At 60.6% G+C, this 57,407-nt stretch carries 51 protein-coding genes (1 of these 51 running past the window's edge); 8 read left to right on the forward strand and 43 right to left on the reverse strand.

Annotated features, from left to right (window positions below):
• Positions 1 to 720 precede the first annotated feature (720 nt).
• The 5 genes from U4Y91_RS36790 to U4Y91_RS25235 all read right to left on the reverse strand — a co-directional run bounded on the left by U4Y91_RS36790 (position 721) and on the right by U4Y91_RS25235 (position 2,686).
• Entirely contained in the window at positions 721 to 987 is a 267-nt protein-coding gene (locus U4Y91_RS36790) for a DUF6283 family protein (RefSeq protein WP_415750491.1), read from the reverse strand.
• A gap of 568 nt (positions 988 to 1,555) precedes the next feature.
• On the reverse strand, positions 1,556 to 1,819 hold the full coding sequence (locus tag U4Y91_RS25220; protein ID WP_321807363.1) for a hypothetical protein: 264 nt from the start codon (positions 1,817 to 1,819) through the stop codon (positions 1,556 to 1,558).
• Between the two features lie 10 nt (positions 1,820 to 1,829).
• Entirely contained in the window at positions 1,830 to 1,964 is a 135-nt protein-coding gene (locus tag U4Y91_RS25225) for a hypothetical protein (RefSeq protein WP_321807364.1), read from the reverse strand.
• Between the two features lie 81 nt (positions 1,965 to 2,045).
• Positions 2,046 to 2,444, reverse strand: a complete 399-nt coding sequence (locus U4Y91_RS25230) for a type II toxin-antitoxin system VapC family toxin (protein ID WP_321807365.1) — start codon at positions 2,442 to 2,444, stop codon at positions 2,046 to 2,048.
• Positions 2,441 to 2,686: an AbrB/MazE/SpoVT family DNA-binding domain-containing protein gene (locus U4Y91_RS25235; RefSeq protein WP_124489703.1), complete on the reverse strand. Its 246-nt coding sequence runs from the start codon at positions 2,684 to 2,686 to the stop codon at positions 2,441 to 2,443. Before U4Y91_RS25235 ends, U4Y91_RS25230 begins: the two co-directional genes overlap by 4 nt.
• Positions 2,687 to 2,822: 136 nt before the next feature.
• Between U4Y91_RS25235 and tnpA the strand changes: the two genes are divergently transcribed.
• Positions 2,823 to 3,224: an IS66-like element accessory protein TnpA gene (gene tnpA / locus U4Y91_RS25240; protein WP_321807412.1), complete on the forward strand. Its 402-nt coding sequence runs from the start codon at positions 2,823 to 2,825 to the stop codon at positions 3,222 to 3,224.
• A 111-nt stretch (positions 3,225 to 3,335) separates the two neighbouring features.
• Here tnpA and U4Y91_RS25245 read toward each other — a convergent pair whose 3' ends face one another.
• The 7 genes from U4Y91_RS25245 to U4Y91_RS25275 all read right to left on the reverse strand — a co-directional run bounded on the left by U4Y91_RS25245 (position 3,336) and on the right by U4Y91_RS25275 (position 19,399).
• Complete coding sequence (locus U4Y91_RS25245; RefSeq protein ID WP_321807366.1) at positions 3,336 to 5,342, reverse strand: DUF3732 domain-containing protein; 2,007 nt, start codon at positions 5,340 to 5,342, stop codon at positions 3,336 to 3,338.
• A gap of 1 nt (position 5,343) precedes the next feature.
• Positions 5,344 to 5,817 carry a three component ABC system middle component gene (locus U4Y91_RS25250; RefSeq protein WP_321807367.1) on the reverse strand — a complete coding sequence of 158 codons (474 nt, stop codon included), beginning with the start codon at positions 5,815 to 5,817 and terminating at the stop codon, positions 5,344 to 5,346.
• Between the two features lie 8 nt (positions 5,818 to 5,825).
• Entirely contained in the window at positions 5,826 to 7,136 is a 1,311-nt protein-coding gene (locus U4Y91_RS25255; protein WP_321807368.1) for an ABC-three component system protein, read from the reverse strand.
• A 351-nt stretch (positions 7,137 to 7,487) separates the two neighbouring features.
• Complete coding sequence (locus tag U4Y91_RS25260) at positions 7,488 to 13,370, reverse strand: DEAD/DEAH box helicase (protein ID WP_321807369.1); 5,883 nt, start codon at positions 13,368 to 13,370, stop codon at positions 7,488 to 7,490.
• A 32-nt stretch (positions 13,371 to 13,402) separates the two neighbouring features.
• The gene (locus U4Y91_RS25265) at positions 13,403 to 15,472 is read right to left on the reverse strand and encodes a hypothetical protein (RefSeq protein WP_321807370.1); all 2,070 of its coding nucleotides are present in this window, start codon (positions 15,470 to 15,472) and stop codon (positions 13,403 to 13,405) included.
• A gap of 10 nt (positions 15,473 to 15,482) precedes the next feature.
• On the reverse strand, positions 15,483 to 18,026 hold the full coding sequence (locus U4Y91_RS25270; protein WP_321807371.1) for a hypothetical protein: 2,544 nt from the start codon (positions 18,024 to 18,026) through the stop codon (positions 15,483 to 15,485).
• Between the two features lie 20 nt (positions 18,027 to 18,046).
• Positions 18,047 to 19,399, reverse strand: coding sequence for a DNA cytosine methyltransferase (locus U4Y91_RS25275; protein ID WP_321807372.1), 1,353 nt, complete (start codon positions 19,397 to 19,399; stop codon positions 18,047 to 18,049).
• On the opposite strand from U4Y91_RS25275, the gene U4Y91_RS25280 reads away from it, so the two are divergent.
• The 3 genes from U4Y91_RS25280 (at position 19,347) to U4Y91_RS25290 (ending at position 23,324) form a co-directional block, all read left to right on the forward strand.
• On the forward strand, positions 19,347 to 19,730 hold the full coding sequence (locus U4Y91_RS25280; protein WP_321807373.1) for a very short patch repair endonuclease: 384 nt from the start codon (positions 19,347 to 19,349) through the stop codon (positions 19,728 to 19,730). The two genes, U4Y91_RS25275 and U4Y91_RS25280, sit on opposite strands and share 53 nt — an antisense overlap.
• A gap of 405 nt (positions 19,731 to 20,135) precedes the next feature.
• The gene (locus U4Y91_RS25285) at positions 20,136 to 20,969 is read left to right on the forward strand and encodes a DUF932 domain-containing protein (RefSeq protein ID WP_321807374.1); all 834 of its coding nucleotides are present in this window, start codon (positions 20,136 to 20,138) and stop codon (positions 20,967 to 20,969) included.
• 129 nt (positions 20,970 to 21,098) lie between these two features.
• The gene (locus U4Y91_RS25290) at positions 21,099 to 23,324 is read left to right on the forward strand and encodes a ParB/Srx family N-terminal domain-containing protein (protein ID WP_321807375.1); all 2,226 of its coding nucleotides are present in this window, start codon (positions 21,099 to 21,101) and stop codon (positions 23,322 to 23,324) included.
• A gap of 48 nt (positions 23,325 to 23,372) precedes the next feature.
• Here U4Y91_RS25290 and U4Y91_RS25295 read toward each other — a convergent pair whose 3' ends face one another.
• The 4 genes from U4Y91_RS25295 to U4Y91_RS25310 all read right to left on the reverse strand — a co-directional run bounded on the left by U4Y91_RS25295 (position 23,373) and on the right by U4Y91_RS25310 (position 26,095).
• A complete protein-coding gene (locus U4Y91_RS25295; protein WP_415750492.1) occupies positions 23,373 to 24,107 on the reverse strand; it encodes a hypothetical protein in 735 nt (244 codons plus the stop codon).
• The gene (locus tag U4Y91_RS25300; protein WP_321807376.1) at positions 24,094 to 24,801 is read right to left on the reverse strand and encodes a protein mobD; all 708 of its coding nucleotides are present in this window, start codon (positions 24,799 to 24,801) and stop codon (positions 24,094 to 24,096) included. Before U4Y91_RS25300 ends, U4Y91_RS25295 begins: the two co-directional genes overlap by 14 nt.
• Before the next feature lie 9 nt (positions 24,802 to 24,810).
• The gene (locus U4Y91_RS25305; protein ID WP_321807377.1) at positions 24,811 to 25,275 is read right to left on the reverse strand and encodes a hypothetical protein; all 465 of its coding nucleotides are present in this window, start codon (positions 25,273 to 25,275) and stop codon (positions 24,811 to 24,813) included.
• A gap of 526 nt (positions 25,276 to 25,801) precedes the next feature.
• Entirely contained in the window at positions 25,802 to 26,095 is a 294-nt protein-coding gene (locus tag U4Y91_RS25310; protein ID WP_321807378.1) for a hypothetical protein, read from the reverse strand.
• A 154-nt stretch (positions 26,096 to 26,249) separates the two neighbouring features.
• Here U4Y91_RS25310 and U4Y91_RS25315 point away from each other — a divergent pair, with 154 nt between their 5' ends.
• Entirely contained in the window at positions 26,250 to 26,681 is a 432-nt protein-coding gene (locus tag U4Y91_RS25315) for a hypothetical protein (RefSeq protein WP_081062840.1), read from the forward strand.
• Between the two features lie 161 nt (positions 26,682 to 26,842).
• Here the strand turns inward: U4Y91_RS25315 and U4Y91_RS25320 are convergent, their stop codons facing one another.
• The 17 genes from U4Y91_RS25320 to U4Y91_RS25400 all read right to left on the reverse strand — a co-directional run bounded on the left by U4Y91_RS25320 (position 26,843) and on the right by U4Y91_RS25400 (position 45,129).
• Positions 26,843 to 27,853 (reverse strand): relaxase/mobilization nuclease domain-containing protein, encoded by a 1,011-nt coding sequence (locus U4Y91_RS25320; RefSeq protein WP_081058029.1) that lies wholly within the window; start codon positions 27,851 to 27,853, stop codon positions 26,843 to 26,845.
• 1 nt (position 27,854) lies between these two features.
• Complete coding sequence (locus U4Y91_RS25325) at positions 27,855 to 28,295, reverse strand: plasmid stabilization protein (protein ID WP_321807379.1); 441 nt, start codon at positions 28,293 to 28,295, stop codon at positions 27,855 to 27,857.
• A 104-nt stretch (positions 28,296 to 28,399) separates the two neighbouring features.
• On the reverse strand, positions 28,400 to 29,923 hold the full coding sequence (locus U4Y91_RS25330; protein ID WP_321807380.1) for an LPD7 domain-containing protein: 1,524 nt from the start codon (positions 29,921 to 29,923) through the stop codon (positions 28,400 to 28,402).
• A gap of 57 nt (positions 29,924 to 29,980) precedes the next feature.
• Complete coding sequence (locus U4Y91_RS25335; RefSeq protein ID WP_321807381.1) at positions 29,981 to 31,837, reverse strand: PriCT-2 domain-containing protein; 1,857 nt, start codon at positions 31,835 to 31,837, stop codon at positions 29,981 to 29,983.
• The gene (locus U4Y91_RS25340; protein WP_321807382.1) at positions 31,834 to 33,549 is read right to left on the reverse strand and encodes a type IV secretory system conjugative DNA transfer family protein; all 1,716 of its coding nucleotides are present in this window, start codon (positions 33,547 to 33,549) and stop codon (positions 31,834 to 31,836) included. The genes U4Y91_RS25335 and U4Y91_RS25340 overlap by 4 nt, the downstream gene beginning before the upstream one ends.
• Before the next feature lie 379 nt (positions 33,550 to 33,928).
• Positions 33,929 to 35,047 (reverse strand): P-type DNA transfer ATPase VirB11, encoded by a 1,119-nt coding sequence (gene virB11, locus U4Y91_RS25345; RefSeq protein ID WP_321807383.1) that lies wholly within the window; start codon positions 35,045 to 35,047, stop codon positions 33,929 to 33,931.
• On the reverse strand, positions 35,044 to 36,276 hold the full coding sequence (gene virB10 / locus U4Y91_RS25350) for a type IV secretion system protein VirB10 (protein ID WP_321807384.1): 1,233 nt from the start codon (positions 36,274 to 36,276) through the stop codon (positions 35,044 to 35,046). The genes virB11 and virB10 overlap by 4 nt, the downstream gene beginning before the upstream one ends.
• Positions 36,269 to 37,093: a TrbG/VirB9 family P-type conjugative transfer protein gene (locus tag U4Y91_RS25355; RefSeq protein ID WP_321807385.1), complete on the reverse strand. Its 825-nt coding sequence runs from the start codon at positions 37,091 to 37,093 to the stop codon at positions 36,269 to 36,271. The genes virB10 and U4Y91_RS25355 overlap by 8 nt, the downstream gene beginning before the upstream one ends.
• Complete coding sequence (locus U4Y91_RS25360; protein WP_107313257.1) at positions 37,090 to 37,788, reverse strand: virB8 family protein; 699 nt, start codon at positions 37,786 to 37,788, stop codon at positions 37,090 to 37,092. Before U4Y91_RS25360 ends, U4Y91_RS25355 begins: the two co-directional genes overlap by 4 nt.
• A gap of 209 nt (positions 37,789 to 37,997) precedes the next feature.
• Positions 37,998 to 38,693, reverse strand: a complete 696-nt coding sequence (virB5, locus tag U4Y91_RS25365; protein ID WP_321807386.1) for a P-type DNA transfer protein VirB5 — start codon at positions 38,691 to 38,693, stop codon at positions 37,998 to 38,000.
• Between the two features lie 16 nt (positions 38,694 to 38,709).
• Positions 38,710 to 39,879 carry a type IV secretion system protein gene (locus U4Y91_RS25370; protein ID WP_321807387.1) on the reverse strand — a complete coding sequence of 390 codons (1,170 nt, stop codon included), beginning with the start codon at positions 39,877 to 39,879 and terminating at the stop codon, positions 38,710 to 38,712.
• Positions 39,879 to 42,344, reverse strand: coding sequence for a VirB4 family type IV secretion/conjugal transfer ATPase (locus tag U4Y91_RS25375; protein ID WP_321807388.1), 2,466 nt, complete (start codon positions 42,342 to 42,344; stop codon positions 39,879 to 39,881). The genes U4Y91_RS25370 and U4Y91_RS25375 overlap by 1 nt, the downstream gene beginning before the upstream one ends.
• Before the next feature lies 1 nt (position 42,345).
• Positions 42,346 to 42,666: a VirB3 family type IV secretion system protein gene (locus tag U4Y91_RS25380; RefSeq protein WP_321807389.1), complete on the reverse strand. Its 321-nt coding sequence runs from the start codon at positions 42,664 to 42,666 to the stop codon at positions 42,346 to 42,348.
• Positions 42,667 to 42,684: 18 nt separating this feature from the next.
• On the reverse strand, positions 42,685 to 42,981 hold the full coding sequence (locus tag U4Y91_RS25385) for a TrbC/VirB2 family protein (RefSeq protein WP_260428059.1): 297 nt from the start codon (positions 42,979 to 42,981) through the stop codon (positions 42,685 to 42,687).
• A gap of 93 nt (positions 42,982 to 43,074) precedes the next feature.
• Complete coding sequence (locus tag U4Y91_RS25390; protein ID WP_321807390.1) at positions 43,075 to 43,746, reverse strand: lytic transglycosylase domain-containing protein; 672 nt, start codon at positions 43,744 to 43,746, stop codon at positions 43,075 to 43,077.
• Complete coding sequence (locus tag U4Y91_RS25395; protein WP_415750493.1) at positions 43,743 to 44,291, reverse strand: hypothetical protein; 549 nt, start codon at positions 44,289 to 44,291, stop codon at positions 43,743 to 43,745. The genes U4Y91_RS25390 and U4Y91_RS25395 overlap by 4 nt, the downstream gene beginning before the upstream one ends.
• On the reverse strand, positions 44,284 to 45,129 hold the full coding sequence (locus tag U4Y91_RS25400; RefSeq protein WP_321807391.1) for a ParA family protein: 846 nt from the start codon (positions 45,127 to 45,129) through the stop codon (positions 44,284 to 44,286). Before U4Y91_RS25400 ends, U4Y91_RS25395 begins: the two co-directional genes overlap by 8 nt.
• A gap of 530 nt (positions 45,130 to 45,659) precedes the next feature.
• On the opposite strand from U4Y91_RS25400, the gene U4Y91_RS25405 reads away from it, so the two are divergent.
• The gene (locus tag U4Y91_RS25405) at positions 45,660 to 45,875 is read left to right on the forward strand and encodes a hypothetical protein (protein ID WP_321807392.1); all 216 of its coding nucleotides are present in this window, start codon (positions 45,660 to 45,662) and stop codon (positions 45,873 to 45,875) included.
• A 10-nt stretch (positions 45,876 to 45,885) separates the two neighbouring features.
• On the opposite strand, the gene U4Y91_RS25410 is transcribed toward U4Y91_RS25405, so the two are convergent.
• The 10 genes from U4Y91_RS25410 to urtB all read right to left on the reverse strand — a co-directional run bounded on the left by U4Y91_RS25410 (position 45,886) and on the right by urtB (position 54,776).
• On the reverse strand, positions 45,886 to 46,185 hold the full coding sequence (locus U4Y91_RS25410) for a helix-turn-helix transcriptional regulator (RefSeq protein WP_415750494.1): 300 nt from the start codon (positions 46,183 to 46,185) through the stop codon (positions 45,886 to 45,888).
• Between the two features lie 232 nt (positions 46,186 to 46,417).
• Positions 46,418 to 46,876 carry a hypothetical protein gene (locus U4Y91_RS25415; RefSeq protein ID WP_321807415.1) on the reverse strand — a complete coding sequence of 153 codons (459 nt, stop codon included), beginning with the start codon at positions 46,874 to 46,876 and terminating at the stop codon, positions 46,418 to 46,420.
• A gap of 154 nt (positions 46,877 to 47,030) precedes the next feature.
• Complete coding sequence (locus U4Y91_RS25420) at positions 47,031 to 48,068, reverse strand: porin (RefSeq protein WP_321807394.1); 1,038 nt, start codon at positions 48,066 to 48,068, stop codon at positions 47,031 to 47,033.
• Between the two features lie 61 nt (positions 48,069 to 48,129).
• Positions 48,130 to 48,684 (reverse strand): amino acid synthesis family protein, encoded by a 555-nt coding sequence (locus tag U4Y91_RS25425; protein WP_321807395.1) that lies wholly within the window; start codon positions 48,682 to 48,684, stop codon positions 48,130 to 48,132.
• On the reverse strand, positions 48,681 to 50,093 hold the full coding sequence (locus U4Y91_RS25430; RefSeq protein ID WP_321807396.1) for an amidase family protein: 1,413 nt from the start codon (positions 50,091 to 50,093) through the stop codon (positions 48,681 to 48,683). The genes U4Y91_RS25425 and U4Y91_RS25430 overlap by 4 nt, the downstream gene beginning before the upstream one ends.
• Positions 50,094 to 50,145: 52 nt before the next feature.
• Positions 50,146 to 51,324, reverse strand: coding sequence for an ABC transporter substrate-binding protein (locus U4Y91_RS25435; protein ID WP_321807416.1), 1,179 nt, complete (start codon positions 51,322 to 51,324; stop codon positions 50,146 to 50,148).
• An 8-nt stretch (positions 51,325 to 51,332) separates the two neighbouring features.
• A complete protein-coding gene (locus U4Y91_RS25440; RefSeq protein WP_321807397.1) occupies positions 51,333 to 52,103 on the reverse strand; it encodes an ABC transporter ATP-binding protein in 771 nt (256 codons plus the stop codon).
• Positions 52,090 to 52,824 carry an ABC transporter ATP-binding protein gene (locus U4Y91_RS25445; RefSeq protein WP_321807398.1) on the reverse strand — a complete coding sequence of 245 codons (735 nt, stop codon included), beginning with the start codon at positions 52,822 to 52,824 and terminating at the stop codon, positions 52,090 to 52,092. Before U4Y91_RS25445 ends, U4Y91_RS25440 begins: the two co-directional genes overlap by 14 nt.
• Positions 52,824 to 53,897 (reverse strand): branched-chain amino acid ABC transporter permease, encoded by a 1,074-nt coding sequence (locus U4Y91_RS25450; protein WP_321807399.1) that lies wholly within the window; start codon positions 53,895 to 53,897, stop codon positions 52,824 to 52,826. The genes U4Y91_RS25445 and U4Y91_RS25450 overlap by 1 nt, the downstream gene beginning before the upstream one ends.
• Positions 53,898 to 53,900: 3 nt before the next feature.
• Positions 53,901 to 54,776 (reverse strand): urea ABC transporter permease subunit UrtB, encoded by an 876-nt coding sequence (gene urtB / locus U4Y91_RS25455; protein WP_107313273.1) that lies wholly within the window; start codon positions 54,774 to 54,776, stop codon positions 53,901 to 53,903.
• 360 nt (positions 54,777 to 55,136) lie between these two features.
• On the opposite strand from urtB, the gene U4Y91_RS25460 reads away from it, so the two are divergent.
• Complete coding sequence (locus U4Y91_RS25460; protein ID WP_059815406.1) at positions 55,137 to 55,523, forward strand: helix-turn-helix domain-containing protein; 387 nt, start codon at positions 55,137 to 55,139, stop codon at positions 55,521 to 55,523.
• A gap of 511 nt (positions 55,524 to 56,034) precedes the next feature.
• On the forward strand, positions 56,035 to 57,407 hold the 5' portion of the coding sequence (locus U4Y91_RS25465; RefSeq protein ID WP_321807400.1) for an amidase family protein. The gene runs 70 nt beyond the window's last position; the window shows 1,373 of its 1,443 coding nt (coding positions 1–1,373); it begins with the start codon at positions 56,035 to 56,037; its stop codon lies off the right edge, out of view.

A 57,407-nucleotide genomic window follows, 5' to 3' on the forward strand; every position in this document is an offset into this window, starting at 1 on the left:
GCGACGGGAATTGAATACAGCGGGACGCATCGTCCCGCCCGGCGTTCACAGAATGAGCGCGACGCCCGATCAGGCGTCCACGCGTCGAACGCGATTACTCGTTCTCTTCGAAGTAGTGAAGAAGCCTTTCCTGACAATCCTCCGTCGCCAAACCTACGCTGAAACCTACGCCAGATCACATAGGAACTCTTCGGAAAATTGACGTTGCTTTTCGGCAACAGAAGGAGCGAAGGTGCAGGCAGGTTACCCCTGCCTGAACGGTCATGATTCATTTAACTTCAAATCGCGCCCGCGCTACGAGCCAATGCCCGAAAGACTTTCCGTTCCGCCCCCCTTAAAACGAAACTCGCGTCAGCTCGCCCGGACACTAAATAGACACTAAAAAGCGGGAGCAACGAAGCCGCACCTAGATGTCGACAGGTTCCCATGCAGAATCCGGCACGCTCGCCACCTCAATGCCATCCCCAACCACACTGCCTGCCGCCGGCCCCACTAACCGGCAACGGCACCCTCAACATGGACCCGCTGACGAGGAGTGAGGCGATCCCGCGAGGCAGCCATGCTGAGTATCGGCTGACCTCGGATCACCCGGCTTTGTCTGCCGCCCCATCTCCTTTGGCCTCGTCTTCGAAATTCGACGTCTCCCGCAGCTTGTCCAGCACTTCCCGATAGCTATCATGCAGTTCCGGCCAGTCCACACCAGGCTCCAGTGCCGCTGGGTCAAGCCGACCAGAAGTCAACTGCAAGACGCACGGCGGGATGGCGGTGTCCGACTTTAGCCAACCATCCGGTACATGCGAACTCCTCCCCTTGCCGGGATTGATGACACGCAAACATACTGGCTCCAAAATCCGGACCCATGCCCCGGTGATCAGGGCATGTATCAGCCAGCTTTTCGGCTAGGTCGAGATCGAAGTTTGGAATATCTGCCGCCCCCGCGGCACGACGCCACGGACACGATGCACAAGGTTTGCCTGGTGTTTTCATAATTCAAATCTTGCTCTTTCCCCCAGCGGGCACTGACTCCGGAAATCCAACCTCTTGCACCCAGAAATGCCGGCGGGGCCATACCGCGACACCGTTACGCTCTCGGACCACACGGAAGACAGCGTGAGCGAGTCTATGTACACGACCATAAGCGCACATCTGCATCGGCAGTAGGCTTGCCTCACTCGACACACGGCCCCTTCGAAGCCGCGTCTTGCCACGCGGCTTCCACGGCCCAATCCCCAGCGCAGGCATGGCCAAGTATTGTTCCAGTGGCTTCGTCATAAACGATCGCACCATCGACGACGTACGCCGACGCCGCGCGTGGGCACTTCACCCGAACCAATTCGCGAGCCTGCGCTTCCGCCTCGTGGCCCGGTCGGCTACGGTCGTTCGACATGTCTTTTCCTAGTTTCGCGCACGCGAAAATCACCGTCCGCCCTCCTATCGCACCGTGCCGTTCTTGCAGTGTCCACACCACATGCCTTTGCTCGCATTGCACAATGCAGGGCAGCCGCAATACGGGCAACGGATGGAGATTGCTCCTAGATACATCGCATTTCCTCGCTCAAAACCGGATCGTGTCAACCGGTACGTCAATCCCGTGGTGCATCAGGACTGCTTCACGGAAGGCACGCCATTCCTCCGCGCCAGCCGCCTCGTGTGTGCAATGCAGGCACTGGTCCGCGCCGGCCAACTTCTCGGTTACGGTCCGATGTACGTCTACGCCAAAACGCTTGCTGAATCGCCCGACACATGATCCATCGTGCCCCGTCACCCAGACGGTATCGCCGGCCGTCGAGACGTCGATGCTGTAAAGCTGTTCCATCATTTCCGTTTCCTTAGGCCAGTTCGTACTTGTCGGGCAGTTCGAGTTTTCGCATCTCTTTGCGACGTCGCTCTTGTCGCGACTCCTCGGTCGGAATGATGTCGCGCTTTGCTGCCAGCGTCGCGTCGTAGCGTTCGATTTCCGCCACGAGCGTCAGGAGTTCTTGAAGTTCCGATTGGCTCTTGTGAACATATCATTTCCTTTTTCAGTGGATCGGCCGGCGCCACGATTACTTGATCAACTGCATCCCTGCGACCTTGGCGGCCGTCACGTCGAAAGTAGCTGTGTACTCGCACTCCGCTACATGCCCAGAACGCTCGATCAGGCAGTCAGCGAAATCCGCTTTTGCGGATGTCGCGAAAACGCGAAGTGCCTTTCGTACCATGTCAGCATTTTCGATAATCAGTTCTTTAGTGCCGATCATCGAGTCGATGATGTCCTTCATCTGCTCTCGTTCGACGCTGTAGCAGCGCCCGAGTACCCACACGACCTCGACCAATGCGACCTGCGAAACGTACCCCGGCCTCTCGGCCGACAGGGACTCCATCAGTAGCGTCGCCTTCTTCGACTGAACCTCGTCGTCTTGGGCGAAGTAGCGGACAAGCACGTTTGTATCCAGTCCGATCATCGCGCTGACGCCCCCTGCTCGGCGATGGCCCGATTCATGTCGTCAATCGACACCGGTTTCGCAGGCTTCTTCACAACGCCCTTGAGCGCCACGAGCGAGCGCGTTGCCGGATAGACCTCATACCGGCCTGTCGCCTCGTTGAAGCTGAATTCGATCCGGTCACCGGCCTCCAAGCCAAGTTGATTTCTCACGTCTACCGGGATTGTGACCTGACCCTTTGAAGTGATAGTTGCCGTAGTCATAACGATACCCCCTTATTCCTTACTTTATGGTAAGGTGAATCGAAAAGCAAGGGGAACCACGGACGCATCGCACCGCCACGAGAACATCGAGTTCCAACGACGCAATCCCGAGCAAATTGTCCGGACTATCCGCCGAATACATCCCACTCGATCGTCAATCCGTCTGTCGGTCTCCTATGGAGACGGGGTTCACCCGATCGAATTTCGACGGCATCTCGCCAGGCTGGCCAGTGAGCCGGGGGTATCGGTGGCGCGCCTGGCGATGGAGCATGGGGTGAATCCGAACCTGGTGTTCAAATGGCGTCGAGCGTTGCATGCCAACGAATACGATCCGGTGGATTTGCTGCCCGTAACGGTGGAAGCACCGGCGCAAGAGATGGAGCCGCCGACCCCGGCCTCAGTTGTCAGTGCCGGTCCAGCGGGCGCCATCGAGACCAGCGTAGGCAACACCCGCGTGCGCATCGAAGGCTCGCCCCATGAAGCTACGCTGTTGCTGGTGCTCCGCATGTTGTGCGGCGCGTCGGGACCGACAGCATGATCGGGCTTTATCTGCTGCTGGAGCCCGCCATCAAGGAGAGCGCCGATTTCGAGAAAGTCGTCAATCGCCTTCTCGGTCTCACATGGCGTTGCCTCCGCGGCGACGAGCGTGTCAATCTCGGCGTGCCCCGACATTGGGGTCCTCGGCATCAAGCCAGGTCAGCGGTACAAGCTTTTCGCCGTAGCGCCACTCGCGCACAAAGTGGACACCATCTCGCCCCTCCCAGAATTGGTGCCCCGCGTGGTCGAGCACAATGATCTGCAGGTGCTCCCTGAACCTAGACGCAGCCAACCCAAAAATAGCGAAAAATCGCTTTACAGCGTCCGAATCCTCGTCCGGCACCTGATAGTCCTCTTCGATACTGTTATCCGAGAGACGTCGGGGGAAGTACACCTGGCTCGGTTGGTCGAAGACGAGCAAGCCTGGAACAGGTGAATGCTCTTCTCGAGCGAACAGCCAGTGGAGTGCCAAGAGCGCCGACACGTGGTAAGTTAGCCAATTTGCACCACTTCCGAGCTGCCAAAGATAGTCAAAACCACCATTCTCGTTGCTGACTTTGACCGTCAACTCCTTGATGTCGAGGAACAGTTCCGCGGACTCGTCTTCTGCGTCGAGTCGACGCGCAAGCCCTCCCATCGACCGCTTGAGACGCAACTGAATTTTCGCGAGTCGTTCCTCGTAGGAATGGCCCGCCAATTCTCCTTCCAAGACTCCGATGCGGGCCAAAATCCGGTCGAGCTCTTCGCGCGAAGCGTTGTTTTCCTTACCCTTGTAGACCACGAGTGCTTGTTCGAGCGCTCCGATGAATCGGGCCGCCTGCGTAGCCAACAGCTTCTGCTGTCTCGCATGCCGATTCCGGGCCTCAATGCCTTTCCTCTTCGCCGCGACAGCGCCGAGCTCGTCGACTAGCTTCCGCAAATCCTCATCCAACTTGACCCAATCTCGGTCGTACACTGAGGGAGCTCGAGAAACCCGTCGCGCATCTGACTCAACGACCACCAGTGCATCGACGAGCGTGTCGACTTTTTCAGCATGGCTATCGAGTGATTGACTGCACACCGGACAGGTCGCATCGACAGTGTTCGTGATATGCGAGTGAAGCCACCTCGAAAGACCAAGACGCTCCTGTCGTTTCTCAAGAGACAGTTCGAATTGATTGACCGTCGCACGAAGGTCAGAAAGTCGGCTCATACGGTGCCGAATCTCAGCCACCTGAGCAGCCAGCGTCGCCTCCCGTTCCGTAAGCTGGCCATACTCGTCTGCAGCGTCCGATATGACGTCAGCTCGAAGAACCGGGGTCGGCAAATTTGCGGAGGTCACCTTCGAAAGCGCAGTCAAAATCCTCGACTCGCTCGCCCCCTTCAACGAGTCTCTGGGCAGCAACCCAAGTTCGTAGGCCTCCGAGACCCAGTTCAACAGGTTGGCACGCCACGTTTCTGATGCCTTGGCATATGCCTGCAGCTCTCGTTCCTGCACGCGAGCGGCGCGCTTCAGGTTCTCGAGCTCAAATTGCTTCTCAAGAATTTCCGGCGTTGTGACGCCGAGGACATACGGGAATATCGCGCGCAACTTCTCACGGTACTCGGTGAGGTCTGCACGGTAGAACAGAACATCGGGATTGGCCACCAGATTCTGCGGCTGAAAGCAGAATGCCATCAGGTCGCGGAAGCTCGGCCGCGCGTTGTAGCTATTCGACGTCTTCTGCGCGTCGGTACCCAAGCGAGTCAGCTGAGCCAGCCGGTCCATCATCAACTTGACCTGGTCAACGTTCGTGTTGGCAGTCGGAACCTTCAGTGGAGTCTCGCCCTCCACAACTTCCCGCACGTACATCTCCGTCGAGCTCGGCTTCGCCCCCGGTTCAGGTCGGGCAAGAAGCTTCAAACCCTCTTCCGTATCCACGACGATGCCGAACCACGCGACGGACTTTCGAATGACGCCTACAGGGATTGCGCACCGCTCGGAGGCCAGGCAGTAGTCGATGATAGGGATAATGGACGACTTCCCGGTCTTCGAAGCGCCGGTGATGATGTTCGCTTTGTTCCGCTCGAAGGGCACAACTTGAGGAGCGAGGCCAGCCTTCCGCGGCCACAAAATGAGCTCAATGATTTGCAGCTTCAATTCACAGCTCCAGATGAAAGATGAAACAGAATTCCCGCAGTGACACTTCAGCAGCCCAACGCCCCAGCTTCTCTGCTGACTTCACAAACGCCTTCGGCATGCTCTCGCCAAGTTCTGGCGGCGTAGTTTCCTGAGTACGATAGGTAGCCTCGTCCAGTTGGATAGAGACTAAGCCAGCGCGCAACGCTATCGCGAGACTCTCACTCGACAAACTACGCATGGAAAGCGCGTTCATTTGCGTCATCGCCGCGATCGATTCATCTTTCGATAGCTTCTCTTCAATCTTCCTGAGCCCCTTCTTAGTCTTCGAAACGACATCGAGTACTGCCTTGTTGTAAAGCAAAGGAATTGTGACGAATGCGTACGGCAGAGGAACTGCGACACCCGCCTTCGATTCATATGCACGTCCGAACATCCAAATCAGTGCGGCACCCAGTCCCGGATTTTGGACCTGCCACATCTCCTTGGTAAGCATACGAGGTCCTATTTGGTTCGGTTGGGCAGGAGAGTTCGCCAATCGGGATGCCAGCCGATTTTGGTCTCGTCCGCTATCGCATGAAAGCTTCCCCGCGAGAAATAACCCGGCACGGGGACAGCGCGGATAGCAGTATCTTTTTTCAAGCAATGGAAAAGAAGGCTCACCCCTCGCTCGATCGGCGTTTTCTCTGCCTCGCGCATCTCGACCTCCATGGAACTATCATTCCAGTGTTCCACGAGAACGTCGATGTAGGTGCTGAGATTTTCCGCATTCAGATGCCCACGGTCAGCCCATTCAGTCCGTGCCGCGGATGCGCGCAGATAGTCGCTGACGCAACGCTCGATATGCTCTTGCTTCATCTGCAGGAGGTCGAGCTGCCGGACGTACATCCGGCTGGCGAGATGGTCGTCAACCTCTGTTCTCGATGGTATTGACGTGTGTTCGGGAAACGCCTTCAGAGTCCCTAGGGTCCGCTCTTGCACCGCAAGGCGATACTCTCTGAACTCGTTGTAGGAAATGCCGACGACCCCACGGTCTTCAATTTGCTTCATCACCCGTGCCTTCACCCAGCCAAGAAGAGACTCGGTGACCGTGTCCAGATGCTCATCGGGAACACTCCGTGAAATCTCGACTTTCACTTCTTCAATCGGCGACGCGATGCCAATGTCGAGAGAAAAATCCACGACGATTGAGGCTATGAATTCGTCAGTACGAGCGAACAACCTGTTGAGTTGCTTGACAACTGCTGCCGCACTCTCCTGATCACCCCCTTCGCTCGCTTCTGATGAAGATGCTCCAGCCGACTTCGTTACTTTCGCTGCGGCCACCTTTTCGCTTTTCTTGCCGCCGCCCTTGGCGGCCTTCTTCGCGTCGCCTTTGACAAGGTCCGCAGCAAAGTGCTTACGGAGATCGGCGACAAGCTGGACAGCGTCGGCCGCATTTGCACAGCGGTGCAACCTATCGGCTATCGCACCGCGATGCTGCTGAACCACATACAACACATAGATTGACCCGGCGGGAAGGATTCCATCCGCCCGCGCATCGGCCCAGTTCGCCAGCGTTTTCCAAAGCCCAACCGCTCTATCCGCGATTGGATTGTGTGAGAGCCCGCTCTTCGCTTCCTCCGATAAAACGCCATCGGTAGTCTGCACCGACACGTCACCTAGGTGCTCAAGTGCGACAACGTCGCCGGCCTGAGCTCGCAATAGATGCCAGAGGACTCGGACCTCCTGGACAAAGAAACCATACGCCTGACCAGGGACCGACGTCCTGACGCTAACCTGTTTTTTTTCTGCAACCTTTTCTTCGATAGACATGGCGGCATTTTCACGATGACATCATTTTCTACTATGAAACCGGAGCTCCCCTTCTTTATCAGCGCGCAGATCCCTCGTGCACCGATCCAGGAACGCTAACGACGATCTTGGTCTGCAACCGGGGCAAGTGATTAACGACGGCGCGAGGTTTCCTCAAGCTCTAACGAATTCTCGCAACAGCGCGCGCGAAGGCAGGACGCGCTTCGCTCAGCCGAGCGAAGAAACTCACCCGACACATCGGGGCAGCGCGTACTGCCGATAAAGTCTACTTGAACGCCCGGAACACGCTTTGCGCGGGCATTTTTTGGTCACCGCCGACCAACATCCAGCCCAGTTGCCAGTCGACACTGGTCAATCGCTCCTACTTGAAGCCGATTGCATATCTGCTAGCGCACGAAGAGGCCGACGCTCCAGATTGAAGGTGTCGACATACTGAGCATCAGGTCGCCAGTCAGAGCCCAGCAACCTCCTGGTAACGTCGTCCGTTACCCGCCAGAGCGGGTGAACTACCACAACGTGGCCACTAATCGCCCCATCCACTGTCGTGATCGTAAGCGATGGCAATCCTGATGCGCTGAGACGTTCGTATGAGAGCGTGGCGCGCCGCATTTCCGCAACCTCTCTGGTCAACTCATGAGCTCTTTCCATCCAGCCACTTACCTCCGGCAGAACCAGGTCTCTGTCGTCAAGCCCACAGCTGTATATGGGCGACGCCATGGCACGCAGATAGGACAAGCCGAGCCGCCAGTCCAGCAGCCCATGGTACCGGCGGTTGCTATACCGCTGAATGCAACGATAGCAGGATGTCTGGCACTGGCGCGCATGATCGCCATCCAGATCAGTGCCGAGAAAGTCCTGGAGTGGCCACGTCTGCGTATCGCGAAGGATGGAATGAATAATCTCGATGATGCGAGGGGATCCAGATGCCTTCTCTACCTCGCCGAGCCTTCTGCAGAGGCCGGATCCATTAATCAGCGCGTCGGCAATCTGAAGCATTGGCTTGCCCGCCCTCAGTCTCGGCTCCAGAGCCTCGAACTCGTCCGGTGAAACGTCCAGTTCAAGGGCAGCCTTATGGACGAGAATCTGAGTGGCGCTTATCGCAGCCGCGCGCGTAGGCAGATGTAAATACTGACCGCGACGTGCAACGCTACGCAGGGAAAGACGGGAGTCAAATTCATCAAGCTGAAGATAAAGCGCCTCGGTCTTCTTGCGAGCAATCAATCCAAAGTGATGACGGCCGCCCTGTGGGGTCCAGCGCGAACCGCGCTGGTTCTCGCGCATTGACGCATCGATCGCCTGTGGTCCGTCAATCCTGGCAGGCCGCGCCGTCAGGGGAACAGGCACCGCGCGCTCTTCCACCAGGTCGACCGTGAATCGTTCGCCTTCTCCGTCGTCGCCCGATACCCCGTCGTTGAGTTGCATGATGGTAACATCAGCCCCGCGTCGGACGACAATGTGCCCGCAGGTCAGACCTTCGCCTTCCCGCAACACCGTAGCGACCGTTCTTGTTGCCATTCGGCCGCTCTCGTCGGAATCGCTTTTCGGATGAAAATCCGTGCGGAACGCGGTCGGCGTGACGTATCGCTTGAACGCTTCCGCGTCGATGGTCCCGTGACAATCGTCACAGGTCAGTGAATCGACGGGTTCCTGTTCTTCGTGTCTTGCCGACCCGCAGTGGCGACAAAGCGCAACGTAAGTCGTCGACTCGATCCACTCGGACACGGTGCGCAACTCGACCTCCTGCCCTTGCCGACGAGGCTCGGCAAGGTCTCCGGTAAATCCGATGACTTTATGTTTCTGCTTGTCCTTAACAAGGACCGCTCCCGGAGCGAACTCAAACACTGCAAGGTCAAGGTCGCGATCCATCGTTGACCATTGATAGTCTGTGGACGGCTTGTCCTCTTCTGCCCTCAACCCCAGATACAGTTCTCGAACTCGCGTGGGCATCCCGTACATGGGAAGGACCCCTGCTTCAGCCAGGAAGCGCGCCAACCCGATACTGACCTGTGGTGCCTGGGTGCGCAGCTGGTTGATCTCGCCAACCAGATTTTCGACAGTCGCTTCACTGAGCAAGCGCTGTCGCTGGTCAAGGCTGAACGTCGCGGCGTTGACAAAGTTGTCGCGAACCTCACTCGATCGTTGTAGCGCCGCCCGTAGACGTTCTGGCCAGTTCGCTTCAACGTCATCATAGTAGTCCCTCGTCGTCACATATTCGCCATGCACATCGGGGGGAACGAGACGGTCGCCAGGGTACTCCCAGCCGCGGGCCGCGCATTCCCGCCTGAGCAGAGCGAACGCTTCTCTCAGCCATGCTTTCTTGAGCAGTCTGAGAGGAACCGGATCGTGGCTGATGGCCAGAAACGGCGGTGGAGGGGGGTCTCCCGTAATCGCTTTGGGGTGCGCAAAATAATATGCGTCGTGGCTACGGCCACGACAAAACGTCACAACGAACGAAAAGGCCTGCCCTCGCCGACCGGCGCGCCCGACACGCTGCTGGTAGTTGAATCGTTGGGGAGGCATGTTTGCCTGATACACACTTTGCAAGGCGCCAATGTCAATCCCAACTTCCATCGTTGTCGTAACTGACAGCATGTCAATCTCTGAAGCGAGCTTCTGAATATCGCCTTCCCCATCGACAAAGATCCCCTTGAAGCGCCGCAACCTTTCAGGGAAATCGTCCGTTTGTCCTGTGAGCTCTTCAACACGGAGCCTGAACCGGTTGACTCCCTGCTGTTCGCCGCGCAAGATCCGCAAACCGAGAAAATTCTCCTGCCACAAACTGCTGACCACACCGGTTGGCACCGCGTCGAAGGGCAACCCACATCTCGTGCAAAGATTGAATCCCGGATGAAGATGTACCCGCTTGCAGTTGGTGCAGCGCCAATAGGAATCCGTTTCCTTCGCCAACCTGAGATACAGATTGCCAATCTCGAACATGCCGCTCTTGTGTCCCCGGCCGGCAAACCTGTCAAGAACGCCAGTCAAACCGTCAATGTAGTTGGCTTCGCCAAAAATGCGCTGCGCGAAACGCACAGTTCGCCGATTTTTGACGTCATGACCTGTGACCCATTCAGTCATCCGGCCCTCGTCTGCGTAGCGATTGTTCCGCACTCTGGTTGCGCTCGCAAAAATACGAAGCCACGCGTCCAGCCTGTCGTCCTCGGGCCCCGTTCTATCAGACGTCGACGGGTATGCAAGTCCCGTTTCCTCTAGAGCAAAAAAGGTGTTTGCGAAAATGACGTCGTCGATGAGCTCATACTGCTTGTCGAGAATGCGCGCATTGAGTTCGTCCTTCGCCGCCTGGGGGAGTGACGGGCGATAGCGCACCTTGCCGGATTCGACTTCGAAGAGTCGATGCCAGGGCTCCCCCTTGAAAGCCATGCGGCCAGCCTCATCGAAAGGATGTATACCCATTCGCACCAGCTCGCTGACAATGGCGCCCGTGGAACCGTCCGCGCCAACGTACTGAAGCAGCTGGTCCAGTTTCACGTATCTGCCGCCATCGACCGGTTTGGCTTTGCCTTGCATGGCGGCGAACTGCGTCAGCAGCCGGTTGCGCCTGGCGGCGTTTTCTTCGTTGTCGGGAATCTGACTCAAACGGGTAAAGAATTCGTCCTGCGTCATCCATTCGTCAGACGCAGTCCGGGCCGCTTGTCGGGCCGCTGTCACGAGTACTTCCCGACGCAGGTCGCGCAGATGCAGCCGCTCAATCTCAAGCGCCTGATTGGCCGCGTCCTGCCGACTGTCTGAAAATACGATGCCTTTAGGCTCCGCACCGATGGCATGCAGTAACTCGAAGAGTTCCGTCGCAACGAGCTGGGACGCCTTGGTAACGCCGGTGCGGAACGCGCGGATGGGAGACCGGGAGCGATTTGTCGGTGGGCGGTTCGAATAATCGGTTCCGCATTTTGGACAGCAGAACGGTTGCGCCGACGGGCGCCCGGTGATCTTTCCCTTGGGCCCCGTGACGGCGGCTTCCCGTTGGAAATACAGATACCCTCCAACCTTTCCGTCGGGAACATCATCACAAACGCGGACCACGCCGGTATCGACATCAAGATACGCGGCATCCCATTGATCATAGTCACGTTCGGGAAGCGAGCATTCCTCACGTCGAGGCCAGAAGACAGCGAATTCTTCGAGCGCCATCGAATCGTAGTACTCCGCGCTGGCGCGTTCAGGGAGATTGTCCAGATCGGCGGACGAAGGAAGGAGTTCCGTTGCGGTGCTTGCGCCAATCTTCTGCCCGCGCTGCCCCCCGACGAAAAGGTCCCCGCACGCTTCACAATACAGGAGTTCGAACAACCGCGCGCCACGCCGCTCCCCTGCGGCTGGCCTAGCGTGCGAGATCCCTCGTTCGACTGTCAGCCCCGTAAACGTGAGTGACCCGTCGATCAGTCTGGGCGCCCCGAAAAGTCCCTCAATGTTGCGCACAAAGGTATGCACGCGAAACGACGGCGTCTCTGCGCCAACTTTGACGTCCCATTGCCGGCTTTCGGGAAGTGCGCGGGCGAGCATCAGCCCGCGCAACGCAAGGTCACTGTCACCCGCTGTCGACGTAAAGATCCGAGCCGAGATCTCGGAGGCCACCGTTGCCCTAACCCCTTCAGGGCCAGTGCAGCCGTGCGCCAGCAGCGCAGCCGCAGCCTGTGCGACATGCTGTATGAGGTCTTCGTCTGTCGCCTGACGTGCAACCGATAACTCGGTCGCCACCTCCGACAGCCCTGCGAGAATCCGCTCTGGTTTCGCGATGCGAGCAACGAACCCCTCGCCATCTTCGAGCGCGCATCGCATGAGTTTTTTGAACGGTTCCGGAGAAACCGGCCCCGCTCTCCAGACGGGCATGAAGGGCTCGCCTCTGACAACGCAGTCGCGCCAGAATCCGGTGTCCGTCGTGCCGGCATCATGTTTGCCCGCACTCGTACCGAAGGGCGCAAAGAGGTCCCGCAGATAAGCCATCGAGTGCTCGCCTTGCACGCCGTCCATGGGCAGCGACGCAGACGATGCGAGGATCCGCAGTTTATGGCGCAGGCCAGGCTGATCGAGCCCGAGCCGCTGTATCAAGGTCTTGATGAGAAAAGCGACTTCGGTTCCGGACGAGCCCCGGACCAGATGCAATTCGTCAAAAATCAGGTAGAAGTAGGCGTCCTCACACGTGCGTAGCCAGTCCTTCGTCTTTTCGAAGATGGGATCTTCTACTTCACGTGACAACATCGCGCCGAGCATTGACGCATTCGTTACCAGAATATCGGGAGGCGTTCGCTGCATGTCCCAGCGGGACGACATTTCGCCGCCATCGACTGAGGGGAATATATAGCGGGTTTCGTCTGACTCATCATCCCCTGAGGTCCCGGCGTGCTCCCTCGCGATGCGATCGTGTTCCCGCGCAGCCTGCTGGTTTTTTTCGATCCGTCTCATTGCAGAGCGCAATTCGCGCAGCCGCTTCGCCCGACGCTCCTTTTCCTGCTGGTCCCCTGCCAGCCGCGGATGTGACTCGTACCCCGTGACGGGCGTGGCGCTCGTGTACTGCCCGAAGAAGATCCGGTTTCCCGCGAAGCGCTCGTCCATCACGTCGTGAGCTTCGGGAGAGTCAAGTGTTCTGCGCAGACGAACCATCTGATCCTCTACCAGAGCATTCATCGGGTAGAGAACCAATGCGCGCATCGCGGGTGGACGGTTTTCGCCCGTGCGGCGCGCCTGCCATTTTCCAGCTCTCTCGATCCACCAGTGCGTCTGCAGATAACTGCTTGCGGGCGCTTTCCACTTCACTGCTTCGTCCGCCAGAGCGGCGAGCAGAGGGAGCATGAAACTCTCGGTTTTGCCTGAACCGGTTCCTGATGTGACAATGCCGGGTTTGCCCGGGCGGATCCCCCTGCCCAACATCGCTACCTGATGTGTATACGGAGCGTAGGATGACTTTCTTCGTACGTCCCCTTCCACCGACTCTCCCTTGAACAGACCGCTCAAGGCAAGCTCAGCGAAAGCGATTTTTCCCTGTGCCGACAACGCACCCAATTCATCACCATCTTCGACCGCCAGTTGCTCAAGCCTCTTCGGGTTGGACTTATAGCGGAAGACGGGCTCGATCAGCGGCTCGGTTGCAAAAACATTCACCGTCTGCAACAGTCGTCGTCGTGCTTCAGCGACCTCCGGATCGGTAATTCGGAAGCTGGTCTCCACGTACGACACAAAAAAGTCCTTGATGCGATTGAAGCCGCCGATAGGATCAAGCATTGTCAGCCCCCAGAATTCACGATATTTATTGTTTAAGAGTTTGAGAAGCGTTCAGCCAAACCCGCTACGCAGGGATGTTCGCTGTCGCCGCAAATGGCGATAGCTTCTGCCGCCGCGCGGGTAGCGCTTATGGCGCGCATCACATCGAGTTTTCCGACGAAGCTGCTCGCAACACGCGCGCCCTGCGTGAGATCGGCCGCACGCTCATCCGGAGCGAATTGCATCGTCGCGCTGCCCGGTATGGCGAGAACTGCGATCGCCGATGCGCCTTGAACCAGCGCAGAGCTGATGTCCAACATGACTGCGCTGTTCCTGATGGAATCCGCCTCCTCAACGTCCGTCTCTCCGACCGTTGCACAGACAAACATCCGTCGCGGGAATACCCCTCGACGCATCCGGTCTTTCAGTGCGGGGTACCAGAAACGGGCACCGGATCGCTCTGCGCCTTCGATCACCGTCAACATCGACAAATTGCCTACCCGCGTAAGATCAAATGCCTGCGCCAAGGGCGTTGGCGCAGCGGTTCCGGACCGGGACCAGAGGTCCTCATAGGTAATGAGCGTGGGGTCGGCGAAGACACGCGCCGATTCCCCTCCCGAGAGAAACGCTTCGGCGACCATCAGGAACGCATCGCACCCCTGCCCGGTCAGCACGGGTACTTCGCCAGCAAGACACAGGGCCACGAACTGCAGCATGAGCGTCTTGCCGCTTTCGGTGAGTAACGAACAGTTTGCGACCGAGCTGCACAGGTCGGAGGGCCGCCCCTCGCGCGCGTCGGGCGCGCGCAGGAGCGGCGGATTCTGGCTCCGGTCTGTCGAGGGCGATTTTCCCAGCGCGGCGCCCGCGAGCAACAGTCGGTCGACATTGGCCTTTGCCTCGTCCCCGTCAACCCTCAGCTGAGCGAATCGGGTGCGAAGATCCGCTGTCGAGGCATTCAGGTCGCGCACTTCGTTATTCAGTCTGGCTCGGGCGTATTCCAGGTCTTGTACTTCCTCTTCGAGTCGAGCCCGGCGTGCGGAGAATTCATCACGCAACTCCTGCTCTCTGGCAGCGCGTTTGCCTGCCATTTCGACTGTGAGCGCTTCCGCTGCCCGGTGCGCCTCTGCTTCGATGGACGCGCGTCTACCGGCTTCCCACTCTTTTAATGTCTCGTCAAGTGCGTTCAGCCGCTCTTCGCGCTGCTGGTCGACGGAGCTGACAAGTTCCGACTCGATCTGCGCCCTGATCTCCCGCCGCTCGCTTTCTGCAATTGAGGCAGCCTCCGTCTCCAGCAGGGTCACGAAACGCGGAAGGGATAGAAAAACCTTTGTGAAGGTGCGAAACAGTTCACGATCGTCCGACAGACGATCCGCCAGTTCGCCACTGCGCAACCCGTCGAACGCGGCTGCGGTGTCCGCAGTTTCGAACGTCAGTGAACCGCCCGTTGCGTCTGCATGGTCCCGAAGCCAGTCGATGACGACATCGGTGCGGTTGTCTGCCTGTCGCATCAGCGCGCGCGCCCAACGGTTAAGGAACGCCTCGTCCGTGGACCAGTCGGCTGTCTGGTTGGGGGGCGTGTCGGGCGGAAGGTCATAAAGCGTCGCGCCCAGTGGATCCAGAACGGGCATGACAGCGTCCGGATCGAAAGCGTAGACCGCGACCCTCTGATTACGACTCGCAAAGAGCCTGCCACCGTTCCAGCGCGTCAGTTCAATCCTCGCGACTTCAGTCTGTGATATCTGCACATACCAGGTGCCGGGCGATCCGCTTGAGGCAAGGCCCTCCACAGTCAGCTTCCGGCGCAGATCATCCAGACTTTTCGAGGGCACTTCCGTGAAATGATGCAACGGACGATGCTTCGACGCCTGCCACTGGTTTCGTCCTTTGGGTGCCGGTAACGTGATCCTGAATGCAACCCAGTCACCGACGCGCAGTGCTCGCTTGCCGCGCTGACGAACCTCTACTTCTCCCGATTTCGGAAAAAGCTTCGCTGCGTTATCAACCGATGACCAACCGAGTTCTCCCTCCTTCCTGGAGGTGACGGCGACGTGAGCGACAATATCGTTGCGCCTGACGCATTGGCCCGCGTACCACAGACTACCCTCATAGAAAACGGTACTCATCAAGATCCCCTCACCCGCAGAGCGTGCCGTTCCGCCATTGCATCCGGACGCGCCCACCGGACCGACGCGCCATTGAAAGCTGATGGATCGTATCGGTCGCACTCTTTGTCAATTCACGTACGCAGCCAGGCAAAAGCCTGCGCAACCAGGCAACATCGTCGGGCCCCGCCGGATAGCGGTATGCGCCGTCCGTCAGCCCGGGCGTGCGCAGGTGTCGACGCCTGAGCAGTTCGGCAAGCGCGTCTGGAAGTCCACCATCACCGGCCAGCCGCACCAGTTGATCGCCGCGCGCGTCGAATAATGGAGTCTTCATCATCGAATGGGCGGCGACAATCGCAGATGTTCGCGAAAAGAAGTTTATTGATCGCCCACGCGATTCGACCTTATAGAGATCGTGGTCGCGTCCACCGCCGTGAGCGAGCCGGATAAGCTTCACTGCGCCAGTCGGCGTCCGGTCACGTGTGAAACGGCCTGAATTCCAGTCCCAGCGCGATGCCGGCGAATGCAGGTCCCCGAGATGCTGCGTCTGCTCCAGATCGAGAACGCCTGACGGCGCGAAAGCGTTGCCGATCGCCTGCCAGTGCAATCGGGCAGCGACAGTGGCGCCTGATGCGACCACGGCGCCGTAGATCGGCGGCGACCATGAAGCTACTCCGTTTCGACGGAAAGGCGCGCCACCGAGCGACTCGACAGCAGTCATGAAGTCGTCGACCAGACGCTTGCAGATAGCGCCCTCGACGACGGCCAGTTCCCGATCGCCATGACGCACGCAGAGGATCTGAGGCTTCCTCAGGGTCCATACCCTGCCTTTCCAGCCGCTTCGCAAGCGAGGCTCAATTAGGCCACTGTCATGAAGAACGCGCATCAGTGTCCAAGGCGACGCGTCGATGCCGGCACGCGAGACCAGATGTATCAGTTCGCTCTCGTCCCAACCCGAAGACCCTCCCGCATAAAGCGCTTCAATGAGGTTATCCATACGCGAGTCCACGGGTTCCCACGAGAGGCGTTCGTCGCAAACGAATTCCACCCGTGACGAGGACCGCGCACCTGCTCTCCAGCCGACCAGCTGACGCAGGCTGTCGCTCGCCGACTCCTCGCTGCCGCGTGGAACTGCGTCCTGAACGAACGAGACGCGAATGCGCCAGTGCGGCCGGTCTTCATCCGGAGAGGATTCTGGCTCAACGACAAACGAGCCTTCGACGGGCGTCTGGCAAACGAGCTGCCCGGGCGAGTGCTTATCAGCCTCGATCAGACCGGCGTGATCGGACAGAGCGCGAATCGTGAAGTCCGCTGTGTCAGCATCAACTACTGGCAAAAAGCCTGGTCGCCCCAACCACGAGCCATTGACGCGGATTCCTTGGCGGACGGCGGCGCGAAAGATGTGATCCTCAGTACCCGATACCAGACGCGCGTGCTTAACGAGCGTCTCAATCTTTTCGGGCGCGTGCGGCGCTTCAGTGAAGAACCATGCGCCGGACCGCAGAAGCGGTCCGAGTCGCTGACCGATGCTTGTGACCAGTCCTTTTTCGAAGGCGACATGAATTCTGGTAGCGCTGCGCCTCAGTCTGCTTTCGGCTCTCCAGCAACCGGCGCCGCACTGATAGAAGAACACCATGCCCTGACCGGGCACTCCCGCCAGGTTGACGCTCTCCTTTACCGCGTCGTCCCGTAACGCCGAATCAAGCGTGGCATGTAAGCGCGCAGCTTGCGACGTCGACTCGCCGACGATGAACGTTCGATCGCCATCCTCATCGAAAATCATGTCGACACGCGCGAGCGTTCTGATCGTCGTTCCCGCATTTGCGGCAACGCGCGTGAGCAGACTCCAGAACGGGTGATCGGCGATTGCCCGCTTTCGCGAAAGGTACGCTTTCGAGAAGTCACTGAAGGCCGCTCTCATGCCCCATGACGTCTGCGGTTCCGCTTCAATCGGTCTGAAGTGCGTTATAAGGGAAAATGGATCATTCAATGCAGTCGGATATCGCGACACGAAGCGCCCGAGCAGCCGCACGTCGGGCTTTCCAGGAAAGGACAGACGTCGTGTGTATCCGATATGAGTCCATGTTGGCGGTATTGCGGGAAGCACCAGCCTACGGAACGCCTCTCCCGCAGAAATGCGGGCATCAAGCCACACCACAAGGTCGCGCCACATGCTTGCGACACCCTGCAGTTGCTGGAAAGTGCTGTCAACGGCTAGCCATTTTGCGAGCTTGGCGCGAAACGCGCCGTCGGAATCTCCATGGTCAAGCAGACCGTCGATATACAACGTTGCGGCGAGATACGTAAAGAGATTGGGGCGCGTCCGCGTCGCTAGCCACGGTGAGCCGTACTTCAAGGCTTCGAGGAAGAAATTGCCCTGCAACAGCGCCTTTCTGAGGTGCTCCACGGCAGCCTGCTCATTGCCTGGAGGCGCACCACACGCCTGCGCGAGCGTCCACGGCGTTACTTCGAAACTTCGGATTGCACTGGCGTCGCCCTCGGGCCCAATACGCAGGTAGTGGGAGACCAGCCGGTCTTCCCAATCCTCGAACTTCTTAGGCGGCACCCAGTTCATGGCGATTCGCAACGCTTGATCTATGCGGCAAGATGCTGATCGTCTCGCTCATATTTTCCGGCGGCGACCGGTTCGAGCAAACGATCAGCCAGGAAGCGTACGACGGGCACGACCACGCCGTCGCCGATGACCTTGAACGCGCGGTAATAGCCGTCGGGTAGCAGGTAATTCGGCGTCAGTCCCATCAGCTTCGCAGCCTCACTTACCGTGAGCAGCCGCGTTTTGACCGTCTTACCGTCGACATAGATGATGCGAGGACGGGATGCGCCCCCTCGAGGCGTTCTTAGACATCCGAGCGTTGGCCCGAATGCGATCTCGGCGCGCTGCCGGTTTTTTTCGCCTTCGCGCCGCATCCGCAAATAGAGGCTGCCTACATGCGGACCATCTTCGGCCTGTGCATTACGCAGCCTCGCAAGGTGCGCTGGCGACATCATGCCCAGCAGCCGCTTCGTCTCAGCCGCAGTATCCCAGGTGGCCGAGTCAAGGTCGATCGATCTCAGGAGGGAATTCTTCCTGAGTTTGGGCGCAGTTCCAAGATCCCACCAGATCCAGTCCTTTTGCGATTTGCTGGACAGCACATCAAAAGCGCGGACGAGAGGTTGTGTATGCCACGCCAGAGTCGGACCGTCGGAGCACAAGTCCGCCTGTATCTCCCGTTCACGACGGACCGCAATCAGGAACACACGTGGGCGCGACTGTGGCACGAAGTGCTTCGCATCCGCGACGACTGCTCCGTAGCGATACCCGATCGCTCCCAGGGCATCACAGATCGCGGCGAAGTCGAGACCGCCATCGAGGGTAAGCAAACCTACAACGTTCTCCAGCACCAGCAGTGTCGGATGGCGTCGGGTGCGACGCAGATTTTCTACGAGCCGCAGGAACGGCCAGAGCGCGCCCGATCGGGTCTCGGACCCGTCATTCGCTCGCCCGACTCCAAGCCCGTTGCCTGCCAGCGAAAGATCCTGGCAAGGAAACGATGCCCAGGCGAGATCGACGCCACCTTCCAGGTCGTCAACGGAGACTTTCCTGACATCGCGATCGTCGAAATGATCGCGCCCCCAATTCGAGATATAGGTGGCTGCCTTCAGTTCGTCGACATCATTGGCGAAAAGACATTCCCAGTCTTTCCCCAATCCAGCGCGCGCCATCCCTCCACCAGCGAAGAACTCGTAGAAGGTGTATTTATCGGATATCACGAAAGGAACCCCGGTTCTCTTTATTCTCGACAGATTTTTAGTCTGCCAGCGATTGTATTCGAAACTGCATGGCGCATGCTTCTTTTTATGGCTATTGGGACGGGTTATGGATCGATCGCAAATAATGCGATCAGTCAGATCGACTGATACGCAGCCCGAGCTCACCGTTCGTCGCATGGTTCACAGGCTTGGCTACAGATATCGGTTACACCGAAAAGATGTACCCGGTTGCCCCGACCTCGTTTTCATAAGTCGACGAAAGGTTATTTTCGTGCACGGCTGCTTCTGGCACGGACACGCCTGCAAACGAGGAGCTCGTGTTCCAAAGACTAACACTGACTACTGGAAAGGGAAGATTGCGCAGAACGTAAATAGGGACATAACAAACGAAGCGAGGCTGGCGGCGTCCGGATGGGAAATCCTGACGGTCTGGGAATGCGAGCTAGTAAGACCGGACGAGCTTCGCGCAAAACTACAGGCGTTCCTCGCTGCGAACATCTCGCGATGAGCCAAGGACGCGACCTCTCCGTGTGATTTGTCCGATCGGTCCTACGGGATCAACACACGGTCAGTTTTGACCCTACCCATCCGCCGCCAACGCTTGATCGGCACCGTTGCCCGGTCAACTCGTGACAAGGCATGCACCCAACTCCCAGCTTCCCGCCCTTGACCCGCGACCGTAGCCGATCGCGGGCAGGCATCAAGGGGCTCGGGACCGTGTTGCCCGCCCCCCTCCCTCGCCTCTTTCCTTGACGCCTGCCCGCTATCGGCTCCTTCAGTCGCACGGGCGGGAACCCGGGAGCCAGGCAGCAGCAACGCCAACCCCGAGTTCCACCGGGAGGTATCCAGCCGCAACGGCAAGGCACCTCCCCTCGCCCGGTTCAGGTCCTCAACCTTGACTGTGGAGACTGTCATGCGACTCGCTTCTTCTTTCCATTACAGCGCCCCGATGCTGCGTGCGGATTCACCTCTCTCGGACGATCAGATTCGCCGCGTCGCCCCGTCCATCTTCGCGGATGGCAAGCACGAAAGCCGTTCCGAGCGCTACACCTACATTCCCACCATCGACGTGCTGCGCGGCCTGCGCAACGAAGGTTTTCAGCCCTTCATGGTCTGCCAGACGCGCGTGCGTGATTCTGGCAAGCGCGAATTCACCAAACACATGCTCCGGCTGCGCCATGCCGACCAGATCACCGGCGAGGAAGCCGATGAAATCGTGCTGCTGAACTCGCATGACGGCACCAGCAGCTACCAGATGCTGGCCGGCACATTCCGCTTTGTGTGCCAGAACGGCATGGTCGCGGGCGAGAACATCGCCGATATCCGCATGCCGCACAAAGGCAACGTCGTGCAGAACGTGATCAACGGTGCGTTCGATGTGCTCGATGGATTCGACCTGATCCGCGAACAGAAGGACGGCATGCGCGCCGTGTCGCTCGACCGCGACGAACAACACGCGTTCGCCCGCTCCGCGCTCGCGCTGCGGTACGACCCGACCGACGCCGACGCTGCCGCCCCCATCAGCGAAAGCCAGCTACTCGTACCGCGCCGCTTCGAGGATCGCCGCGACGACCTTTGGACCGTCTTCAACCGAGTGCAGGAAAACCTGACGAAGGGCGGCCTGCATGGCCGCTCCCGCTCGGGCCGCTCGATGTCCACGCGCCCCATTACCGGCATCGACCAGAACGTGAAGCTCAACCGCGCGCTGTGGATGCTCGCGGACGCCATGCGCCAGTTGAAGGCGTAACGAATGACGAGCGGCGCATTCACGTCGCCCCTCTTCTCAGCTTTGTGTCATGACGCCCGTCGGGTCACGTCCTGACGCATTCGCCCCTTACTGGCCCGGCATCTTCTTTTCTACTATCAGGAGTCGATCATGCAAGCCCAATCTGTTGAAACCGTCACTGCCGCTGTTGACGTCGTCGAATCCGCCACCGTGCTCGAAACGAACTTCGGCAACGAGCAGCCCGTCGTGACCGTGCCGTATTCCAGACTACAGCCCTCGCCGCTGAACGTGCGCACGAAGTCACCATCCGGCATTGCCGGACTGGCCGCGAACGTCCGTGCAAAAGGGTTACTGCAAAACCTCATCGTCCATGAGATCAAGGGCGCGCGCGGGAAGCAGCGCAAATACGGCGTGTGCGCGGGCCAGCGCCGCGAAGCCGCGCTCGATCTGCTGTTCGAACAGAAGCACATCGCCGCCGACTATCCGGTGCCGGTGCGGATCGTCAGCGAGGGCGAAGCACTCGCCATTTCGCTGATCGAGAACAGCGAGCGCGAAGAACTCGATCCGTTCGACGTGTTGCGCGCCTATCGGATGCTGGCCGACGAAGGTCGCAGCGTCGACTATATCGCCGCGCTTTTTTCCGCGTCGGCCCTCACCGTCAAACGGCGCATGAAACTCGCCAACGTATCGCCCAAGCTACTGGCGCTGCTGCGCGAGGACGCGATCACGCTCGACCAGCTTGCCGCGCTCGCCCTCGCGGACGATCACGACACGCAGGAGCACGTGTGGTTCGAAGCGAACGAGTGGCAGCGTCAGCCGCACTATCTGCGGCAGGCGATCACCCACGCCGAGATCGACGCGAGCCGCAGCCGCCTCGTGCGCTTCGTCGGCCTCACCGCCTACGAGGCAGCAGGTGGTTACGTCCGCCGGGACCTCTTCAGCGACGACGAGCACGCGGGCTATATTGCCGATGCCGATCTGCTGCAGCGTCTCGCCGCGCAGAAACTCGACACGGCCGCCGCGACGGTACGCGCCGAGGGCTGGGGCTGGATTGAAACGCGCGTCGAACGTGATGTGCTGGAACTGAATCGCTACGGCAGACTGCGCCCGGTTCAACGAACGTACACCGACGGTGAGAAGCACGAACTCGACGCACTCACCGTGCAGCACGACGCCCTGACCGACAAGCTCGACGCACTGCCGGAGGACGACGAAGACGCCGACGAGGAAGCCAAACGCCTCGACGCTGAAATCGAGCAGGTCGACGCCGCGATCCGCGCGCTTGAAAGCCGCGCTGTGGCATGGGAGGCATCGCAGATGGTCGAGGCTGGCGCGTTCGTGATCGTCGGCCCGCAGGGCGAACTCGTCATCGAGCGCGGCCTCGTGCGACGCGAGAACAGCGCGGCACTGGACGCTGTAGGCGCGACCGTGACCGGCACACCCGCAGCCGACGCGCCGGACACGTCCGCGCCAAAGGTCAAGCCCGTCCACAGCACGACGCTCTGCCAGCGGCTGACCGCGCACCGCACCGCCGCCGTCCACGCGGAACTAGTCGCCCAGCCCGCAGTCGCGCTCGCTGCCCTGCTACGACACCTGATTCCGCAGGCACTGCCCGAGCACTACGGCCACGCTTCCGCGCCGAACTATCTGGCATTGTCGGGCATCAATAACCGCGACAGTCTGCTGCGCGCAGCGGACGAGCTATCCGTCAGCCCGGCGTGGAACGCCATCGAGACGCAGCGCATGCGCTGGATCGCGGAACTGCCGGCGAAGCGGGCCGATCTGTTGCCGTGGTTGATTCGGCAGGATGCGCACACCACCCTGCTGGACCTGCTCGCGTTCTGTACCGGCACCCTGCTCGACGGCATCACGACATCGGAAGCGCCACATGCAATCAACACGCTCGCCAACGCGCTGAACCTCAACATGACGCGCTACTGGACGCCGACCCGCACCACGTATTTTGATCATGTCAGCAAGGCACGCATCACGGAAGTCGTGTCCGACACGGTGTCGCCAAAGGTAGCAGCCGACCTCGCCAAAATGAAGAAGGCGGATGCGGCAGCCGCGGCGGAACTGCGACTCGCCAAAATTGCATGGCTCCCGGAAATACTCACCGATCGCGAGATTCCAGCGATGCCCTCATGGACTATCCGCGAGGACGACAAGGATGCGGACACCGAGGAATACGGCAGCGGCAGGCCGGACGAAGAAGAATCCGACGCCGATCAGGAGGTGGGAAACGACGGCGACCGCCTCAATCACACGCCTCGCGATGCGCCCCCCTCCACCGACAGCATCGGCGAGCCGCCGCCGTGGCCCTTCCCGACCACCGCCTCGGTAAGCGCGGCGCAAACTGATCCAGACGTTGCGTAACCTTCACCTCGCATGCCTACGACGCGACACAGCTGACGGCAGCGCTCTTCAGGGCCTGCCGCCTGCTGACTGGACCGGTGCCGAGCGGCAATCCGAGGCCGTCGCATGACAGCCCCCTCGCCCTTCCATCCAACCGCCAGCGACCAACAGCATCAGGCAGAGCGAGATCCCGCCCGCCAGCCATAGACGGCGCATCGCGAGTGCAAAACGCCGCTCCACTCCTGCCGACATTGCGTCCACCCGCGCCACCGCTGCGTCGACAGCCTGTTCGAACGCACCGATCGCCTCGTCCAGTCGCGCGCGCTGCTCACGCCCCGAAACCACCGCTGCGCCAATCAGCCGATTCCCGGCCGAGCGCACCACCTGGCTGGCCAACCGTACGCTGAGCGCCGTCATGGCCGTCTCATTGAGATTCGCCAAGGTTTCCCGGTACCGCGCCTCATGTTCCTGGATCAGGTCTTCCGCCAACTTGATCGTCGCCTTGCACCGCTCGAGCGCGTCACGGTGTTGCTGCAGTAGCGCATCGGTCGCGCCTCCGACTTCCCGGCGCGCCGCTTCGAGACTGCCTTCGCTCGCCCACCGAATCCGTTCGGGCATCGCCTCGTACAGGCGCGCGTAGTATTCGAGTGCGGCGATGATCGACCAGAGCGCGTCGTTGTCCTGCAGGTTCAAGACACTCGACACCCGCCGCATCCGGGCCAGACTCGTCTCGTCCGGGACCTCGCCGGCCACTTCTTGAAACAGGCTGACGAGCGGATCGACCGCGCGTTTACGGCCCATCATCAGCCCCGGTAGTGCCAGTCATCGTCGAGAACATCGTGTCGCACAGCGATCGCCAGCGCAGCAATTCCGCCCGTTCGCCGATGTGCATCGTTTCCGACGCCACGCGAATCGACATCCGATGGCTACGCAGTTCGTCCGCGACGCGATCCGCCAGATCCGGAAAGTCGAGTGTGTGTCCGCGTGCTTCGATCGTCTTGCGAAGCAGTGAGGCCTGGTACAGCGCGAACTTGTCGGGTGCACCGAAATGGCCATTGCGCACCACATGGATCGTCGCATCGGGAAAGGTCGGACTGAACGCGCGCAGCAGTTCGAGACTGTCGCGTTGCCGGTTGATCACCCACAGTACGACAAGCTTGCGCCGCAGCTCGCCAAGCGTACCGGCCAGTGTCGCGCCAAAGCGGGCGACACCCGTTTGGCTGCGCGCCGCCGTGTTCACGACGACGGCCGCATCCCGATGTTCGTCGCAGAAGTTGACCAGACCGATCCAGCCCTCGGCTTCGTCCAGACTATAGGCAATGCACGGTAGCTCGTCCAGCATGGCCTTCATCACGTCGGGATTGGACGTATCGGTTTCCACCAGCACGACGGGGAGGTCGTGCCCCTGCAGGTGGTCGGCCAGCGCGAGCGAGACAAAGCTTTTGCCGACACCGCCCTTGCTGCCGCCAACCAGATAGATGGGGTAAGTCGTCGCCATGCGCGTCCTCTACAGGTTCTCGGTGTCGGGCGCGATCTCGAACGAGAACGCGTCCTGAATCACCATGGTCCCCGGCTTGGTCGTCGCCCTTTCCCTGTTCTGTCTATCGCGACTCCCTACGTGGTCGACGTTCGACAGCCTCGTTTGCTTGGGCTGCTTGGTGCGACGTGACGCGATCGCCTGAGCCGTCGGTCGAGCCATTCTTGCAGGTTCATCCTTGCGATCTTTCGCAGTGCGTTTCATTGCGTACCGCAACGTGCTGGCGCTGATATCGATGCCATCTTTCGCCAGTTGCTGAACGATCTCGTCGAGCGTGTAGCCTTTTTGTTGCGCGCCGCTGATTTGCGATTGCATCGACCGCACCGCATCGCGCACGGTGACACGGTGCTCATGGGCAGGCTTGTCCGGCAACGCGTCGAGACGGCGAGCCGCCGCATCCCATTGAGCTTGGGTGAAGTGCTTCACGATCGGCATGATTCGCCTCAACGCACTGCTTTGATACCATCTTGCTGACGGGAATAACGGACGTCAATGCCCGGAAACACGCCCGATTCGCGGGATTGGAACGCATGAGAACGGGCCGGAATGGCCCGGAACCGAAGATATTTTTTCGTCGCACGCAGGCAACGCACCTCGGATTGCACGAAGGCGTAGAGCAACGCCGGACATTCCGATCGAACGACGATCACGGTCCGTGGATAACGGTCCGCCGTTGGAATTCGTCGCTCGCGAGCATGCGTTCGATCTCGCGGGACTTTCCGTAACGTGCGCAGCAGACACGAATTTTTCCAGCGCGCCACGCGGACACCAGCTCATTCGATTTGCGCGAGCGCAGACGTCCTCATGCATCTGGACCATCACTTCTTATCGCGAAGCATGATCCGTCCACTTTTTCATTCTGTGCTCGACGATCAGCTTTCCTGCGTTGTGTCGTAACCTGATTTGCGCAAATGTCCCATGGCATTCATCGCTACCGGAATTTCTTTTCACTGCGCATGATTCATCTTACTGCTCGAGATGTGCAGTTTTCCTGCGCGCACGGGAACGGCTTTTTGCGGCGGTCGCTCATTTTCCCGCGCGACCATGATTCACCGTACTCGCGGGAATAGCGAACGATGAAAATAAAGACAAGAAGATAAGTTACGGCAGGATAGGCTTGCGCCGGTTTTGGGCACCATTGAACTTCACCGCGACAAGACATTCTCTTTCCACCAACCACATCACTTTCGAATTCAGCACCTGCAGCGTGAGCACGCAGCACCAGGCACTCGGAAATTTTGAATGTCATCACCATGAACGCAAATTTTCAATATTCTGGATAACGATATTGTTGCGTTCACAGAACGGACGTCTATATTTGAAGTAGCGGCAGTGAGCACGTCGCATTTCGCTGCACCCTCATGTCGACCAACGAGGCACCACCGGGCCCAGCTCTGGAGGAACATTCCGTGGCATTTCTTAAACTTGCGATCGCATTTGGCACAATCATTGCGATTGCGAAGAGCATTCAGCTCTTCGGCCATCACGCTCGACGCCAGTACGGCTACAGTTTTTTCACGGCACGTGGCTTTTGGCTCGCTGCGATCGGCATCAATCTCGTGTGGTGGGGATATTTCGGATGGGGAGCCGCACTGCTTCGGCATGAACCGACGTGGAGCGGCCTCGTACTCATGGCAATGGGGCTTGCGGCAGTGATCCGGTTGATCTACGAAAACGTTCGGGGTACGGGCGCGGTACACGGCTTCTGCGGATCAGTGCTGCAGTTCATGTTGTTTTTCCCGGTGGCACTCTACGGCGTACCGCTTCTCGCGATCGCGTTGCTGTTTCTGCTCTTTGCGACATTCAAGGCCGGACCGGTATGGTTCGCTGATCGTGAATAAATAGAGCGCCTCAGGACAGCAGTGTCCGATGCACCTGACCATGAGCAATATCCTCACAACCGGTCGAATCACCGTCAGAACAGGTTCAACGGATCATCCCTTGGTTCCACGACTCCAGAAGACCGCGGCCAGGTTGAACAAAAGACGCCACGCATCGGACATCAACGCTCCACATCCCGAGTCGCGTCGTCTAAACGATCTAAGTCCGGTCCCCGCCAGGTCGGCTGCTCACGTCCATTATCCGGATTGCGCGCTACCACTGGCCGCTCTTGTTGCACCGGCATGGCCCCCACGAAGTACGCCATTTCAACGGCCATCAAGCGATCCTCGCGAACGCGCGATCTTGCCATCGCGTAAGCCATCTCGCGCCACGCGGTGAATACGCCGCCCTGCGCAGCCCATCGTGCATCGCGCTGAGCATCAGTCGGCAACGGTTTCCAGTACCTCGGCGTTTCGCCGCGTGCGACCATATGAATGACAGCCTGCTTCGGATAGCGTTGCGTTATGCCGCGCGCACGCCGAGGCGTCGCATTCGCCTCGACTCCATACTCCCGCAGTTCCTCCGCAAAGCGCTCGCGCCATCGCTGCAGATCCTTGTGCCGTGGATTCAGGCGGCGCCCGTTAGGGCCACGTACCTGGACGCTCAGATGAACATGCGGATGCGCTTCGTCTTCGTGCGCGGCGAAAACGTACGCACGCCCGTCGCCGAACTCAAGTGCCGCGAAATCACGCGCCGCATCGCGCACGGCTTTTCGATCCGTTCCGGGCGGCATCGACAGCAGGATATTGAATGTTTCACGCCGCGAACTGGTCTCCGGGATGCCCCATCCGCCCAATTTCCAGGTCGTCACGAGATCGCTCAGCGCATCCTTGCCTTCAATACGGTTGCCGTTCTGATCTTCCATTTCGATCCGGCCATTACGGGAGATATAGCGCAAATGTCGACGTACGGCTCCCAACCCTTGCGCACTCGCCGCCTTGTTGGTGATCTTGACCATGACCTCCGGTGTACGTCCGAGCGTGCGGGCGACTCGAGCGCGCACGAGAGCGGCGGCGTTGCGAATATCCACATGTGAGAGCCGCGCTGCACGCGCATGTCGTAGTGGCTCCTGAAACAGGCGGTCACCCCAGTTGACGAGCATCGCATCGATATAGATTTTCGGGTAAGGCATATCAGCGGCTCCATCGATCAAGGTTCGCGCGAATGATGGCAGCTGCCGTACGCAAGTGTTCGTCAACGCGGCTGCGCAACTCCACCCATTCGCTCCGCAAATCCCGATTCACCGGCTCTGCCGAGTCGGCGCGTGCGAGTTGGCCCAACAACCGGCCGATCTCGGCAAGACGCTGATTTGATACCGCGAGGGCGTGCGACTCGGGTTCGCCCAACTGCGGCTCTCCGGTCATTTGCGCACGAATCAGTGACACGATCCATCGATTACTGTGCAGGCCCATCGCCGTCGCTCGCCGTTCGACCGCTCTCCGTTCTGCAATAGTCAGCCGGATTTCGATACGCGTGCGCGGCTCCCCGGCGACCGGTCGAGGTAAGTCAAACAAGATCGAGCCAGGTTCCCCAGCCGCATCGTCACGGATAGCGGTTACAACCAACTGGCGCACGCCCTCACCTGCGGTCAAACCGTGGCGAGCACACCAGTCGTCCCAACGCGACCTGATTGGCCCAAGTTCGACGCAAAGACGCTCACGACCGACCACGATCCACCTCAGCGGGATGGTGATGGCGGGGACGGTTCACCTAGCGTTCTCTCGATCTCGGGGGTTGGCGTGTGTTCGGAGATCTGATGCTTGCGACGATTCCGGTCCGATGGTGCTTTCGGATCAAACACCTTCGGCATCGGTACCGGGATGCCCTCGCGCTGGAACGCGACCAACATGCGCTCCGCGCGCTTGTTCACACGAGCAACGGAACGCTGGCTGAAACCCTGCTCGAGCATGGCTGCCGTTAGCACGGCCAGATGCAACGCCCGTTCATTTTCCGAATGGCGTGCGTCGTGACGGCCGTGCAACTCAGGCGCCCCGACTGGTTCAACATGTAAATCGGTAGGTCGTTTCTCGTCGCCCGGCGGGTCGTCTGATTGCCGTGCGACAGAAGCGTCACGCCCCCGCTGCACGACTTCCACCTGCCACGTATTGCGATAAACGTCTTTCTCGTCTTCGCCAATCACCCGTCCTTCGTCATTCAAAATCGGCACTCGAACCGTGACGAGGTGTTTGCCGAGATTCTCGAGCATCACCTGCTGCCCGATTTGAGCATTCGCTTCACGCAGCGCGCGCTCGAGATCGACGCCCCACACCACCTGATCGATTCCAGTCTCGTCGCGAAACACGACGTAATACGAGGCGCTGCGCGCCGGATTGTGCTGGTAAGGCGCACCACCATGCTCGCGCAGCTCCCCGACGTAGCGCCGTGGACCATCAACCTCGTCGTTTGCAGCGTTCTGGTTTCCCTCGGGAATGGCCGATTCAGAAGCGGACGGACGGCGTGGTGCAAATGAAGGAGATCGGTTGATGGCCATTCTTGCGTCGACGCGGGGCGCAGATGAAACCATCGGTCGATCATCTAGACGACCCGGTGCGTTCGCGACTGGCGTTGACCCAGAGTGCGCCGCCATCTCGATGCGATTGTCCAACCGCACTTGCCGTGCATCCGCCAGACGCGCCAGATCAGCCGCTTTGGGCTCGTAGCCGCTCACGTCGATGCCGAGCAGCGTGCCTTGCAGCCACGCCTCGCCACGAAACACCTCGTGCCCGGACACTCGAATGCGCCACCACGACTTCGCATGCGCCATGTCGATCATGGACTCGACTACGTCGGGCCGGTTATGCTCGGTAACGAGATACGGCCCCAGATCTTCAAATGCGAGCTGATACGGCGCGTCCTTCAGGAAATATTGGTTGCCCGCGCGCAAGTAGCGCTTGCGTACGCGTTCAGGCGGTTGGTCGAGCGGCGCACTGCCTCGATTCGTCTCGTCCGGTATCCCGTTCGGTGATGGAATCTCGGCATGCTGTGGGACAGTGACATCATCGCGGACCGCCTTCTCTCGCAATCTAGCCAGTGCAGCGTCAAAGTCACGTCGGCGTCGAGCCGATACTGCCTCTCTAGCGGCCTGGCTCAGCCTCTCCTGACGTTCGTCCAACGCAGCCGGACCGACACTATCGCCCGTCAAATCCTGCTCAATCATGTTGATAAACGGATCGGCTTCATCTGCGGAAGTTCTCTGTGCCATGTCACTACCTCGCATTTTCAAGACTGGCATTGCACGTGCGCGCTATGCTGATGAGCCTTATCGGTCGGGTCTCGAACCAGTTTCCCGAGACGCCTCCTGATCTCGTGACTTTTCGAGCGCGGCGGCCCGCGCCTCCCGGATGCGTGCCAAGGATCTCGCCTGCAACTGATCGAGCATCCCCTCCAGATTGGGGCTGTAATTCAACTCGCGGGCGGATTTCTTCAGCGAACCGACCATGCGTTCGAGCAGGTCGCGGGCCCGGTCCCATGGATAGACCTTCGCCTGGCCGCCGTCGTAACCTACCTGTAACTCGGCCCCGTTCAGCCGCGCGTGTTCGTCCATCCATTTCAGACGCTCGGACACAAACGTCATCTGATCCTTGCGGTGGAACACGACACTACGCGTCGCGACCTCCTGCACCAGATAGTGTTCCGTGTTAAATACCTCGCCGCGATAGAGCCCGCCGTTCTCGCGCGGCGTGGCCATCCTGAGCGGCGAACCGAACCGGTGTTCAGCCAACGCCCTGACCTCGTTCGGAACGTCGCCCACCTCGAACAGCGGTTCACCGACCGGCGGTCGCGACGATGCAAACCTCGGCGGATCGGCAACCGGAGGGTCAACAGCCGGCGATACAGCAGCGGAAGGATCCGCCGATGGTAGTGCCGAACCGGGCGCGCCATCCGCTGCCGGCACATCTGGTGCAGCCTGTTTTGGCGTACTGCGCTTCGAGGACCGGCGACGCGGCGTCCCTTCGTCGTCGGTTAATAGCTTTTCCTTGACGTTGCCCATCTTTTCGCCCTCCTCATGCTGGTCCACCTCAAACACTGTCGTACCGGATACGGTGGAGATATCTGGTTGACCATGTACCTTCTCAACGAAACGGACCATGGCGTGCAGGTATTCGCCGACCGCATCAAAACCCGACAACACTGCCATGTCACTGAAGTCGTTCGGCACGTTGCCGTCTATGCGCGCGTCAGAAGCAAACTTCGGCCAGACCACACGCGCCTGCGCTGCCGCCGCGGCCTGTCGCGCCTGCGTCTCACCGCAGCCTAGTTCACCCAGCACGATCAGGTTCGCATCGGGAAATCTTTCACGCAGGCTCTGCGCCACCAGCCTCAGATTCCCGCTCGACAACGCCGCCACTGCGAACCAGTCCGTCGCACGCGAAGCGGACAATGCCGTCGCCATGCCCTCTGCGATCAGAATCTGCGACGATTCGTGTCCGAGAACGAGCGTCGGCGCCGTCATCCAGTAGCCACCCTTTTTCACACCGCCGGCCAGCGACGATTTCCGCCCGTGCTCGTCGATCAGCTCCAGTGTCGAGATGGGCCCATTCCAGACTGGCAGGATCAGCACACGCCCCGTCAGCGGTTCCTCCTCGCTGGCCGGCGTATAGCCAAGCAGCGCACGCAGTTCAAGCGCATCCAGCTCACGCAGCGTGACGGTCGGATCAAGATGCTTGCGCACAAGGTAGGGATGCTCCGGACCGACTGGTCTCGCCCACGCCCAGATTGATGCTGCCTCGCGAGCTACTGCTGCATGACGCGCCTCTCGCTGCTCCTCCTGCTTTGCGCGCTGCGCCAGCACCTCGGGCGAGGCTGCGAGTATGGCTGTCACGCGGTCGGGATAATGCGTTCGCTTCAGGTCAAAGCCATGCTGGCGTGCCTGCCAGAACAACGTGGCAAGCGTCTTGCCACCCGATGCGCTGACCGAGCGCCACGTGGTCCGAGCCGCACGCTCGTTATAGTTGGCGGCCGTCCGGCTCCACGCATCCCACATTTCAAAACCTTCTTCGCCGAAGCCCTGCTTGAGCGCGAACGCCATATCGACCCATGTCTCGTAGTCGTCGGCCGGAATCACCGCAAGTGCAGCACGCGCACGGTCTGCATCATGCACTTCAGATGTCGTCATTGCCGGGCTCCCATACTGAGCGGGCCGCTCGCGGCTGCATGCCGCGCCGACTCAACAAAATCGAGTTCAGCCACGTCCAGATCGGCCACGCTCAGGTGACGACTTGCCTGGACAACCTTGCTGGCCGGGACGCCCAGCAGCGTGAAATGCCGTTCCACGTAAGCCACGGCGTCCTCCTCACTGATGTCGTTTAGGTTCGGCGGCAGGTCACGTGGATCCCATGCCTGTAATACTTCGAGGTATTCGGGCGGCAGACTGATGAGCCCCGCACCGTCCGGATCGATCTCAGCGGGATGCAGATCGCGCAATCGGCGCTCGACAACCGCGCTGAAATAGGCCATGTTCAGGGCCGGCACGGACGGCGCAGTCAGGACGCGCGACGCAAACTCGGGATCGCGCCAGTAGCAGATCTTGTCGGCCAGGATCGGCTTGGTGCTTTCGAGCAAGATGATTTCCTTGTCACGCCCCAGTTCCTTCAGTTCCTGCGGCAACAGCAACGGTCGGCGCTGTTCCGATACGCTTTCGCTCGAGCCGCCCCGGCCAAAGAGCGCATTGGAGCGGCTCACACTGCGCGACTGGCCGGTGAACGTACCGAGCATTTCCGAATAGTCGTTCGCGTCCTTCTGCTCGCGCGGTGCATAGATAATCTGCATCGCATGGTTCGTAATGAACGTACGAGCGTCAGCCCGCCCGTACACCGATTCGAGTTGCGCGATCGACTGGACGATCGATAGCAAGCGCAGGTTGTAGCCCGCCATATAAGCGACCGCGCGTGCAATGATTTGGATCTTCCCGATCGAGGTCATCTCATCGAGCAGCAGAAGACACTGGAATTGCAGCGTTGGATCGGCTTCAGGCAGTTGCTTTGTGTTCAGGTTGACGAGTTGCGAGAACACAAGATTGACGAGCAAAGCCGCTTCGGACAGATGGTCGGGTGTAATGCCGATATAAATCGACATGCGACGACGGCGCACGTCGCGCAAATCGAAATCGTTCGCGCTGGTCGCCGCGTCGACGAGCGGATTGGCCCAGATCGTGAGTGGCGCGTTGAACGTCGCCAGCACGCTCGCCAGTACCTTGTCGTCGTTGGACAGAAAGCGATTCAACGCATCGATACATTGCCCCGAAAGCAGCCCACGGTGCCGAACCAGCGCACGTTGCAAGTAGGCCTTGACCGGCATGCCATTGCCCGACGATTGCCGTAGCACTTCACCCATCGTGACGGGAAAGTCGGGGATCGACGCTCCGTTGCCGGCTCGGCGAGCGTCGCGCCATTCGCACAGCAGGAGCACGATGCCAAGGAACAGATTTCTCGCCTGGTCTTTCCAGAAATCGTCGTGGCCGCCCGCGGGATACAACGCATAGCCGATCGCGAGGATGTCACCCACCCGAAATAATCCATCGGAGATCGCCGACAGCGGGTTGTAGCGATGCGTCCGGCCGTCCTCAGCAAACGGGTTGAACAGGTACACATCCTGCCCATGTGCTCGGCGAAAGCCCGCCGTGGCTGCATAGTTTTCCTGCTTGATGTCGAGCGCCACCACCGAACCGGGAAAGGTGAGCAAATTCGGGATCACCACACCGACACCCTTGCCCGAGCGGGCCGGCGCCGCGAGCAGCACGAACTGCTGTCCGGCAAACCGCAGGTAGCGACCGCGCCAGACGCCTACGACTATCGCCGATGGAACATTCAAGTGGGGGCGCCTCGTCATAGCAACCCCGCCCGGCGGATTTCCGACTCGCTCGCAAAGCGCGAGCTGCCATAGAGACGACGTCGACTCGCACCCGTCCACAGCGCATGCAAAGCACATCCCGGACCGCCAACGGACAGGAACCCGCCTAGGAGCGCTGCCCCCGCCAACTTGCGACCGACGTTCGGCATCGTCCCGTCTCGCCACGCCAGCGCCGCATCGAGCCAGCCCCACAGTCCTGCGTGCAACGGATTGATTCGCAGACTGGCATACAGGAAGAACGACGCGAGCCAGAGCGACGCAGCGATTCCCCCCATCAGGCAAACCAGCACCGCCACCGTCACGGCTGCCGTCCGAGTATGCTCAAGCAATGGGGAAGCGATACAGTCCATAGCTGCCCCTACACGAACGCGGTGCGCGCCTTGCGCAGCGGATCGAACCAAACTTCGGTCATGCCCCAGCGCCTGCCGATCTGTTCACTCGCCGCATTGAATATCGGGCGTGATTCCATGTGCGCGACGACATCGACGGTCAGGAACAGCAGCCTCTTGAGTGCGGCATCGTCCCAGGCGGCGGCTTCGGGATGTTCCTTCGCCATCAGCGCGAAACGTTCGATCGCAACGGTTGCATTGGGTGCGTGATAGCTGGTGATCGAACCTGCATGCCCGCTCGTCAGGAGCTTCAGGAAGTCGTAGGCTTCGGCGCCACGCAACTCAGCCAGCAACACACGATCCGGGCGCATGCGCATTGCGCTCGCAATCAGATCTGCGGGCGTTACGCGAGCGTGTCCATGCCCGCCCTTGCTGTACTGCAAATGCACGCAATTTTCGATGTGCCGGATAAACAACTCGCGAACGTCCTCGATCGTCACGATCCGCTCGGTTGCCGGAATCGAACGGCACAAAGTCTTCATGAAACTGGTCTTCCCAGACCCTGTATTGCCGACCACAGCGATATTGAGCCGGCCCCTGACAGCACGATCGAAGAAGGTGCACCAGTCGTGCTCTTCCAGGCACAGGACGAGCCTGCGGTCTTCGGCTCGCAATGCCGACAATGCTGAATCAAGTCTGTCTGGCCGATGCCACACTGTCTCACCGAACAGTCCTTCATCACGACATGCATCGAGCGTCTTTTCGTCTGAGGACGGACGACGGATCGTGACCGACACCGTTCGCTGTGGCACGACCGGTGGCACCACAATCTGGATACGCGCATCGTTCGGCAGCAGCGCCGACAAGAGCGGATACTGGGACGATATTTCCTGGTGGGTCAGCGTGGCCACGGCCACGGCGAACGACATCAGCCGGTCGAAGTCAAGATCCTGGCAATCATGGCCGTGCCAGCCGAGCGAGTCCTCAGTCAAGGCACGCTCCGGCCGATTGATCACTAGTTCTGTCACGCCGGGATCGTCGAGCAGTCGGGCAAAAGGTCGCATGAGCTCGCGAACCGATGCGTCATCAGGCAACCGAACCAGCACAGGGTCGCGTGAGATATCCGGCAGGCGCCCGTGCATCGTCATCGCATGGTCTCCGGCTGCAGGGCATACACCGATCCAAAGTCCAGATCTCGTGCGATCACGATCGTGAACTCCATACCCTGGTTCTGGGTGAGCGTTGGCGGAATATTGATCGTGCTGTCGAGCACGCGTGTGGCCATGTCATTGCCCTGCTGTTGCGTACTCTGGAACACCACCGAACCGTTGGTATTGCCGCCACGTGTGGACAGATACCCGATCGCATCCTGAATTGAGCCGAGCAGCATCGCAGCGCCGAAGCGCTGGCGCCAGTGGTTATCCACATAGCCGTCAATACCCATGCGGCCGAGCGCATCGGCCGCCGGCGAGTCGATTTCGACCGTGACTCCGTGGGGTGTCTTGACGCGAGCCGCCAGTACGAATACCCGCTTCTGTCCCGGGGACAGATTCGAGCGATATTGGCTGCTGATCTGCGAACCCCGTTCGATTAGCACGACGCTGCCATCGTCGGAATACACATTCTTGGTCACCGTACAGGTCGAAATGCCTGCCTCGGTCGAGTCGAAGGCCGTGTCACCCACGCAATCGATCTTGGCGCCCTGTGCGAGCACCAGACTCCGATTGCCGAGTGTCCCGGCCTGCACACGCGGCGTAGTGCTCGGCGTCAGCGCCTGGGCGAGCGCGCCGCCAGCCTGCCCCGATCCTTGAGCCAGCGCCCCTGCAACACGCGTTACGCCGGCTGCAACCGAGGAAGCTGCGCCCGTCACCCCACCCGGCTCCAGCGTGCCGGGCTCCGCACCCGCCGAGCCCGGCCCACTACCCGTCGCGAGCAGCGGTGCGTCGTAGTAGCTGTGCGGTGCCGCAGCGCGTCCGGTATGAGCAGGCGTGAGCGCACCCGACGTGGGCGCGGCAGGAGCTGCAATCGGACTCGCTGGTACCGGAGCCAAAGCTGCGCTACCCGACGACGCAGGCAGATCCTTGAACAAGCGCCCCTGAGAAGACGTGCCCGCCACCGCATCGCGCCGCGCCTTCGCTTCGGCATCGTGCCGCGCGAGGAAACCGTGCATGGTCCAGACTGCGCCGATGCCGATGACCAGTGTGATCAGGACAGGCGTGAGCCACCAGGCACGCGGACGGACACCGCGGTATTTCCCAAGTTCTGGCATACCGCGATCTGCCGAGATACTTGATGCCCCCTCGTTCTGGTCGTGTCCAGACTGCGAGCCAGCGGCATCGTCGGGCTCGATCGCATTGCGCGGTGTATCGTCATTCATCGCGATGGCTCCGCAGCACGCGCTTCACTCCGTTGACCGTCGTGCCGTCACGGGCCGGTACGCCGTCCATGTCGTAAGCGTCATTCCAGATTCCCACGACCTCTCCTGCCAGCCGCAACACGAAACGCTTCGCCACCTCGTGCACGACGATCGTGTCGCCGTCGATGTGCTTGTCGACGACGCTCTCCGTGTCGTCATCTGCCACGCGAAAAATCGCCGGCATGCGTCGATTGTTCGGAATGCGCAAATAGGTAAAGCGTCCGTCGTCCCATGCCGCGGTCGGTGCGATATCGTCGGCGTTCGGCATGACCTGCATCGAATATCGTGCGTTACGCACGGCTGCTGGCTGCGCAAGACGTTTCGCGACCAGCTCGACATCCGAATTCCCCTGTGCCTGCTTGGTCAACTCATCCAGATAGACGAATGTCACGCGATACATCACACGGCCATTGCCGAACTTCGACTTGAGCGGAAGCACTACCAGATCGAAGCTGTAGCTGTGCCGATCGGTGCGGATTTCGAGATTCGAGTCGTGCGCGGCGAGCTGCGGCTTCAGGTACACATCATGATCGCCCTTGCTCGCCACCACCTGCCAGCCATCCCGATCTCCGGGAGCGACGACCCGAATATGCTCGTGTGGCCCCAACGCAATGTGCGTCGCGAAGCCACGCTGGGCCTCGACGCGCACCACGTCATCCGCTCGATAGATCACCTGGCGGACACGCGAGTCTTCATTCCATCCGGGGAGATCGACAGCCTGCACTGCACCTGCGAACAACATGGTTACCAGCACAGCTCCCAAAGGAAGCGCTTTCATGGTGTGCCTCCTGCTGATGACGCTGGCGGCGTGTATTCCGCATCGCGGCTATAGGCGGTGACCTTGAAGCCGAACGGATTGGCGATCGCCACGCTCTCGCGCGTGAACACCGGCGGTCGGTAGGTATAAGCCAGTGTGATCACGAAGCGCTGCGCAGGCTCGGCATGAGCCTCGCCGTTCTTGAACGATGTGCGCTCGACATGCACGACCGCATGGCCCGGTTCGTCGGGTGGCAGCGTGATCGAAAGAATCCGGACGCGCCGTTCGATACCCGCTCCTAACTGCTGGTCCAGTGCGTCCGGACCGCTGTAAATACCGCGATAATCGCGGGCGACGGCGTCATCGCTCATCGCGAGCACGCTGTCATAGTCCATCTGCAGCAGTCCCCAGTCGTAGCGCTCGCGGGCTCGCACATAGTTCTCGACCCAGTGCTTGTCCTGGATTTCCTTTGTGTGCACATGGCGCGCGTCGAGCACGTCGATCACCTGGGATTCGCCCGTCAGGCGATCGACCTCGATCGGCAAGGGGACCACGCGATAGAACGGCACCATCACCGCAAGCGCAATGGCACAAAACACCGCGACACCGACCGCCGCATACGCGACATACCACGCACGTCGTTCAGAGCGCTCCTGGAGGTCAGTCAGCGACGCTTCGATGTCGAGCACGCGGCCATAATCGTGCGACGCGTTCATGATCGGTCTCCAACATCCGACGATGCCGGCTGGTTCGGAGCGGTGGGCACCGCCATTGGCCAGTCCGGGACGGGCGGCACGCGATTGATCGGCACGCGATGCAAACCGTCCGGCAACACGGGTTTCGGTGGCCCGCTGCTGCAAGCGGCCAGACTCCAGGCGAGGCAACCGGCCAACGTCAGTGAGCTCAGCTTGAACATGACGTCACCTCAGTTTCCGAATGACACAGGCACCATTCGGTCCTGTGGCCGTTTGGTCTTGCCCGCCCGGCTCAATACCAGTTCGCTCCGCTGTTCGGCCACGAGCTTGTCCTCGGTCTCGGCCAGCATCCGGAAGAGCTGCAGCTTCGTCATCTCGTTGCCGACCGCTGTCGATTCCGTTTGAATGCGCGCCTGTAACTCGGCCACGCCCTTCGGATCCTGCGTCGCATTGATCTGTTGCGCCAAGCTCTGGATCTGGTTCAGCTCCTGCAGTTCGGTTTGATATGCTTGCAAGCCGAACGCCTTGTCCTGGTACGGCTTGTTGAGCGCGCGCTGGCATACCTGCTGATTGATTCCCGTCTGGTCCTCGCAGTTGTAGATCTGACTGGCCGAGCGCAACGCCTGCGCGCTGCCGGTCAGGCCCGCGTAGCCACCGTTCTGGATTGCGGTATAGACGCTCTGCCAATTCGACGGCAACGAGTTGGCGACGACTGGATTGCTCAGCAGCGCACCGAAGCCGCGTGTACCGACCGTCGACTGGTAGATCTGGATTTCCTGCTGCACCTGCTGCTTGAGTTGACCGACAGTGGCAATGGCCTGCACCACGTTCTGCGCGTCATAGACCGGGATCCCTTGCCCGTGAGCACCGACGCACGATGCCGCCCACACGCATGCGGCATGCATCCATCTGTTTCGTCCGTTCATGGTCGTCACCTCCTTTTCAACTGCTCTGCTGGCCCAGATTCGCGCGCGCAACGCGCTGGTAAGCCGGCGCTGCGCCGCCGCCCGATCCACCACTCGATCCGCCACCCGAACCGGTCCGGTCGCGAATCTCACCTCCGGAGCGCGGTCCTTGTCCGTTACGGCTGAACGCCCGTCCAATCGCCGTGACGAGACTTCGTGATGCCATGCCAGCCGCAAACGCCCCAAAGCCCGATAGGGTTGCGCCGCCAGACAGGCCGGCCGCAACAGATGGCAACTGCCAACCGACCATCGCGAGGAACAAGCCGGTCGCAAACATGCCAATCGCGGCGGCGGCCGGAGCGGCATCGTCAAGGGAGGCGGAAATGGCTTGCATCAGGGCTGACGAGTCGGCACCGGGGGAACTGCTCGTCGCATGGAGCGAGGTGAGCTCGGCCGAGAACGCCGTGAGCGCCATACCGAGGAACGCTGCGACAAGGACCTGCAGCAACGCGTAATTGGCAAGCTTCGCGGTCCACGCTTCGAAAAACCGCGCGGTCGGCGCAAATGCCCCGCACGCGATGAAGATCGGGCCCAGTCCGAGCACGAGTTCGAGCAGCATCCTCGCCATCACCACCTCGAAGGCCAGGACAATCAAAAAGATCGAGCCACCGAGCGCGGCGGTCAGGCCGCAGAGGAAATCCCCCATCGCGGCGGCCAGACCGCTCGGGCTGATCCCCTCGTGCGTCGCCTTGTTGAAGTAGGCGTCCATCACGAGGTCAACCTGCTGGTCGTAGCAGTCGAGCGTCTCATAAATGCTGGTCGCAGCAGCCTGTCCTGTTACGCTACTGCCATTGGTCGAGCCGCATCCCGGATTACCCCCAACCGTCGTGTTCGCCGCATTCTGGATTGTCTGGGCCAGCCCCGCCGTTGCACCGTTGACCGCACCGACGACGTGCTGCTGGTAGATCCCGGCGCTCAACGCGAACGCCAGCGTGATCGCCACTTTCAACCCTCGCCAGGCAAATGCCGGCACGGCCTCGTGGGCCTCGCCGCGTACCACCGCGAGACCATAGGCCAGCACCCAGATCGTCACGGCCGTGGTCGCAACGGGCACGAGTGCCCCGGAAAGCGCCGACGACACATTCGTCACGTAGCTCGACATGCCGTTTTCAAGGGTGCCACCCACGGCGGTAAAGAGGCCGCTCATCACGCACCTCCCGGACCTGGCTTTGAAGACGGTCGCGCTCCGACCTGCGCCGCGCGGCGCTTCGCGAGCTCGTCGTGGAATACGGGTAGCCAATCGTGCGGTGCGTCGCCGACCTGAGCGCGGATCGTGTCGAGCAATTCCACGTTGTCGGTCGTGCCAGAGAGCACATCGAGCACATCGCCGAGCCCGGCGAGATCGAGCCGGCCGATCGCGGAGCGATGGCCTTGCTTGACGAGGAACAGGCGGCTGCTCTCGCCCAGGTTGCGCACGATATTGAATTCCGCTTCGGTCAGCTTGAAGCCATGCACGTAATCGTCGTAGTCGGCACGCGGATTCGGCAGGAAGAAGAATGTCGCGCTCTGCTCGATCAGCGCACTCGCGATGTCACTACGCAACACATCGGCCGGCGACTGAGTGTCGAAAATCCCAAGCCCGTTTTGTTTGCGGATCGTCTTCTGCTTGTTTTTGGCAAAATCGGTAAAGACCGGATCGCTGAGCCGCTTCCAGAATTCGGTCATCACGTAAATGAAGCGTCGACCATCAATCAAGTGCTCGGTCCGATGCAGCAGGTACATCGTGACGGGCGTCGACACCTCGGTATCGTCCAGCAGCTCGGTATCGTCGAACCCAAACAGGTCCGCGTGCGCCAGATCGATGCGATCGGCCGGATTGTCCAACACCCAACCCAGACGCCCGCCCGCACACCATTTCGCCAATCGCGCGTGCAAGCTGTTTTCACCGACGTTCGGCAAAAGCTGCCGTACCATCGACAGGCGGCGCAGCGGTGTATCCATACGCGCGACCTCGCGAACAGCACGCGAGATGTCGAGTTCGTCCTTCGCCGACAGCGGCGCACCGATGTCGACGAGTTTGCGCACAAGGCGCTCCCAAAAGTCGATCGCCAGTTCATCCGGCGCCATCTGGAACGGATTCAGCCCAGTTGGTTCACCGCGGCGGAATACCGTATAGGTCCCACCCATCGCACGAATCGCGATCTCCGTGCCGCGGTCCTTGTCAAACAGCACGGCTGTGATGCCATACTTGGTCGCCATGGCCAGCAGGAATAGCTCGAGCACCGTCTTGCCCGCGCCGGCTCGGCCGATGATCTGGGTGTTGGCAAGCGCCTTCTCGTCGAACGAGTCCTGCTTGTCCGGTGTCGCGTGGAAGTTCAGATAGAGTGGCTGGCCGCTCGGCGTCTTGACGATCGTGATTGCCTCGCCCCACGGATTACCGTCACGTTTGCCGGTCGCGAAGTTGTGCAGACTCGCCAGGCCACAAAAATTGCGCGACGTGAGCTTTGCCTCGCGCGGCCGGTAGCGCCAGTTGGCCGGCAGTTGCGCGAACCACGCCGCATCAGCCACCAGATCGATCAGTGCCGTCTGGAAGCCGGCATCGGCCAGTTGCGTACGGGCTTTGGCGATGCTTCGTGACACTTCGTCCAGCGTGTCACCGAGCACCGCCAGCGAATAGTGGTACTCGCCGAGAACGAAATTCCCGTTGATCAGCTCATCGAGCGCCTGGTCGATCGCTTCGACCTGGGACACAGCGACATCTTCGCCGGCGATGAGCTGATTGTGCTGCCGCTCCAGCGCTTCCTTCCCGGTGGGTTTGTCCAGGATCGTAAAGCTCTGCGTCTCGATATACTCGAAGTCGCCGTACAGCAAGCCATTGAGCATGCCTGGTTCGGTGTCTTCCGGATAATCCTTGAGGTCGAGCATCGCCGCGAAGCGCGTTTTCGTCGGCATACGAATCTCGACTTTCTCAGCACCGACAAACAGCCGCGAAATCGGCAGTGCCTCGCGAATCGAGCCGGTGGGCACAGGCTCACGCTCCCAGACTCCGTTGACCAGATAGCCGAGCAATTCCAGCGCCGACGAATAGCGGCGCGAGGTCCGCCCGACGAGGCTGGGCCGGCGATAAACGCCAAGCGCAATCGGCTCGTACGGTTTGAGGCTGGATTCAACCTGGGCGGCGAGCTCCGTCATGACCTTCAATGCGTCGGTCTGATCGCGTCGGATATCGTCGCGCGTGCGGCGTGCCGCACGGCTGAAGACACGTCCCAGTCGCGTGCGGTTTGGCCGGTAGACCACCGTCAGATACAACTCGTTGGCCATCATCCGGTAGCCCGAAAAGCTCCCGTAGTAGCGTGTCGCCAGCTCCTCGCAAAAGCGATTGCGGTACTGGGTCGAAAACTGGTCCGACACCCGCCGACGCAAACGATGCGACCACAGCGACACATGGCCGCCCGCGAGTCCGCGCACGAACTGGTTGAACCCGTCATGCCGCGCGAGGATGTCGGCGGGATCGGCCGCCTCAAAGGCGATGCCGGCGATCTTCCAGATTTGCACGTAGTCGCCTTCGCGCGTCTTAATAATGTGGTCGGTCACATGTGTCGAGTACGGGATATAGCCGGCAAGCGGTACTTCCCGGTTCGCGATGGACACGATCGGCATCTTTCCCTCCATCTCACGCCCTCCTCTTCAGGCGTACCGGCACATAGGCATGCACGCCCCAGAAGCGGCGATTGCGCTGGCACAGCGCCATACGAACGCGTTGCCCGTGCTGCGCGAGCCGCTGGTCGTCATGGCGAGTGATCCACCGCATCGCGACGAACACGGGAATCATCAGAAAGAGGATCGCGACGCCCAGCAGAGGACTGGCCAGCAGTGCCCAGATGGCCGGAATCAGCATGCCGCCGCCGATCATCAGGAACGGAACCAGCGGCACCCCCCACAGCATCGCGGGACGGGTGCAGCCTTTGAAGACGGGATCTTTGAGTGCGTGCATGGTTCGGCGCCGCCCGGATCAACTCGTCGGGATCAACATGCCGGCGATGACCGTCGCGCAACCGACGAACAGGCCGCCGATAAACACATTCGCGATATCACCGAACCGGGCGTGCTGAAACATCATTCGAAATCCCGCCCAGATAATGGAAATCGAACAGATCACGCCGCCGACGCTCAACAGTGTTGTCTGGATCATGTTCAGCAGCGCATTGACCTGAGAGAGTTGCGCCCATGCCGGAACAACGAACATCAGGGACGAAGCGGCCAGAGCGATTGCGCGAGCCGTTCTTCGCCCGGATAGCAGTCTCACCATCCACACATCGATAACGCATTTATTGCATCGTATTACTAAGTACATGTCCGACTCCGCGTCGATTGATCACCACCTGATTCCTAAAATGAAGAGCTAGAACACCACTGCACTCGCGTCCGGTTCGCGCTCCGGATCCGCAGCGGGCGACACCGCATTCACTCCGTCGTAATCCCGTCGCGGTGGCTGCTGAATCAAAGATCGAGAGCGTGATGAACGGATAGGCGGCACAGAACCGATCGGTAAGACCGGAATAGGCACGATCTCCGGTACGGAAGACTTCAGCGTCGCGGCGTTCTCGACGACATGCTGTACGTAGCCCGTCCGGTAGCCGGTCGAGAAATTACCGCTCGCATAGCAGGACAGACCCGCGCGCAGCGCGGCTTGGACATCAGATTGATGATCGGTCAGTACACGGAACTCGCTGGCCTTCGCCGCCGCGCTAAAACAACGGTGGAGGATCGCCGCACCGGCCGCCAAGTTGCGGCACGGCTCAAACGCGTTCTCGGGGGTCATGCCGTAGGCCGGCCAATTCTCCCGATTCACCTGCGCGAGTCCGACGCTGAAGTTCCAGCCGGTCTCCTCCAACGCACGTGCTGTCGCGACCGCTTCGGTTGCACTCAATGGCTGTCGCCGCAACCGACCGTGTACGACGCCAATCGCGTAGGGATTGAATCCAGATTCGGTCCGCACGATCGCCGCCATCGTGGTCGGGTCGATCTGCGGCGCACAGCGTTGCGCGATGGACAAGAAATCGAGCGGCATCATCGATTCCTCCAACCAAGTCGATTGACCTGCTGCAGGTGATCCGCTGTCGAATTTGCAAGGTCATAGGTCGACGGTGCGCTGCCAGCGCCATAGAATTTCGTGACCGTCGGTCTCTGGTTTCCGACACGCCGCCAGACACGATCATCGAGTTGATAGTCGACCTTGGCGTTGATCGCACCAATTGCCCGGCACATACGTTCGCTCTGCTCCGACCCGGCCCAGTACAACATGGGTTCTCGGCAATAGCTGGCGTCGGCGAACGTGTTGGTCGCCGATCCGCCTCGCGCGCCACCTGTAGCGAAATCGCAAGTTGGAAACGGATCACCGTGTCGCAGCGCGTCCCATAATCTTTCGATTGGCGGTTCACATTCCGCGTACTGCTCCGGGCCACCCGGATTAGACAGACACAACATCACCTGACAGCCCCAATCGTCCGCATGCGTCACATCGGGCCACGCCATGAACGTGCCAAGCACGACGGCAATCGAAACCAAACCGAACCGCACAGTTCGGCGTATATTCGGAATCGACGTGAACTTACACATGACACGCCTCGCTCCATTCCGATTGCAACGGGGCTTCGCGTATGGCATCGAGTCGTCGAACGATCACATCGAAACACGCGCTCATGGCCTGCCATTCGCGATGAACTGCCAAATCGCCTCGGATCTGATCTGCAACCGATATTCCACGCGCCTGCGCCCGCGAAATGGCGTCGAACCGGGGCAGCAGTAAAAAGCTTTCGGGGCGTTGATCATGTGGAACCAGCCACGCACCCATGGACGCCTCGAACCGCTTAAGCTGGGTCTGCTGATGCGGCGTCGGCTCGAGGCAGTTGGGCACGATGCCGATAAAACAGAGCGACGGATTGAGTCGGGCGCGTACATTGCGCACACCGTTACTGCCATTGACGAAATCGACGACCTGCTCCGTCGTGTCCGGCGACAGAAGCACAGGACTGATTAGCGCATCCGCGAGTGCTGCCGCACATATGGCACGCAAATCAGGCCACGGCGGACTGTCGATCAGGCAAAGGTCGAACAAGGGATCGATCTGGGACAACAAATGTCGCAAGTTGGCGTAACATCGCGCGCCGGCCGGATCGTCCCGATACGCAATGCCAGGGATTTCGGTAGCGGCGAGTACACCGATGCACGGTCTGGCCGTGTCAGACAGTCGATTGCGCCGAACATTGGATGACGGGCACTTCGTCATGCACGCGCAGGTGCCGCGTGTGAGCGAAATGGCACTGCATGCCGGCTCGGCCAGATCAAGCACCAACACCCGGTGTCCACGTACCAGACGAAGATAATGGGCGAACTGACACACGAACGTCGTTCTGCCTGTACCACCATGAGCCGAAGCCACTAGAAGCGATTTCATGACCGTCTTTCCTCGGATGAGCTCCGAGCGTCGACGGCTGTCCATGAAAAAGAGAACCCGCGGCGTCACAAAGACCACCGCGGGTTCAACGGGGAATCTTGAAACCCAACCAGCAAACAAAAAGCCTGCGATTGCGAACCAATCGCAGGCCTTCTCATGTGCACTACGGCACACCCTTACACTGACATCGATGCATCGGGGCCGCTAACGCGTACTCGGTCGTGCTACGCACGTTGACCGGATCAGATTGTTGGCTTCACTGTAGGTCAGCCGTCACGGCGATTCAAGCGCCGACGCTCGCCAACAGAACGCATCTCGTTCCCAGTCGCGCCGCAATATTCCTTGCTGTTCCTATATTTATTTTTTGTTCATCAAGAACGTGATCTTGTCCACAACGCATCATCACGATGCGCCTGCGCTTCGCGCTGCGTGAGCGCCTATGCAACTGACATCGCCGAACTTTCATCCCGCGAACGCTATTGTGTGAACTTGCCTTCCTCAAGGGCGCGGGCAAGCGCAGACCGCGCAGCATGGAGTTCGAGATCGAACAGACGACGTGGATGGCGAACAATCTTCAGTCGTCGACACACGACCTCCCGACTCGCATGCCAGAGGTAGACCATCCGCAGAACCTCCCGATGTCGTGGCTGCAGCGTTCGCCACGCCCGGGTTACACGTTCGGCATCGCTGGGATCGTACGCGCCGCGATTCGACTGCCCCCAATTGCGAAGACGCTCATCGAGTGACGGCGATTGCTCATCGTGCTTCACCGCCATCTCCCCTGCCTTCCGTCTCGTGCGCCTGTGATGCTCGATATCGCGACGGATCGGCCAGGAATTGTTCGATATCGGTCGCCCGCCACCCTACCATTCGTCCACCAAGCGGAATGGCAGGCGGAAACGTTCCGTCTCGCATGCGCTTATAGATTGTCGATCTCGATAGGCCCGTGCACCGCTCGACTTGTCGGCGGCGCAAGATCGTTCGCGTTCCATCATCATTCCAAGACATGATTGGCCCTCCATATCCGGCACGAACATGGCCGGAACTGAAAGGCATTCAAGCAGCAAGGATGACCAGATACCAAACCCGTCGTACCGACGGGACATTCCGTCGGTTAAAAATGGTGTCTCTCCAAAGATTGCACACGACATGCTCGTGATCCGTCGCAGCGAAGCCTGGCAACGCCATCGCGTTTCGATGCGACCTTTCCACAGTGACCGATGTGGTATTGGTCACGCGGAGGCTGAAAGGATGATCGCAGGATGCGCTTACGGTAAGCTGTTTGGCTTCACGGCGCCGCGCCCGACGTCGGAACGGGTGACCGGATCTGTCCGGTCATGAATCGTTGAAGGTCTTCCCAAGCGGTGCAGTACCTGTACATCGGCACCGCCGCCAACTGCTCGTCATGGACGACCAACAGCTGCTCGATCGTGGACTGCTCGCGATCGAGCAACAACCAGGCAGCGCCCTGCTCCGCACGTGCAATGCAGGCCTCCAAAGCGGCCTCGGCTTGCCGGTACAGGTTCAAATCCGCCCCCGCTCCCGTCTCGTTGCGCATATAGAATGCGAGATAGACGACCCGTAGCAGACAACTAATTTGCTCTTCTCCCCCGTGACCAGCCCTTACAGCGGCCAGTGCCATATGATTTTCGAGGGACAGCGCTCGGACCTTCGCGGTCGGCAACGGCAGAAGGTCGCCTTTGGTAAGCGGCTTGCGCCCCGCGCGTCGGACTTTCGGCAAAACCATGAGCCATGAAGTGTTCGTGATGATGTTGGGACATGATACCGCGAGCCTCACGTCGAGGCAGAGCGCACCGTGCTCTGTCGAATCGATGCGTGCGCAACGCAGCCGAAGTCGGATACCCGCCCGGCTGCGTTCTGCTGCAATGAAGCGGCGCAACTTAGAACTTGACCCGCATCCCGGCGCCTACACTATTGCCAGTCGACACACCTGTGATCGTGTCATAACGCCAAGCCGCATACACATCGGTCCGCTTCGACAACGGGTAGTCGTAGCCGAGCGCGAGCGTCGACCAACGGAGATGATCTCCGACCGACGGTCGCCGCCGCGTTCCCGCCCACGACATCAGTACGCTTCCTAACCCTATCCGAACGCTTGCCCCGAGCTGCACCGTATCGTCCGTGACGCGATTGTTGTTGTCCACGCGCTCGTACTGGGCGAACAGCTTGACCACACTCCACCGATACGCGCCACCGACCATCCATGCAGTCTGCGTAGTGGCGCCGTTCAGAAACAGCGATGCCGTGTGCAGACTCTGCACGGCGGCCGTCGCCGAAAACGGGCCGCCGAAATACAAGACGTTCGCGCTGTAGTTGGCCTGCCCGGCATGGCCGGCAATGCCGGCATTGCTGTAAAGCAGGCTTCCGGACAGACCGGCGACCTCGGGTGTCTGATAAAGGAGCGAATTATCGATCGCCGTGTCGCTCTGGAGTGACGCAGCACCCATGCCCGAGCCAAGGAAACTATGCACGACAATCGGCGAGAAGACGAACGAGTTGCCGAACGGATTGAACAGCAGCGTCGACACGAACAGCGGCGCGGTATTGCGCCCCAGCGTCAACGCTCCGAAATGGCCGCTCAGACCAACGAAGGCGTTTCGCCCGAAAAATGACTGTCCAGGAAACGAGCCGGCCTGGCCGCCGTTGATGCGATAAAAGCTCTCGAGCGTGAAGACGGCCTTCATCCCCCCGCCCAGATCCTCCGTACCGGACATCCCCCAATACGAAGTCGTCATCCCGCCAGAGCCGACTTGCCACGCGTTGCCGGCGGCACCAGCAGGATGCACTTCGCCAATGAATGCGTCCGCTAACCCATACAGCGAGACCGATGATTGCGCATGTGCGACCCCGGCACCGGTGCACACGCCCAACGTTACAGCCAACTTAGCCACGCTTCCCCGAAATGTTCTTATCTGCATGATGTCTCCTTCGTCTTTGTGATTGTTTGTTCGTGTCGTGCCGTCTTGGCATCGACACTGTTCAGTCCGGTCGCACACGCGCGAGCGGTCTACCCCTGTCGGCCAGCGCGATCGCCACCACGATCTCGTTCGGCGCTGGCGCATCGGCGAGCGTCAGCGAGACCGTGTCAAAGTGGTCAAAGCTCCACATGTCGGTGCTGCCGTGGAGCGGAATGTCCACACATGCGCCTGGCGCGGCACGTTTGGTCACCGACGGAATCAACGACGTGGCGCCTGGCAAGCTCTCGCGCATGGCCCTTCCCATACGGGGATGCAAGAGTGCCGCCGCACATTCGAGCGGTACCGCGCTGCCCACGAGCGCGGCCTTGCCGTAGGCCTGAATTGTCGACGGCGCGACATCCAGCGCCCATCGCGCCCGTCCGGTCAGCAACGTGCCAAGCTCAGCGCCCAGTTCATAGAGCGGCTCGAGCGCCGCGAGCGGCGCGTCCGCGTGCCAGTCGTCGAATCGGAGAACTGCTGCCGCCACGACCTGCCGATGTGGCGGGTCAACCGGTACGTGCAACTCGGTGCGCCGCTCGAGGAGGTGGACGACGAATTTGGTGATGGGCAGATTCATGTCAGCACCTCCACGCCCTCAGTCTGGCCTTGCATTGCTTCTGGTGGAGCCGGAAACGGGCCACGTGCGGACTCGTACGCCCGTGCCGCGCGCAGCACCAGCGCATCGCCGCCCGACGGCCCGATGATCTGTAGGCCCGTCGGCAACCCGCCAGGCAAACCACACGGCACGCTCGCCGCCGGCAACCCAGTCTGGTTGCACCACGACGTCAACGGCGGCGCCATGCGCGATTGCTCGGGGCGTCCCTCCGCGAGCGGCGGGGCACAATGGAATGTCGGCGTGAGCAGCAAGTCGTAGTCTTCAAAGAACGCGGCCATCGCGACCGTCAGCGCGTGACGCGCCTGAAGCGCATCGACGAAGGTCGAAGTGAGGACGCTACCGCCGGCCTCAGCCAACGCAGACACGTCCGGATCGAGCTGCGGCCGCGCAGAGGGAGGAAGCTGCCGGGCCCTTTGTGCAAAGAAGACCGCCCACTGGATTGCGTGCATGCGACTCTCCAGATAGCCGTCCAGCGGCTTCACATCCGTTTCCTCGACCTGTGCCCCGAGCGCTTCGAACAGGCCCACCGCCTGACGGACACTCACGGTGATGTCAGGCTCAACCTGCACACCCGCAGGCGCCGGGCAATAGGCAATGCGCAATCCGGCGATGCCATCATCCAGACCGATGCGCAGATCGGAACCAGCAGAAGCCGGTCTTCGAGCATCGCTCTGGCGGGACATCACGGTCAGCATCAGCGCCGCGTCGCTTACGCAACGCGCGATCGGACCAAGCGTCGACAGGTGAGTCCAACTCACCGCCGCGCCAGCTGGCACCCGGTTGAACGACGGTTTCATTCCGACCACCCCGCTCCAGCATGCTGGGACGCGGATCGACCCACCGCCATCGGTGGCCAGCGACAACGGTCCCATGCCGAGTGCAACCGCTACAGCTGATCCGCCGCTGCTCCCGCCGGACGTGAGACGCCGATCCCATGGGTTGCGGGTAATGCCAGTGAGCGGACTGTCCGTGACGATCTTGTTGCCAAACTCTGAGGTCGTGGTTTTGCCGAACAGCAGCGCGCCGGCCTGTCGCAGTCGTGCGACCGCGGGTGCGTCATCGGCCTCCGGCGCGCTGGGTGACGTGAGCGATCCATATCGGGTAGGCAGTCCGCGCACGGCGACGAGGTCCTTGACCGAGACCGGCACGCCATCCAGCAATCCGCATGGCTCCCCGCGCATCCAGCGTTGCTCCGACTCGCGTGCGGCGGCCAGCGCGCTGTCCTCGTCGAGGTTGCACACGCCGTTGACAAGGGGATTGACGAGCGCGACCTGGTCCAGAACCGCGCAAATAACCTCGACAGGCGAGAACGAGCGGCGCCGGTAGCCGACCATGAGCTGCTCGACGTTCATTCCCAGTACGTCATTCATATGTATTCCCAAATAATTGAGAGAAATTGGAACGTGTTTGATTACCTCATGCCTATCCCTCGCACTGCGGTGGAATTGGTCCGGCCGAGTCCAACACCGCGAAACCGTTGTCCGACAGCGCCCTGCCGATACGGGTTTGGCATAACACATGGTCGCCGTCCTGGCTCACGCCCGCCTTGCCACGCGGCAAATTCAACGAAACACCCGACAGCGCGGCTTTCACGCGGGTGACGTCGACGCTGCCGGCCACCTTGACAGCCGCTGCAAACAGGCGAAGTCCGGCATACGTGCACTCGCCGTGCGGTAGCACCACGGCCAACTGCCCTAACCGAGGGTCGTTTGGGCCAGCTTCATGCGCCGTGTAACGCGCGAGAAAATCCCGGTTCTCAGGGTTGTCGACGCTCATGAAATACGAGGAAACGCCAACGATCCCGGTCGACGCGCCCGTGGTCGCGATCGACAGCGACTCGTGCGCAATGTCAGTCACCAGTTGCGGGTTCATGCCGAACGAGCGGTACTGCTTGACGAAGGTGACCGGGTCGTCGCCGATGCTGTGCCAGACGATCTGTGGGCGCTGGCTTGCGATCTGCTGCAACACCGCACCATAATCGCGTGTGCCGAACGGCAACCAATACACGTTGAGAAACTGCCCGCTGTAACGCTTCACCGCTGCCTGCAGCGCGGGCACCAGCACTTTGCGGTTGCTGCCGATGTCCGAGACCACCGCGCAAACCGTGCGACCACCCTTGCGCATCAGCCAATCGATCAGTGGATCGACGCGCTGGTTGACAGTCAGGCCCGTAGTGAACAGATTCGGATCGCAGCGCCCCTCGTCGAAGTTCGGGTAGATCACCAGCCGCCCAGCCGACTTGGCGGCCTGCAACGCAGCTTCGCGCTCGGACGGTAGCACCATGCCGGTCAGGACCGCGACCTCATCGCGCATCAACAGTTGCCGGGCCTTCTGCAGCGTCACGGCGGTGGACATCTGGGTATCCTCGACGCTCAGTTGCAACGGGCGTCCCAGCAATCCACCGGCGGCGTTGATTTCGTCGACAGCCAACTGCGCGCAGTTGCGGTTGGTCTCGCCCACGCGGGTGAGCGGACCGCTCAATGGCGCGAGCAAGCCGATCTTGAGCGGCGTGGTAGCCCGTACCAACGACGGCATGGCAGAAGTGGTGAGTGCGCCGACGACACTGAATAAGGCGGTTCGGGTAAAGGCGCGACGATTCATCGTAGTCTTCATCGGGTGAGGTCCAGGTGGGAATGCGTCGAATGTGGTGAAGAAATTGAAAACGTGTCAGACTCGGTGGCCGGCGACAGGTATTGCGCCAACGGATGAGCCCCCGCCGAACCGCTTCGTGGCTCGATGTGGCCGGCATGGGCAACTCGTCCATTCTTGAGCACGATGCAGCGCTGCGCGCTGCGCAGCACGAGATCGAAGTTCTGCTCGACGAGGAGCACGGCGAGCCGCGATCGGCGGCACAACGTTGGGATGACCTCGCCGATCAGTTCGACCAGATTCGGCTGCACACCGTCGGACGGTTCGTCCAGCAACAGCAGTTTCGGCTGACCGCACAGCGCGCGGGCAATCGCGAGCACCTGCTGTTCGCCACCGGAAAGCGTGCCGCCGTGCTGCGAGAGCCGCGACTTGAGGATCGGGAAGTACTCGAACACCTCGTCGAGAATCGCCCCACCGCCGGCCGCCTGCGTGCCCATCATGAGGTTCTCGCGCACGGTCAGTTTCGGGAAGATCCAACGCCCCTGCGGAACCAATCCAATACCGCGCCGGGCGATCGCATGGGTCCGTAGTCCGGTGATGGACTGCCCCTGAAACAAGACATCGCCGTATACGCGCGGCAGCAGGCCCATAATCGCCTTGACCAGCGTCGTCTTGCCCGCGCCATTGCAGCCAAGCACACCGACCACTTCGTTAGGTCCAACCTCGAGGTCGATCTGCTGCAGTACTGCGACATCGCCGTAGCCGGCCGACAGATTCTCAATGTGCAACATGGCTTGCCCCCTGACCGAGATAGATACGCCGGATTTCGTCGTCGCGTGCGATGTCGGCATAACTGCCCTGGCGGACGATCTGCCCGCGATGCATGACCCATGTCTCGCACCGCAGCGCCTCGACAAAGGTCAAATCGTGCTCGATCGCCAATACCGCGCAGCGCTCGCGCAAACGGTGGATCAAACGCACGAGCCGCTGTGCATCGTTGGCCGACAGGCCGGCGGCGGGCTCGTCGAGCAGCAGCAGTGCCGGTTGGCACATCATCGCCATGCCAATCTCGAGCCACTGTCGCTCGCCGTGCGGCAAGTGCATTGCGATCTCTGCTGCCTCAACCGACAGCCCGATCTCATCGAGGATCGCGTCCGGATCCGGCATCGGCGTGTTCCGATACGCCGCGACGCCGAGGCCAGCGACGACGAGGTTCTCGCGCACGCTCATCGCCAGAAACGTGTTGGTGCCCTGGAACTTGCGCACCACGCCACGCCGGCAGAACTGATGCATCGGCCGGCCCGTCACGCGCTCGCCGGCGAGATACAACTCTCCGGCGCCTGGTGCGATCGCCCCGGACAACAGCCCGACCAGCGTGCTCTTGCCGGCGCCGTTCGGGCCAATGACGCACAGCAGGTCGCGCGGGCCGATCGTCACGTCGACGTTGTCGACTGCGTGAATGCCGCCGAATGCGCGGTGCAGCCCCTCGCCCTTCATCAACGGTGCGTTCATCACCGCCCTCCTTCCACGTGCTCGGCGCGTTGCATGGCGGCTCGCCCTAGGCGGTTCCGACCGATTCGCCGCACGCCAGTGATCAAGCCACGAGGCCAGACCCCGTTCGGCAAGAACAGCACGCAGCCGAGGAACAACGCACCGAACAACAGCGGCCATCCGTCGGTGCTGACGCTCGATACGATTTGCTTGAGCAGCGTGAGCGCGACCGCCACGAGTACCGGACCGCCGAGCGTGCCGCGCCCACCGATCGCGACCCAGAGAATGACCTCGGTGGCCAGCACCGGTGAGAACACGTCCGGCGCTACGACGCCCGAACACGTGGCCATCAGCACACCAGCGATTGCGGCAAGCCCCGCCGACGCGGTAAACACGAGCAGCAGGTGCGCCGAAGTGTGATAACCGCACGCTTTCGCACGCCATTCGTTGGTAGCAATCGCCGACAGAACCTTGCCGTATCGGCTGCGGCACACGAGCCAGGTCGTGACGAGCAACATGGCAAGCACGGCTGCTACCGCGTACCAGGCCCTGCCCGCTCCGCTCAAATCGAGCGTGTGCCCGATCAGTGAAAAGGACAGTCCCGGTATGCCGAGGAGGCCCGTGTCGCCACCCGTGATCGATTGCCAACTCGTCGCCAGTTGCTGGACGATGATCAGCACGGCCATGCTGATAATGGCGAAGAAGTGCAGCCGGACCCCCGCGAACAGCAAGAAGTAGCCCAATACGCCCGCCACCGCCATCGCACAGAACAGTCCAACGATGAGTCCGATGACAGGCGTCTGTCCGAACTGCACGGTGGCGACCGCAAAGCCGTACGCGCCCAGTCCGAAAAACGTCGTATGCCCAAGCGTGAGCACACCCGCCCTGCCCCACAGCAGGTCATAGCTCAGTGCGAGCAATCCCATGATCAGCGCGTCGCGCACGGTCGAGAGCAGGTATGGTCCCAGGCAAAACGGCAGGATCAACGCGGCTGCGACGATCGCGATGCCGACTGCCATCGGGGAAATGTCTTCGATGCTCATTGCCGGCTGCCACAACCAGCGGCGCACGTGTGCAAAAGGTGGTTGGAGCATGACTTAACCTTTACCGTGAAGCTGATGCGCGGCGCTGAAGCCAGGCAACAGACCCTGTGGGCGGAAGCGGATCAGAACGATGGACAGGATCAGCACGATCGCCGAGGCCAGCGACGGATCCACGCGATAGCTGAGCAGCGTCTCGGCCGTGCCGACGAAGGCGCTACCGAACAGGCTCCCGGCGATCGAGCCAATCCCGCCCAGCACGATCACGAAGAACGCCTTGGCGAGATAGGCGACGCCGAGGTGGGACTCCACCGAAACCATGGGTGCCACCAGTACACCGGCGAGTGACGCGAGCGCAGCGCCCCCACAGAAGGCCAGCCGGTTCAGCCGTCGTGTATCGATGCCCACCGCTTCTGCCATCGCCGGATGCTGGATCACCGCGCGCAGCCGTGTGCCAAAGCGCGTGCGAGCGAACAACAGCCAGCACCCTCCCGTCACTGCGAGCGCCACGCCGATCACGAAGAGCCGGTACGCTGGATAGCTGCCCCCCGGCACGGGAATCGCCCCGTTTACGGGCGCATACACCAGCATCGGATGTGTGCCGAAGACGAGTTCGAGAGCCTTCTGGACGATCAGGCTGACCGCGTAGGTCGCGAGGAGCGTGTCGAGCGGCCGTTCATACAGGAGCCGGATCACGAGGCGCTCAAGGCACCAACCGAGCACCGCCCCCACTGCAGGCGCCGCGAACAATGCGAACCAGAACGCATGCGCCCCGCCCAATGATTGCGCTACGGCCAGCGTGTAGGCGCCGATCGTGACCCACTCGGCATGCGCGAGGTTCACGATATCCATCATGCCGAAGATGATCGCGAGGCCTAACGCGACCAGCACCAAAATGCTGACATAACTCAGGATATTGAGGAATACCATAATTATTCGTAGTCCTATATTATTGAGAAATTGAAAATTTCTGTCTACTTTCCCAGCGAAACTAGCCTTTTTCGTCGATTTCAAATCCATCGCGCCGCACCCCAATGCCGGCTGCTTCGGGTCTGTCAAGGCCTGCCCTAGCACAACGATTGAAGTCTTCTCCGTCGCCTGAGCGCTCAAGCAACGCGCGGAGAGATGATGGTCAGCGGTCGCGCTCTAATCTATGTCGGTGTGGTGGCAGCCTGCTCACCCGGCCCGAAAGCGAACTCGTGATAATATAACGTATTACACATATTATAAGGTATAAAGTCCTTCTGCAAGTATTCGTGGAAAAGCACACTCGCGTCTCTACTTCGTGTGGGGATGTCGGTGACAGCTGACGATTTTGAAGACGGAGAACTCGCCAAGACCGTCGGAAAAGCAATTGCAAACAGACGCAAGCGCATGGCGCTCACGCAAGAGCAGTTGTCTGAAGCCGCCGGAATTGCTCAAGCGTCGCTGTCCCATATCGAACGCGGACAGGTTCTGCCGAGCTTGGATCGGCTCGCTCAACTCGCGGCGCTACTACACTGTCGACTCGCGGATCTACTCGCCGAAGCAGGCACTACGCCCGGGGACCGGGCCACGCGCATTCACGAAAAATTGTCTGCGCTCGCGCCGGCCCAACAGGAAGCACTCGAGCGCCTGCTCGACGAAGCGATCAAGTTGGTGACCAATTCACGCGCTGAACCCCGCCGTAAAGCAAGATGATGTAAGCGCGCGTCGATTCGACGCCTTTCCGCCTCCCTCCGATAACGCACGCCTGCACGGTATAAAACAGTCGTGCGGCGCTGACCTTCGCACACCGCCTCCGCCGAGGAAACTGCTCGACTCCGCGGCATGCTTGCCAACGCCGCCGCGCTTGCGCACAAACCTGTTTCCATCGGACTTGCCACTTACAACACTGTCGCCACGGATATGATATCCGCGCGCATGCGTCGAGCGCGTTCGCGCGACTGATGCGTCGCCCATCACGCTGTCCGGCGCTTTGCGGTGTGGAATGCACAACGCACAGCGAACACTGCGCTTCGGCTCCGAATCAACTTCGGCGCGCCCAGCACCTATTTATCATCATTAAATGTACGCTGACCGAGGTGTGGCGTCAACGCGCCGCCATCCAGCGTTTACCCGCAAAACATCCCTATCCTCCGGAGCTTCCCTCAACTTGACAGTCGCATCGATCGCGCCTAATGTTAATTAATGATGATTAATAGGCGACCCGATGAGCAGCGATCTTTGTGACCTGACAGCGCGCGAACTGAGCGCAATCTATGCGGCTGGGCATGCGTCGCCGGTAGACGTCATGCACGCGACCCTCGCGCGCGTCCAGTCGCTCGGCCCGACGGTGAATGCGTTCTGCCGGATCGCCGATGACGCACTCGACCTCGCGCGCGCGTCCGAATCGCGATGGCAGCGCAGTGCGCCGCTAAGTCCGCTCGATGGCATACCGGTCAGCATCAAGGACAACGTCTCGATTGCGGGGCTGCCCACGCGATTCGGATCTCGAGCGACTGCGGCCGAGGCCGCACAATCGGACAGCCCCTGCGTGGCCCACCTGCGCGAAGCTGGCGCGATCTGCTTCGGCAAAACCACCCTGCCCGATTTCGCGCACAAGATCGTCACCGACAGTCCGCTGACCGGCATCACGCGCAATCCGTGGGATTTGTCCCGCACGCCTGGCGGCAGTAGCGGCGGCGCAGCAGCAGCCGTCGCGCTCGGGATAGGCCCGATTGCCATCGGCACGGACGGCGGCGGCTCCATTCGTATTCCCTCCGCCTTTACCGGCACCTTCGGGTTCAAGCCAAGCTTTGGGCGTGTGCCCCATGCGCCACGCGGCCCGTTTGGCCTGCTCAGCCACGTCGGTCCCATGACGCGTTGCGTGGAAGATGCCGCGCAGACGCTGACAATCATCAGTCGGCCGGACAGCCGCGACTGGTACGCGCTGCCATTCGATGGCGCCGACTACGTGCGCGGGCTGCCATGCCAACCCGTGCCGGGCGGCATCCGTGTTGCCAGTAGCCCTACGCTCGGATTGTCGGTCGCCGTCGACGCAGCGATCCACGATGCTGTGACACGGGCTGCCGCGATGTTTCGCGAATGGGGGGCCCTCGTTCGGGTCACCGATCCCCCGGGCGTCGCGCAATGCAATGCGGTCCACACAACCCTTTGGCGTGCCTGCTGCCGTCAACTCACGGACGGGATGATCGACCGTTGGGCCGAGCTCGATCCGTCGCTGCAGGCGTATGCGCAAGCTGGTAACGGCATCTCGCGGGAAGCGTTGCTGGGCGCACTGATCGAACGAGGCGAGTTAGGCGCTGCCGTGAACACGTTCTTCGAACAGCATGACCTCCTCATCTGTCCTGTGTATCCGCGCGTGGCGCCGTCACTTGCCGAGGTGAATTCGAGCAACGCGCTGTTTCCACATTTCACGGCATGGTGCAACCAGCTGGGCATGCCGGCGGCGAGCCTCTATGCCGGGATGACTGCCTCACGCCTGCCCATCGGGATTCAGATTGTAGGCGGCCGTCATGCCGATGCACTGGTACTGTGGGCAAGCCACATGCTCGAACGCGCGTTTGGGCCCGCCCCGTTTGC

The organism is Burkholderia sp. BCC1993 (assembly GCF_905339865.1).
In the GTDB taxonomy this organism is placed as follows: Bacteria; Pseudomonadota; Gammaproteobacteria; order Burkholderiales; family Burkholderiaceae; genus Burkholderia.

What these genes read in the sequence shown, in the direction of transcription:
- virB10 (WP_321807384.1), bottom strand. Translation starts at nt 36,276, where the DNA reads ATGAATGACGATACACCGCGCAATGCGATCGAGCCCGACGATGCCGCT.
- U4Y91_RS25405 (WP_321807392.1), top strand. Translation starts at nt 45,660, where the DNA reads ATGGAGTTCGAGATCGAACAGACGACGTGGATGGCGAACAATCTTCAG.
- U4Y91_RS25435 (WP_321807416.1), bottom strand. Translation starts at nt 51,324, where the DNA reads ATGAATCGTCGCGCCTTTACCCGAACCGCCTTATTCAGTGTCGTCGGC.
- U4Y91_RS25340 (WP_321807382.1), bottom strand. Translation starts at nt 33,549, where the DNA reads ATGACGAGGCGCCCCCACTTGAATGTTCCATCGGCGATAGTCGTAGGC.
- U4Y91_RS25310 (WP_321807378.1), bottom strand. Translation starts at nt 26,095, where the DNA reads ATGGTGATGACATTCAAAATTTCCGAGTGCCTGGTGCTGCGTGCTCAC.
- U4Y91_RS25355 (WP_321807385.1), bottom strand. Translation starts at nt 37,093, where the DNA reads ATGAAAGCGCTTCCTTTGGGAGCTGTGCTGGTAACCATGTTGTTCGCA.
- U4Y91_RS25305 (WP_321807377.1), bottom strand. Translation starts at nt 25,275, where the DNA reads ATGCCGATCGTGAAGCACTTCACCCAAGCTCAATGGGATGCGGCGGCT.
- U4Y91_RS25360 (WP_107313257.1), bottom strand. Translation starts at nt 37,788, where the DNA reads ATGAACGCGTCGCACGATTATGGCCGCGTGCTCGACATCGAAGCGTCG.
- U4Y91_RS25430 (WP_321807396.1), bottom strand. Translation starts at nt 50,093, where the DNA reads ATGAATGACGTACTGGGAATGAACGTCGAGCAGCTCATGGTCGGCTAC.
- U4Y91_RS25235 (WP_124489703.1), bottom strand. Translation starts at nt 2,686, where the DNA reads ATGACTACGGCAACTATCACTTCAAAGGGTCAGGTCACAATCCCGGTA.
- U4Y91_RS25445 (WP_321807398.1), bottom strand. Translation starts at nt 52,824, where the DNA reads ATGAACGCACCGTTGATGAAGGGCGAGGGGCTGCACCGCGCATTCGGC.
- U4Y91_RS25450 (WP_321807399.1), bottom strand. Translation starts at nt 53,897, where the DNA reads ATGCTCCAACCACCTTTTGCACACGTGCGCCGCTGGTTGTGGCAGCCG.
- U4Y91_RS25440 (WP_321807397.1), bottom strand. Translation starts at nt 52,103, where the DNA reads ATGTTGCACATTGAGAATCTGTCGGCCGGCTACGGCGATGTCGCAGTA.
- U4Y91_RS25385 (WP_260428059.1), bottom strand. Translation starts at nt 42,981, where the DNA reads ATGGTGAGACTGCTATCCGGGCGAAGAACGGCTCGCGCAATCGCTCTG.
- U4Y91_RS25285 (WP_321807374.1), top strand. Translation starts at nt 20,136, where the DNA reads ATGCGACTCGCTTCTTCTTTCCATTACAGCGCCCCGATGCTGCGTGCG.
- U4Y91_RS25290 (WP_321807375.1), top strand. Translation starts at nt 21,099, where the DNA reads ATGCAAGCCCAATCTGTTGAAACCGTCACTGCCGCTGTTGACGTCGTC.
- U4Y91_RS25270 (WP_321807371.1), bottom strand. Translation starts at nt 18,026, where the DNA reads ATGAACTGGGTGCCGCCTAAGAAGTTCGAGGATTGGGAAGACCGGCTG.
- U4Y91_RS25370 (WP_321807387.1), bottom strand. Translation starts at nt 39,879, where the DNA reads ATGAGCGGCCTCTTTACCGCCGTGGGTGGCACCCTTGAAAACGGCATG.
- U4Y91_RS25295 (WP_415750492.1), bottom strand. Translation starts at nt 24,107, where the DNA reads ATGATGGGCCGTAAACGCGCGGTCGATCCGCTCGTCAGCCTGTTTCAA.
- U4Y91_RS25260 (WP_321807369.1), bottom strand. Translation starts at nt 13,370, where the DNA reads ATGCTTGATCCTATCGGCGGCTTCAATCGCATCAAGGACTTTTTTGTG.
- U4Y91_RS25390 (WP_321807390.1), bottom strand. Translation starts at nt 43,746, where the DNA reads ATGATGCCGCTCGATTTCTTGTCCATCGCGCAACGCTGTGCGCCGCAG.
- U4Y91_RS25415 (WP_321807415.1), bottom strand. Translation starts at nt 46,876, where the DNA reads ATGGTTTTGCCGAAAGTCCGACGCGCGGGGCGCAAGCCGCTTACCAAA.
- U4Y91_RS25250 (WP_321807367.1), bottom strand. Translation starts at nt 5,817, where the DNA reads ATGCTTACCAAGGAGATGTGGCAGGTCCAAAATCCGGGACTGGGTGCC.
- U4Y91_RS25220 (WP_321807363.1), bottom strand. Translation starts at nt 1,819, where the DNA reads ATGATGGAACAGCTTTACAGCATCGACGTCTCGACGGCCGGCGATACC.
- U4Y91_RS25335 (WP_321807381.1), bottom strand. Translation starts at nt 31,837, where the DNA reads ATGACGACATCTGAAGTGCATGATGCAGACCGTGCGCGTGCTGCACTT.
- U4Y91_RS25280 (WP_321807373.1), top strand. Translation starts at nt 19,347, where the DNA reads ATGCGATCAGTCAGATCGACTGATACGCAGCCCGAGCTCACCGTTCGT.
- U4Y91_RS25265 (WP_321807370.1), bottom strand. Translation starts at nt 15,472, where the DNA reads ATGAGTACCGTTTTCTATGAGGGTAGTCTGTGGTACGCGGGCCAATGC.
- U4Y91_RS25395 (WP_415750493.1), bottom strand. Translation starts at nt 44,291, where the DNA reads ATGTGTAAGTTCACGTCGATTCCGAATATACGCCGAACTGTGCGGTTC.
- U4Y91_RS25275 (WP_321807372.1), bottom strand. Translation starts at nt 19,399, where the DNA reads ATGCGACGAACGGTGAGCTCGGGCTGCGTATCAGTCGATCTGACTGAT.
- U4Y91_RS25410 (WP_415750494.1), bottom strand. Translation starts at nt 46,185, where the DNA reads ATGCCTTTCAGTTCCGGCCATGTTCGTGCCGGATATGGAGGGCCAATC.
- U4Y91_RS25255 (WP_321807368.1), bottom strand. Translation starts at nt 7,136, where the DNA reads ATGTCTATCGAAGAAAAGGTTGCAGAAAAAAAACAGGTTAGCGTCAGG.
- U4Y91_RS25230 (WP_321807365.1), bottom strand. Translation starts at nt 2,444, where the DNA reads ATGATCGGACTGGATACAAACGTGCTTGTCCGCTACTTCGCCCAAGAC.
- U4Y91_RS25460 (WP_059815406.1), top strand. Translation starts at nt 55,137, where the DNA reads ATGTCGGTGACAGCTGACGATTTTGAAGACGGAGAACTCGCCAAGACC.
- U4Y91_RS25375 (WP_321807388.1), bottom strand. Translation starts at nt 42,344, where the DNA reads ATGGAGGGAAAGATGCCGATCGTGTCCATCGCGAACCGGGAAGTACCG.
- U4Y91_RS25300 (WP_321807376.1), bottom strand. Translation starts at nt 24,801, where the DNA reads ATGGCGACGACTTACCCCATCTATCTGGTTGGCGGCAGCAAGGGCGGT.
- U4Y91_RS25320 (WP_081058029.1), bottom strand. Translation starts at nt 27,853, where the DNA reads ATGCCTTACCCGAAAATCTATATCGATGCGATGCTCGTCAACTGGGGT.
- U4Y91_RS25425 (WP_321807395.1), bottom strand. Translation starts at nt 48,684, where the DNA reads ATGAATCTGCCCATCACCAAATTCGTCGTCCACCTCCTCGAGCGGCGC.
- U4Y91_RS25420 (WP_321807394.1), bottom strand. Translation starts at nt 48,068, where the DNA reads ATGCAGATAAGAACATTTCGGGGAAGCGTGGCTAAGTTGGCTGTAACG.
- virB11 (WP_321807383.1), bottom strand. Translation starts at nt 35,047, where the DNA reads ATGACGATGCACGGGCGCCTGCCGGATATCTCACGCGACCCTGTGCTG.
- U4Y91_RS25380 (WP_321807389.1), bottom strand. Translation starts at nt 42,666, where the DNA reads ATGCACGCACTCAAAGATCCCGTCTTCAAAGGCTGCACCCGTCCCGCG.
- U4Y91_RS25400 (WP_321807391.1), bottom strand. Translation starts at nt 45,129, where the DNA reads ATGAAATCGCTTCTAGTGGCTTCGGCTCATGGTGGTACAGGCAGAACG.
- virB5 (WP_321807386.1), bottom strand. Translation starts at nt 38,693, where the DNA reads ATGAACGGACGAAACAGATGGATGCATGCCGCATGCGTGTGGGCGGCA.
- U4Y91_RS36790 (WP_415750491.1), bottom strand. Translation starts at nt 987, where the DNA reads ATGAAAACACCAGGCAAACCTTGTGCATCGTGTCCGTGGCGTCGTGCC.
- U4Y91_RS25330 (WP_321807380.1), bottom strand. Translation starts at nt 29,923, where the DNA reads ATGGCACAGAGAACTTCCGCAGATGAAGCCGATCCGTTTATCAACATG.